Annotated in this window: 41 protein-coding genes and 2 pseudogenes (1 of these 43 running past the window's edge); 19 read left to right on the forward strand and 24 right to left on the reverse strand. The window is 44.5% G+C overall.

From position 1 onward, the window contains the following. Window positions 1-181: 181 nt before the first annotated feature. Complete coding sequence (locus EXZ60_RS09135) at window positions 182-1,585, reverse strand: MDR family MFS transporter (protein WP_088732468.1); 1,404 nt, start codon at window positions 1,583-1,585, stop codon at window positions 182-184. A 98-nt stretch (window positions 1,586-1,683) separates the two neighbouring features. Between EXZ60_RS09135 and EXZ60_RS09140 the strand changes: the two genes are divergently transcribed. Further along, entirely contained in the window at window positions 1,684-2,595 is a 912-nt protein-coding gene (locus tag EXZ60_RS09140; protein ID WP_013856811.1) for a LysR family transcriptional regulator, read from the forward strand. Between the two features lie 89 nt (window positions 2,596-2,684). Here EXZ60_RS09140 and EXZ60_RS09145 read toward each other — a convergent pair whose 3' ends face one another. Both EXZ60_RS09145 and hrpA read right to left on the reverse strand, forming a co-directional pair. Next, window positions 2,685-3,167: a porin family protein gene (locus tag EXZ60_RS09145; RefSeq protein WP_013856810.1), complete on the reverse strand. Its 483-nt coding sequence runs from the start codon at window positions 3,165-3,167 to the stop codon at window positions 2,685-2,687. A gap of 103 nt (window positions 3,168-3,270) precedes the next feature. Beyond that, complete coding sequence (hrpA, locus tag EXZ60_RS09150) at window positions 3,271-7,206, reverse strand: ATP-dependent RNA helicase HrpA (protein ID WP_277435599.1); 3,936 nt, start codon at window positions 7,204-7,206, stop codon at window positions 3,271-3,273. Between the two features lie 240 nt (window positions 7,207-7,446). Between hrpA and EXZ60_RS09155 the strand changes: the two genes are divergently transcribed. Both EXZ60_RS09155 and EXZ60_RS09160 read left to right on the forward strand, forming a co-directional pair. Continuing rightward, a complete protein-coding gene (locus tag EXZ60_RS09155; protein WP_277435600.1) occupies window positions 7,447-7,863 on the forward strand; it encodes a hypothetical protein in 417 nt (138 codons plus the stop codon). A gap of 84 nt (window positions 7,864-7,947) precedes the next feature. After that, window positions 7,948-8,391 carry a TerB family tellurite resistance protein gene (locus EXZ60_RS09160; RefSeq protein ID WP_026027231.1) on the forward strand — a complete coding sequence of 148 codons (444 nt, stop codon included), beginning with the start codon at window positions 7,948-7,950 and terminating at the stop codon, window positions 8,389-8,391. Window positions 8,392-8,397: 6 nt separating this feature from the next. Here EXZ60_RS09160 and EXZ60_RS09165 read toward each other — a convergent pair whose 3' ends face one another. After that, complete coding sequence (locus EXZ60_RS09165; protein ID WP_013856806.1) at window positions 8,398-8,928, reverse strand: 3'-5' exonuclease; 531 nt, start codon at window positions 8,926-8,928, stop codon at window positions 8,398-8,400. Between the two features lie 94 nt (window positions 8,929-9,022). Further along, entirely contained in the window at window positions 9,023-10,546 is a 1,524-nt protein-coding gene (locus tag EXZ60_RS09170; RefSeq protein ID WP_277435601.1) for a sensor domain-containing diguanylate cyclase, read from the reverse strand. Window positions 10,547-10,854: 308 nt separating this feature from the next. Here EXZ60_RS09170 and EXZ60_RS09175 point away from each other — a divergent pair, with 308 nt between their 5' ends. The 3 genes from EXZ60_RS09175 to EXZ60_RS09185 are packed head-to-tail and all read left to right on the forward strand — an operon-like array spanning window position 10,855 to window position 16,223. Beyond that, window positions 10,855-11,487, forward strand: coding sequence for a DUF2760 domain-containing protein (locus EXZ60_RS09175; RefSeq protein WP_026028849.1), 633 nt, complete (start codon window positions 10,855-10,857; stop codon window positions 11,485-11,487). Continuing rightward, the gene (locus EXZ60_RS09180) at window positions 11,487-13,370 is read left to right on the forward strand and encodes an Hsp70 family protein (protein ID WP_277435602.1); all 1,884 of its coding nucleotides are present in this window, start codon (window positions 11,487-11,489) and stop codon (window positions 13,368-13,370) included. Before EXZ60_RS09175 ends, EXZ60_RS09180 begins: the two co-directional genes overlap by 1 nt. Before the next feature lie 48 nt (window positions 13,371-13,418). Continuing rightward, window positions 13,419-16,223, forward strand: a complete 2,805-nt coding sequence (locus EXZ60_RS09185; RefSeq protein ID WP_064625258.1) for an Hsp70 family protein — start codon at window positions 13,419-13,421, stop codon at window positions 16,221-16,223. Between the two features lie 68 nt (window positions 16,224-16,291). Here the strand turns inward: EXZ60_RS09185 and EXZ60_RS09190 are convergent, their stop codons facing one another. Then, window positions 16,292-17,494 (reverse strand): iron-containing alcohol dehydrogenase, encoded by a 1,203-nt coding sequence (locus EXZ60_RS09190; RefSeq protein ID WP_064625261.1) that lies wholly within the window; start codon window positions 17,492-17,494, stop codon window positions 16,292-16,294. Window positions 17,495-17,747: 253 nt separating this feature from the next. On the opposite strand from EXZ60_RS09190, the gene EXZ60_RS09195 reads away from it, so the two are divergent. Further along, window positions 17,748-18,380, forward strand: coding sequence for a hypothetical protein (locus EXZ60_RS09195; RefSeq protein WP_013856799.1), 633 nt, complete (start codon window positions 17,748-17,750; stop codon window positions 18,378-18,380). Window positions 18,381-18,489: 109 nt separating this feature from the next. Here EXZ60_RS09195 and EXZ60_RS09200 read toward each other — a convergent pair whose 3' ends face one another. Beyond that, entirely contained in the window at window positions 18,490-18,828 is a 339-nt protein-coding gene (locus tag EXZ60_RS09200; RefSeq protein ID WP_064626129.1) for a YggL family protein, read from the reverse strand. A gap of 330 nt (window positions 18,829-19,158) precedes the next feature. Here EXZ60_RS09200 and EXZ60_RS09205 point away from each other — a divergent pair. Beyond that, window positions 19,159-21,539: pseudogene (locus EXZ60_RS09205) on the forward strand (glycoside hydrolase family 2 protein). Between the two features lie 131 nt (window positions 21,540-21,670). On the opposite strand, the gene EXZ60_RS09210 reads toward EXZ60_RS09205, so the two are convergent. From EXZ60_RS09210 to EXZ60_RS09220, 3 genes are all read right to left on the reverse strand, one after another. Next, window positions 21,671-21,892 (reverse strand): hypothetical protein, encoded by a 222-nt coding sequence (locus EXZ60_RS09210; RefSeq protein ID WP_010319365.1) that lies wholly within the window; start codon window positions 21,890-21,892, stop codon window positions 21,671-21,673. A gap of 137 nt (window positions 21,893-22,029) precedes the next feature. Continuing rightward, a complete protein-coding gene (locus EXZ60_RS09215) occupies window positions 22,030-23,034 on the reverse strand; it encodes a LacI family DNA-binding transcriptional regulator (protein WP_088728869.1) in 1,005 nt (334 codons plus the stop codon). Window positions 23,035-23,141: 107 nt separating this feature from the next. After that, on the reverse strand, window positions 23,142-24,584 hold the full coding sequence (locus tag EXZ60_RS09220; RefSeq protein ID WP_277435632.1) for a 6-phospho-beta-glucosidase: 1,443 nt from the start codon (window positions 24,582-24,584) through the stop codon (window positions 23,142-23,144). Between the two features lie 274 nt (window positions 24,585-24,858). Between EXZ60_RS09220 and EXZ60_RS09225 the strand changes: the two genes are divergently transcribed. Next, window positions 24,859-26,319 carry a DEAD/DEAH box helicase gene (locus EXZ60_RS09225; RefSeq protein ID WP_088728870.1) on the forward strand — a complete coding sequence of 487 codons (1,461 nt, stop codon included), beginning with the start codon at window positions 24,859-24,861 and terminating at the stop codon, window positions 26,317-26,319. A 69-nt stretch (window positions 26,320-26,388) separates the two neighbouring features. Here EXZ60_RS09225 and EXZ60_RS09230 read toward each other — a convergent pair whose 3' ends face one another. Beyond that, entirely contained in the window at window positions 26,389-28,836 is a 2,448-nt protein-coding gene (locus tag EXZ60_RS09230) for a trimethylamine-N-oxide reductase 2 (RefSeq protein ID WP_094149376.1), read from the reverse strand. A gap of 22 nt (window positions 28,837-28,858) precedes the next feature. Continuing rightward, window positions 28,859-29,953 carry a NapC/NirT family cytochrome c gene (locus tag EXZ60_RS09235; protein ID WP_017047590.1) on the reverse strand — a complete coding sequence of 365 codons (1,095 nt, stop codon included), beginning with the start codon at window positions 29,951-29,953 and terminating at the stop codon, window positions 28,859-28,861. 566 nt (window positions 29,954-30,519) lie between these two features. Between EXZ60_RS09235 and EXZ60_RS09240 the strand changes: the two genes are divergently transcribed. Then, entirely contained in the window at window positions 30,520-30,732 is a 213-nt protein-coding gene (locus tag EXZ60_RS09240) for a cold-shock protein (RefSeq protein ID WP_010317961.1), read from the forward strand. 279 nt (window positions 30,733-31,011) lie between these two features. Then, complete coding sequence (locus EXZ60_RS09245; protein ID WP_013856790.1) at window positions 31,012-31,221, forward strand: hypothetical protein; 210 nt, start codon at window positions 31,012-31,014, stop codon at window positions 31,219-31,221. 50 nt (window positions 31,222-31,271) lie between these two features. Here the strand turns inward: EXZ60_RS09245 and EXZ60_RS09250 are convergent, their stop codons facing one another. The 3 genes from EXZ60_RS09250 to EXZ60_RS09260 are packed head-to-tail and all read right to left on the reverse strand — an operon-like array spanning window position 31,272 to window position 34,496. Beyond that, the gene (locus EXZ60_RS09250; protein WP_010317964.1) at window positions 31,272-31,745 is read right to left on the reverse strand and encodes a response regulator; all 474 of its coding nucleotides are present in this window, start codon (window positions 31,743-31,745) and stop codon (window positions 31,272-31,274) included. Next, window positions 31,732-33,069, reverse strand: a complete 1,338-nt coding sequence (locus tag EXZ60_RS09255) for an ATP-binding protein (RefSeq protein WP_017044755.1) — start codon at window positions 33,067-33,069, stop codon at window positions 31,732-31,734. Before EXZ60_RS09255 ends, EXZ60_RS09250 begins: the two co-directional genes overlap by 14 nt. A gap of 8 nt (window positions 33,070-33,077) precedes the next feature. Next, complete coding sequence (locus EXZ60_RS09260) at window positions 33,078-34,496, reverse strand: SLC13 family permease (protein WP_026028719.1); 1,419 nt, start codon at window positions 34,494-34,496, stop codon at window positions 33,078-33,080. Between the two features lie 404 nt (window positions 34,497-34,900). Here EXZ60_RS09260 and EXZ60_RS09265 point away from each other — a divergent pair, with 404 nt between their 5' ends. The 3 genes from EXZ60_RS09265 (at window position 34,901) to EXZ60_RS09275 (ending at window position 38,807) form a co-directional block, all read left to right on the forward strand. Next, entirely contained in the window at window positions 34,901-36,532 is a 1,632-nt protein-coding gene (locus tag EXZ60_RS09265; protein ID WP_277435603.1) for a methyl-accepting chemotaxis protein, read from the forward strand. Window positions 36,533-36,586: 54 nt separating this feature from the next. Further along, a complete protein-coding gene (gene alr / locus EXZ60_RS09270; RefSeq protein WP_277435604.1) occupies window positions 36,587-37,810 on the forward strand; it encodes an alanine racemase in 1,224 nt (407 codons plus the stop codon). A 142-nt stretch (window positions 37,811-37,952) separates the two neighbouring features. Continuing rightward, on the forward strand, window positions 37,953-38,807 hold the full coding sequence (locus EXZ60_RS09275; protein ID WP_026028721.1) for a DMT family transporter: 855 nt from the start codon (window positions 37,953-37,955) through the stop codon (window positions 38,805-38,807). 10 nt (window positions 38,808-38,817) lie between these two features. Here the strand turns inward: EXZ60_RS09275 and EXZ60_RS09280 are convergent, their stop codons facing one another. The 8 genes from EXZ60_RS09280 to EXZ60_RS09315 form a co-directional block, all read right to left on the reverse strand. Further along, window positions 38,818-39,804, reverse strand: a complete 987-nt coding sequence (locus tag EXZ60_RS09280; protein ID WP_094131948.1) for a GGDEF domain-containing protein — start codon at window positions 39,802-39,804, stop codon at window positions 38,818-38,820. 141 nt (window positions 39,805-39,945) lie between these two features. Further along, a complete protein-coding gene (locus EXZ60_RS09285) occupies window positions 39,946-40,419 on the reverse strand; it encodes a DUF2947 domain-containing protein (protein ID WP_010320690.1) in 474 nt (157 codons plus the stop codon). Window positions 40,420-40,484: 65 nt separating this feature from the next. After that, complete coding sequence (rimJ, locus tag EXZ60_RS09290) at window positions 40,485-41,066, reverse strand: ribosomal protein S5-alanine N-acetyltransferase (RefSeq protein ID WP_017043610.1); 582 nt, start codon at window positions 41,064-41,066, stop codon at window positions 40,485-40,487. Next, window positions 41,063-42,607: a transcriptional regulator TyrR gene (tyrR, locus tag EXZ60_RS09295; RefSeq protein ID WP_017043611.1), complete on the reverse strand. Its 1,545-nt coding sequence runs from the start codon at window positions 42,605-42,607 to the stop codon at window positions 41,063-41,065. The genes rimJ and tyrR overlap by 4 nt, the downstream gene beginning before the upstream one ends. A gap of 122 nt (window positions 42,608-42,729) precedes the next feature. Next, window positions 42,730-43,755 carry a TIGR01620 family protein gene (locus tag EXZ60_RS09300; protein ID WP_277435605.1) on the reverse strand — a complete coding sequence of 342 codons (1,026 nt, stop codon included), beginning with the start codon at window positions 43,753-43,755 and terminating at the stop codon, window positions 42,730-42,732. Further along, window positions 43,752-45,131, reverse strand: coding sequence for a YcjX family protein (locus EXZ60_RS09305; protein ID WP_277435606.1), 1,380 nt, complete (start codon window positions 45,129-45,131; stop codon window positions 43,752-43,754). Before EXZ60_RS09305 ends, EXZ60_RS09300 begins: the two co-directional genes overlap by 4 nt. A 145-nt stretch (window positions 45,132-45,276) precedes the next feature. Then, the gene (locus EXZ60_RS09310) at window positions 45,277-45,462 is read right to left on the reverse strand and encodes a hypothetical protein (protein WP_010320694.1); all 186 of its coding nucleotides are present in this window, start codon (window positions 45,460-45,462) and stop codon (window positions 45,277-45,279) included. Window positions 45,463-45,565: 103 nt separating this feature from the next. Then, window positions 45,566-47,086: a fumarate hydratase gene (locus EXZ60_RS09315; protein ID WP_010320695.1), complete on the reverse strand. Its 1,521-nt coding sequence runs from the start codon at window positions 47,084-47,086 to the stop codon at window positions 45,566-45,568. A 176-nt stretch (window positions 47,087-47,262) separates the two neighbouring features. On the opposite strand from EXZ60_RS09315, the gene pabB reads away from it, so the two are divergent. From pabB to EXZ60_RS09335, 4 genes are all read left to right on the forward strand, one after another. Next, window positions 47,263-48,654, forward strand: coding sequence for an aminodeoxychorismate synthase component I (pabB, locus tag EXZ60_RS09320; protein WP_277435607.1), 1,392 nt, complete (start codon window positions 47,263-47,265; stop codon window positions 48,652-48,654). Between the two features lie 65 nt (window positions 48,655-48,719). Continuing rightward, window positions 48,720-49,349, forward strand: coding sequence for a CoA pyrophosphatase (locus tag EXZ60_RS09325; protein ID WP_064625280.1), 630 nt, complete (start codon window positions 48,720-48,722; stop codon window positions 49,347-49,349). Window positions 49,350-49,648: 299 nt separating this feature from the next. Continuing rightward, on the forward strand, window positions 49,649-50,902 hold the full coding sequence (locus EXZ60_RS09330; RefSeq protein ID WP_017047579.1) for an aromatic amino acid transport family protein: 1,254 nt from the start codon (window positions 49,649-49,651) through the stop codon (window positions 50,900-50,902). A 101-nt stretch (window positions 50,903-51,003) separates the two neighbouring features. Then, window positions 51,004-52,365 carry an L-serine ammonia-lyase gene (locus EXZ60_RS09335; protein ID WP_013856773.1) on the forward strand — a complete coding sequence of 454 codons (1,362 nt, stop codon included), beginning with the start codon at window positions 51,004-51,006 and terminating at the stop codon, window positions 52,363-52,365. 104 nt (window positions 52,366-52,469) lie between these two features. Here the strand turns inward: EXZ60_RS09335 and EXZ60_RS09340 are convergent, their stop codons facing one another. Next, window positions 52,470-56,207: a M66 family metalloprotease gene (locus EXZ60_RS09340; RefSeq protein ID WP_277435633.1), complete on the reverse strand. Its 3,738-nt coding sequence runs from the start codon at window positions 56,205-56,207 to the stop codon at window positions 52,470-52,472. Window positions 56,208-56,932: 725 nt separating this feature from the next. On the opposite strand from EXZ60_RS09340, the pseudogene EXZ60_RS09345 reads away from it, so the two are divergent. Then, window positions 56,933-57,671, forward strand: a pseudogene (locus tag EXZ60_RS09345) (endonuclease); its annotated part runs 356 nt beyond the window's last position; the annotation flags it as partial.

Raw genomic sequence — 57,671 nt, forward strand, 5'->3', positions numbered from 1 at the left:
ACAACATGGCTGAAAGCTTAATACTTGAAGGGCGAAGGGAAAGAACATTCCCTAGAACAGTTAAGCCTAGACCACAACGGTATGCTAAGAACAAAAATGCCGTTCACTCTTAAGTGAACGGCATTAAGCTTAAATCGCTGCTTTTTTTACACTTAGTTAACGCTCAATAACACGCAGGAATTCATGATGAACTTTTCATCAATGCATCTTTACGCAAGCGCCATACTGTCAGTAACATCGCCAGTAACGCTAATACGCTCATGCCAATATAAACCAAGCTAAAACCTTGTGATAATACCTGAGTGGAAACGCCGGCCTGCTCGGCACTGTGTTCAGCAACCATGACTTCGCTTGGCACTCTCAGATAAAAGAGCGCGGAACAGAACGCAACACCGAGTGCACCGCCGAGTTCTCGTCCAAAATTAAACAGTGACATGCCAATGCCGCGATCGCGTGCGGGTAAGACACTTTGTACAACAACGCCTAAGGCCGGTAAGGTTAAACCAATACCTATACCCGCAAAACCCAATGCAAATTTCACCCACATATCGTAATGAACTTGCCACAATGCAGCCATAGCTAAAGCAAAACCGACGATCACTAACATCTTATAACGACCAAACTTCGCGATGAGCTTCCCACCCACATAAGCGCCAGAGGTAATACAGACCATGAAGATCACCATAATCGCACCACTTTCTGACGGAGTGAGTCCTTTTTGCCACTGAAACTGCAGCGGCAAATAAACCAAAAGCGCAAACATCAGCATTTGCGATCCCATAATAAGAACAATCGCGGTCAGATAATTCGGAAGACGTGCTAAACGCGCCGGTAAAATAGGATCACTCACTCTGCGTTCAACAACCACCAAAGCAACTAAACACGCCAGTAATGCAAACGCACCCCAGCCAGTAGGGATAAATGAATGTGAAGAAAGTAATAACAGCAGCAAAGTCGTCGCACTCATGAGTAACGCTGCTCCCACCCAATCAAAGCGACTATCTCTGCGTTTATTGAGATGCTTCAAATAGCGGTTAACCATGTAAAGTGCCACCAACCCTAACGGTAAATTAATACCGAATACCCACCGCCAACTGAGGTAGTCAGCAAAATAGCCGCCAAGCAGTGGCCCTGCAATACTGGACACCGCATAAACCGCTGAAATATAACCTTGGTACTTGCCCACTTCGCGCGCAGGAATTGAATCGGCGATAACGGTAAATGCCAGAGCTATTAAGCCTCCACCGCCAATCCCTTGAATCACACGAGCACCAATTAAACTGGGTAGATCAAAAGCAAAGGTACACAGCGCGGAACCCAACATAAAGATCACGATACTGACATTTAGCATCCGAACTCGTCCGAACAAGTCGCTCAGTTTACCGTAGACGGGCAATACAGCGGTCGATGCTAATAGATAAGCAGTAATCACCCATGTTAATGCTTGTCCTGCCGAGAGATCTTGCCCAATAAGAGCCAATGGAGTGGTAACGATGCTTTTTTCAAGCGAGCCTAAAGCGATGACTAAAGCAACGCTGGCAAAAATAATTTTCGGATTAGCTGAATAAGTTGAATCGGTAGGCATGTGCCCCTCATATGAACTTGATTAGAATGCGCGACCGACACGATAACGTAATAGTGCACATCCTAAAATAGGATAGAATGGGATGGCTTATTGCATAAATGGGATTAATGATGAAACTTGATGATTTATCACTCTTTTTAACGGTAGTGAAATGTGGCAATTTTACGCTGGCAGCAAAACAAAAAGCCTTGTCCACCAGCACGTTGAGCCGCAGAATTCAGCAGTTGGAGCAAGATATTGGCAGCATTCTACTGATCAGAAACAGTAAAGAAGTGGTACTAACGAAAGAAGGCGAGCATTTGTTTGAAACCTATGCCAACCTATTTAGCCAAATAGAAGATAAACAAGCACAAGCTTTAAAAGCCAAACAAGAGTTTAGAGGCGAGATCGTCATTAACGCGCCAATCCTACCCATTCGGCATCAGCTAAGTCCATTAGCACTGGAATTTTGTCAGCAACATCCTAAAGTCAACATTCGTATTCAAGTCGGTGCAGGGCTGGATTATCATACCCAGCACGACCTTGATATAGCGCTACGTTTTGGTCCACAACCTCAATCCGATTGGGTTGCGCGCAAACTAGCTAATAACCCTTCCGTGTTGTGCACAAGCCCTGACTACTCGGCCTCTTTGCTGCTAAAACATCCAGAGCAATTACTTTCTCTGCCACTACTCACTTTAAATACCAAACAAGCGTGGATATTTGAACATCAGCAAAGCAAAGAACGTTTTCAATTTATCCCTCAGGCACGTATTAGTTCTGAGGAAATTGATACGATTTTACAAGCCACATTCATGAATATGGGTATTGCAAGGTTACCTAAAGGATTAATTGATAAGGAGTTAGAGGAGAAACGATTAGTGCCATTATTGCCTAATTGGCAGATTGAAGGAGCGGATGTTTATTTGCTGCACCCTCAGAGACGTTTTCTTCCTGAGCGAACTCAGGCATTTATTGACTACATCATCAATCACTGGTCGCGCTTTGCTTTCAGTTACTGGCGTACTTGAGAATGTACACCACACCATACTGCTCAAATAAAAAACCACTTCTTGCTACTAACGAGCAAGAAGTGGTTGAAAGCGATTGAGTGACTAGATTAAAGAAAGTGGAAGGTCGCGTTGAATGAAACCGTACCAATATCGTCATCGCCCAGAGTGTAATTCATGTAACTTGCACCAACTGAAATGGGCCCCATCAGGAAGTATTCAGCGCCTACACCGTACATGATGTCAAAACCATCATCTATTTTATTGCTGTTTAATTTTTTATCCCAAGAATGCAAACCACCCTTGGCATACACATGCAGAGGGCCAAAATCAATGCTTGGCTTTACCGCAAAATAAACAGAAGAGGCCGCGATTTCATTCGTGGCACTGACTTCAAATTTGCCATGGTCGGTGTAACCCGCTTCGAGGCCAATCAGAGGAAGAATACCCGTACCGGCATGAATGTTGTACGAAGTACCGCTTTTACCATTCAAATCCGATTGGCCTACCGATGCGCCGCCATAAATCCAAGAGTCAGCAAACGCCATTGAAGATGTACTGATCAGCGCCAGTGCGATTAAAGTCTTTTTCATGATGAACCTTCTTTATTTAATTTGGCAGTGGCCTCAAAACGGCGACCGATTGCCACATAGCGTCAAATTATAGTGAACTGTTGGTTAGATGCAAATCTTATACCTAACAAGCATCAATCGCATTTTTTATACGTTTATCTGAAACTGGATAAGGAGTGCCAAGTTGCTGAGCAAATAAACTCACGCGAAGCTCTTCAATCATCCAACGGATCTCTTTAACATTTTCAGGTACTTCTGCACCACGAGGTATCTTGTTTAGTAGCGCTTTGTAATCATTGGTTACCGCTTCAATTTTCAACATGTGCAAACGATCCTTATTTGGATCAATGGGTAACTTCTCCATCCGACGTTCAATCGCGCGCATGTAACGCAGAATATCCGGCAAACGCTTCCAGCCGCATTCGGTGGCAAAGCCTTTAAAGATCAAACCTTCGATCTGCGCTTTGATATCCGATAACGCAAAGGCCATCGTAAAATCGATTTTCCCTTTCAGCTTTTTATTAATGTTGAATGCCGTGGTAAGAATCGTCTCCACTTGTTGGGCGATATCGACCACAGTATCGCCCAATTCAGCGCGCACAAACTCTTTCAGTGCCTCAAACTGCTCCGGCTCCCACACTAAACCGCCTTGCTGCTCAATTAACTTATCAATCCCACAAGCAATACAGTCATCAATCAGGTCCAATACTTTGCCATACGGGTTAAAGTAGAGCCCCAATTTTGACTTGTTCGGTAAATTGGTGTGCAGATATTTAATCGGTGAAGGAACGTTCAGCAAAATCAGACGCCTTTGCCCTGCTTTCATTGCATTGAGTTGTTCTTGCTCAGTCTCAAAAAGCTTAATTTCAACACTTTCTTTACTATCCACTAACGCTGGATAGGCTTTAACCTCGAAACCGCCGCGCTTTTGTTGGTACACTTTCGGTAATTCACCAAAGCTCCACGTATGCAAACCTTGCTGTTCAATATCATCGTCTGCCACTTGAGAGAGTGTTTCTTGTACTTTCTCTTTCAAACTCTCTTTCAGCTGATATAAATCTTTATGCTCGTTGAGTTTGCGATTTTTATGATCCACCGCGCGAAAAGTGATTTTTAAATGATCCGGAACTTGCTCTAACTTCCAATCTTCACGCTTCACCTCGACGCCCGTCATGCGTCTTAACTCTTTTTCCATCGCATCCAATAAAGGCAATTCCATCGGTGTGACACGAGCTAAAAACGCATCCGCATAGTTAGGTGCCGGTACAAAGTTTTTGCGCAGTGTTTTAGGCAAAGACTTGATCAGGCTAACAACCAATTCATGACGTAACCCGGGGATCTGCCAATCAAACCCTGTCGGCTCAATTTGATTTAGGATCGGCAATGGCAAATGTACCGTGACACCGTCACTATCCACGCCAGGTTCAAATTGATAGCTGAGCTTCAGCTTAATACCATTTTGATGCCAAAAGTTGGGATAATCTAAATCAGTGATGTGGCTAGCATCACCTTTAAATAGCATCTCTTTTTCAAAGTTGAGTAGATCTGGGGTGGCTTTGCTGGCTTTTCGCCACCACGCATCAAAATGACGCCCAGAGGCCACATCCGTTGCGACTCGCTGATCGTAGAACTCGAAAAGCTGTTCATCATCAATCAAAATATCGCGGCGGCGAGATTTATGCTCAAGCTCCTCGACTTCAAGTAATAAGCGACGGTTTTGCTTGAAAAACGCATGTTTGGTTTCCCAATCACCTTCAACTAATGCGCTGCGAATGAAAATCTCACGACATAGTGGCTCGTCAATGGTGCTGTAGTTAATCAAACGTTTAGGCACAATAGGAATGCCATATAACATCACTTTTTCATAGGCCATGACGGCGGCTTGTTTTTTTGACCAATGCGGTTCGCTGTAGCTACGCTTGATCAAATGCTGTGCCAGCGGTTCCACCCATTCAGGCTGGATTTTAGCTGCAATACGCCCCCACAGTTTAGAGGTTTCCACCAATTCGGCGACCATCACCCACTTGGGCTGCTTTTTAAACAGACCAGAAGCGGGAAAGATATTAAAGCGGGCGTTACGAGCCCCTTGGTATTCATTTTTCTCTTGGTCTTTGATACCGATGTGCGACAGTAAACCAACCAAAATTGCACTGTGGATACTTTGGTAATTGCCCGGTTTGTCGTTCAATTTGTAATCCATTTCACGCATCGATTGGTGAATTTGGAAGTAGACATCCTGCCATTCGCGTACCCGCAAATAATTGAGGTAATCTTGTTTACACTGCTTACGAAATTGGCTGCTGCTTAACGCTTTTTGCTCAGTTTGAATGTGGTTCCACAAATTCACTAGACTCAGGAAATCGGACTCTTCATCAAAAAATCGGCGATGTTTCTCATCTGAGGCTTGTTGTTTATCTGATGGGCGTTCACGTGGGTCTTGAATCGAAAGTGCAGCGGCAATCACCATCAGCTCTTTTACGCAGCCAAGCTTTGGCGCTTCGAGCACCATACGCGCCAAACGGGGATCAATCGGCAAGCGTGCTAATTTGCGCCCCATATCCGTCAACTGCTTTTTGCTGTCGTGACCGTGTTTATTGGTATCAGGAAGAATCGCACCAAGCTCTTCAAGCAAACGCACACCATCTTGAATGTTGCGTTTATCCGGCGCTTCCACAAATGGGAATGCTTCAATATCACCCAGCCCAAGTGCGGTCATTTGTAAAATAACCGAGGCTAAGTTGGTACGCAGTATTTCCGGATCGGTAAATTCTGGGCGTGAAAGAAAATCCTCTTCGGAATAGAGGCGTATGCAGATCCCTTCTTCAACACGGCCACAACGTCCTTTACGCTGATTTGCACTCGCTTGAGAAATTGGTTCAATCGGCAAACGTTGGACTTTGGTGCGGTAGCTATAACGGCTGATACGCGCCGTACCTGGGTCAATGACATATTTGATCCCCGGAACGGTAAGGGATGTTTCTGCCACGTTGGTGGCTAAAACAATGCGCCGCCCTATATGGGGCTGAAAGATTTTATTCTGCTCACCGGCGGATAATCGTGCATAAAGCGGCACAATTTCAGTATCACGTAAGTTACGTTTACTGAGCGCATCGGCCGTATCACGAATTTCTCGTTCACCATTCATGAAGATCAGAATATCGCCAAGCCCTTCAGCACAGAGTTCATCGACGGCTTCAAAAATACCTTCAAGTTGATCGCGGTCTGCTTCCTCTTCACCAAGCAGTGGTCGATAACGCGTATCGACCGGATAAGTACGACCCGACACTTCAATGATAGGCGCGCCACTAAAATGGTTAGAGAAGCGTTCAGGATCGATGGTGGCCGAAGTAATGATGACTTTGAGATCCGGACGACGCGGCAGCAGTTCTTTCAAATAACCTAAGATAAAATCGATATTTAAGCTGCGCTCATGCGCTTCATCGATAATGATGGTGTCGTACTGATTGAGAAAACGATCATGCTGGATTTCGGCCAACAATATCCCATCAGTCATCAATTTGATCTGAGTCTGCTCGGAAATTTGATCGTTAAAACGAACTTTATAGCCAACAAAGCCACCCAGTTCTGTTTCCATCTCTTGCGCTATTCGGCTCGCGACCGAACGCGCAGCAAGGCGACGTGGTTGCGTATGGCCAATCAGGCCATATTTACCGCGCCCAAGTTCTGCGCAAATTTTGGGTAACTGAGTCGTTTTGCCTGACCCTGTTTCACCCGCCACAATTACCACTTGGTTTTCAGCAATCGCTTTGGCGATATCATCGCGTTTTTGGCTTACGGGCAATAAATCAGGGTAGTCGATGGTAACGCGGCTGTTGAGACGCTGCTGCGCCACCATCATTGACTGAGCAATATCGAGCGCAATTTGATCAAAAACGGCATGTTTGGCTTGCTCATTTTTTATTTTGCTCGCACCAGAGATGCGTTTACTCAGACGAAAACGATCACGCATCATGCATTCTTTCAATGCATTGCGCAGAGATGCCGCACTGTTGCTGCTAGCGTTCATTGACTTGTGTTGATTGGGCTGTGACGAGGTCAAAGCATTTCCTATTCATTTCATTACATAAAACTGAGCGGATTGTAGCATAATCAACGCTCCTGCAATCAGTTATCCTTTCACAAACGGCGAGCATTTATTCGCTTCCTCCTCGATTCCGGTATGTTTTGCCATCGTTCGTATGATTAAGCGATTTAAAATTGGGCAATCGGATCAGGATTTCTTATGTTTATAAGAAAATCGCCGCTACAATAGCGACATGATTACTGAAACGATAAAACTGTGAAAGCATCTGAACTGAAACACATACTCGATTCACTACCCGATAACACCGATCCAGAATTGGTGATGGGTGAGGCTTGGTTGCCTGAACGTCTTATTGACACACAATTGGACGGCCATTTTCTATTTCTGGAGTTTGATAATGCGCCCGAGGAAGGTGAAGGAGAGGAAGAAGGTCGCGGTTTTGTTGAACATGAGATTGCCATGATACGGCGACGCTTTGAAGAAATTTTGCTAGAAAAAGCGGACAATAAATCCAAAGCCGATGCCATGTTAGCGCTTTTCCTGATGGGGCATGAATACTCAAGTTCAGAAGTCATTGAAATACTAGAAGACCCTAGCGTTCCTCAAGATCCGAATGATTTTTATCACGAGAACGATGAAGATGAAGATGAAGATGAATCTCATGATATTTAGAATCTCACTTTATTCTGACTTGTGTTTTGCTCAATACGCCACTATTTAAACAATAATGACTCGAAATTTTCAGTAGGTTTTTTTATGTTTAATGCCATTACATCGCTATTCAAGCAACTCTTGGACGGAGAAGATTTAGGCCAGCGTTCCAACACTAACCCCAACCTAGCGATTGCTTGTTTGCTCAGAGAAGTGGCAGGAGCCGATCATCAAATTGACACACGAGAAAATGACGCTAAGTTTCAATTAGTTAAACGACTATTAGCGTTAGATGATACAGAAACCACGGAACTGCTCATTCGGGCAGAACAAAGCGTCAAACAGTCAGCTTCATTGTATGATTTCACTTCACAATTACGCGAGCTCTCGCAAGATACGCGATATGAACTTATCAAGGCGATGTGGCAAGTGGCGCACGCGGACGGTGAGATAGACCCACTCGAAGAGGCGGTGATCCGCAAAGCGGCAGAATTATTGTATGTCGACCACAGTGAATTTATCCGCGCTAAACTTTCCGCTCAAAAATAGAGCGGATTACAACATCGTTAACGCCAATTTCGCAAGGTTGTAAGCATCAACATAAGCGGAGTGCTGTCGCCCTTCCCACTCAATACCTTGCGCTTCTTGTGCGGCGCGGTGACCAATACGTTTTTCTTTCATTCTCTGCTGAATACGGTAGAGCGTTGCTAGGTTGATGAACTCGCTAAAAGGCATAACGATCCCCTTCTGCTCACACTCTTTAGCTAAAATTTGGTCATCACGCCCCCACGAAACATAAATCTTATTTGGGCCGCCAAAGTTCTTAACCATTGATTGAATGACACCTGCGAGTGGTCGCCCCTGTTTTTCAATTTTACGCGGAGTTATCCCGGTTAACTCACTACAAAACAGCGAAATTTCGTCTTGCTCTGGCCTGACATAATATTGAGCACGCTTCACAATCGTGCCCAACTGTACATCAATTTCAGCTAAACCCACTTCAATGATTTCACCCGTTGTCCCAACCCCATTTTCATTCCAGCAGCACATTTCTAAATCGAAGCAGACAACTCGGTTATAGTTCATTGTTCAGGCGTATCCTTTAAATATAAGTAGTCAAAGAACGTTATCTTACTCGACTCCTCTCAAAAACTCGACTCTCACCCTTTCGTTCGGACAGTTATTGGGCGATTGAAACTCGGTTGCGACCATTTTCTTTGCTTTCGTATAACTTGCTGTCTGCCAAATGTAATAAAGACTCTTGATCGTAAGTATGATCGATAGCCGCCCCAATACTGAGCGTGCAATACAGCACTTCATCCATGAACTCATATCCGGTTGATTCAACGGCCGCTCGTAACGTTTCTAGATAACACTGCAAAGGTTGAAGTTCTGACAATTCACAAATAATGCAAAATTCGTCCCCACCTAACCGAGCTAAAACATCATTATTTCCCATATGACGTGAAATAACCGTTGCGATATGTATTAGCATCTCATCGCCTGCAATGTGGCTATGGTTGTCATTAATCAGTTTAAAATCATCGACATCAAACATTACCAACGAAAAAGCTTTTTTCTGTAAGACGTTCTCTTGCAGTAAACGTCCGAATGCACGTCGGTTATACAACCCAGTCAAACTATCGTGGTCCGCTAAAAAGCGCAGTTCTTCAGTACGTTCTTCTAGCATCTCGCTAAGATGAAGTTTTTCTCTCATCAACAAATAGACAACATAACCTAACAAGATCGAAATAATTAAACCACCGACGCTGAGCGCCACTAAAATCCACTGTATGTTGCTCGCTATTGGTTCTGAGAACTTAAAATCAATTTTCCAATCACGGTTAGGCAGAGATAAGCGTTTCTCTATTTCGATGCCTTTGATTGAATCCCAATCTGGGCTTTGGAATAGAATCGGATCATCTTCGGCATCAAATCCGAGATCGGTTACTTTCATATACAATCGATGATCGGATGCCGTGCGGCTCACCAATCCATCAAAATAAGTAGAGAGTCGAATAACACCCACTACCACACCAATCATTTCCTGTTTGTTGTAGTTAAAAACGGGATGATATACCAATAATCCATCCTTTTTGTGGTGTGCTTCTATGCCATCTTGCAATAGGCGGACCTTATCGGATATAGCTGGTAGCCCCGTACTCTCAACATGTGCAGCAATTCTTTGAAAGCGAGGGCGTAGCGAATAGAAACCGAGCAATTCAAGGTTACCTTTGGTTTGAGGATAAATATCACTCAGAACATAAACGGGTTGTTCATTATCTTCAGAAAATCCAATCACCTTTTGACCCGCTTTAGGTACTGTAAATAACTCAAATTGAGGCAAACGATCCCTCATTAATGTTACAAATTCGTCAGCATCATCTTTCGTTACTTTCACTAACCATTGCAAACCGATAAGACTGTAGGATGTTGACATAACACCATGAGCAAAAACGTCAAATCCTTGCACATTACCCCCCTCGGTAGCATGCAAAAAATTGGCAGCCGAACCAATAAAACTGACATCATTTTCAACCAACGTGTCTAATATGCTTGCTTGATGTTCAGCGTGGCTATCAAACAACATGACAATATGATTCTTTTGATTAATGTAGAGTAATGAGATGACTGACGCGGTCATCATTAAGGTAATAATTGAAATACATAAAGGGTAGATCACCTTTTTGTCGCTCTCTAACATAACAGCCTCTCCGTGGCTCAGGACTCAGGACTCAGGACTCAGGACTCAAATTACTCTTATAAAAGTAGGTAAATCAATAGCCAGTCATCAATTTATTAACCAATTAATCTTAAAGTTGAACCAGAATAGAGAATTAATGATTGATACTGCTCAAAACGCAAGCAATCACTTTAGCTTAAACGTGATGATGCGGACTTTCTATCCTGTATTCGCCTTGAATATGGTAAGCTGCGCCCCTATTTTTAAGTCTATTCACCGTAGGCTCACGAGAATTCCCACGCCTACTTCATTGTGTAAAGAGAATTGTGATGAACTTCGATTTAAATATGATCCCTACCACCTTTGATATGCTGCATGCTGGGCTCAGTGCATCAAGCCTTTTGCTACTTCTCATTGTGGTATCACGCAAATCAAAAGTCGTTGAGAAAGTTGTTGAAAAACCTGTCGAGAAAATTGTCGAAGTCGAAAAGCCGGTTGAAACGATTGTTGAAGTCGAAAAAATCGTAGAAGTAGAAAAAGTGATTGAGCGCGTAGTTGAAGTCGAATCTAAATTAGCGACAGCGCCAACCGATTCCGCCCTACAACTTTTGTCGTTAATGCAGCAAGAAGCTCGTCTGATTGACTTCTTAAATGAAGATGTCACCGCTTTTTCAGATGAGGAAGTTGGAGCCGCGGCGCGCGTGATCCACGCCGGTGGTAAAAAAGTCCTACAAGATTACATTCAGCTCACGCCCATTCGTGGCGAAGATGAAGAGAGCCGAATTACCATTGAAGCCGGTTTCAACCCGCAAGAAGTTCGCTTAACGGGTAATGTAACGGGTTCAGCACCCTTTAATGGCACCTTAGTCCATAAAGGCTGGAAAGCAACAGCTATCACTTTGCCTAAATTGGCTGAACAGTATGATGCTTCAATCATCGCCCCTGCCGAGGTTGAATTGTAATGGAACAGACAGCGCCAAAATTTAGTATTGGTATTGACTTAGGCACAACACATTGCGTGCTCTCTTATGTTGATACTCAGGATGAAAACGCTCGCGTTTCAGTAATGAGCATCCCTCAACTTACCGCGCCCGGTACGGTTGAAAGCCGTCATCAATTAGGCTCGTTTTTATACCAGCCTCATGAACATGAGATGAGCCCTGCCGCACGCGTTTTGCCTTGGTCGGCCGAGCCAAAAGCTTTAGTCGGTGCCATTGCGCGCAACCTTGGCAGTAAGACACCGATTCGTTTAGTCGCCAGTGCCAAATCATGGCTATGTCATGGTGGCGTCAATCGACGTGATGCATTTTTACCCGTGGGTAGCAGCGATGAAGTGGAAAAGATCTCGCCATTAAAAACCACTGAGTGCTATCTAGAGCATTTAAAAAGCGCTTGGGATCACGCTCACCCTGACTTCCCCTTAGCTACACAAGATGTCACGTTAACAGTACCCGCTTCATTTGATCCAGCCGCCCGAGATTTAACCGCTGAAGCAGCACGCAACGTTGGTTTTGAGCAATTAACGCTGCTTGAAGAGCCACAAGCGGCTTTATACAGTTGGATAGATAATAGCCACGATGCGTGGCGCGATGAAGTCAAGGTTGGTGACATTGTTCTGGTGGTTGATATTGGTGGGGGAACCACTGATTTATCCTTAGTGGAAGTGACTGAAGACGCTGGTAACTTAACGCTCAATCGGATTGCGGTTGGTGAGCACATTTTACTCGGCGGCGATAATATGGACCTTGCCCTTGCTTACCGTTTAAAAATGAAATTGGCGCAAGAAGGTAAAGAATTAGCCCCTTGGCAAGTACAAGCGATGACGCACGCTTGCCGAGATGCAAAAGAGGCGCTTCTGAATGACAGTGCCCTACATTCCGTACCGATTGTGGTACCAAGTCGCGGTTCAAAACTGCTCGGTACAACGCTTAAAACCGAATTGACTCAACAAGAAGTGCAACAAACCTTGGTCGATGGTTTTTTCCCACAAGTGAATATCACAGATCATCCGATGCAAAAAGCACGTGGCGCATTAACGCAAATGGGCCTTCCCTACGCGCAAGACGCTGGAATTACCCGCCATATCGCCGCGTTCTTGGCAAAACAAGCCCATGCAATGGGTGGCGACATATCCGCTCTGAATGATAATCCATTTGCTGGCATGCCCGGTATGGGCGAAGCTCCGGAGATGGATTTTATCAAACCGACCGCCATCTTACTAAACGGTGGCGTGTTAAAATCCGATTTATTAGCAAACCGTCTTCTCAGCACTATTAATGCTTGGTTGAGCACTGTGGGAGCACCACAGATGAAGCGTTTAACAGGCTTAGACCTTGATTTAGCCGTCGCATGTGGCGCAGCGTATTACGGCGCAGTTCGTCGTGGACAAGGTGTGCGTATTCGCGGTGGTATTGCCTCGAGTTATTACGTCGGTATTGAAAGTGCTATGCCTGCCATTCCGGGGATCGCACCACCGATGGAAGGCTTGTGCGTCGCTCCATTTGGCATGGAAGAAGGAACCAGTGTCCGCGTACCAAGCCAAGAGTTTGGATTGGTCATTGGTGAGCCTGTACATTTTCAATTCTTTGGTTCAACAATACGCCGCGATGACGAAGCTGGCATGCACTTAGATTATTGGGCTCCAGAAGAACTTGTAGAGCTGCCCGAGATCCACGTCACCTTGCCTGTTTCTGAAGGACGTCGACAAGGCGAAGTCGTGCCGGTTCACTTAGCCTCAACGATCACAGAGCTCGGGACACTTCACTTAGAAGCCATTGCGACAGACAACGGCCAAACATGGCACGTTGAGTTCGATGTGCGTGAAGATCCTCAAGTCACTCAATAATCCCCACACGGCATCTTCGGATGCCGTTTTTGAAATTCAGGAGCCTCCATGTCTTCTCCTCGCTTTCTCGTCGGTATCGATTTAGGCACCACCAATACTGTGGTGGCATTTTGTGAAATCACCGAATCGTTAGAAGACTCACCCGTGCATCTTTTTGAGGTCGACCAATTAATTGGCCCCGGTGAAGTGGTTCGAAAACCACTCCTTCCGTCATTTCGTTATCACCCGGCCGACGGGCAGATCGCACCTGATGCCCTATCGCTCCCTTGGCAAATTGAACCGGTTATGGGCGATAGCAAAGAGGTAATTATTGGTCAATGGGCAAGAGATTTAGGTGCAAAAGTAGAAGGGCGACAAGTATCCAGCGCGAAAAGTTGGCTCTCCCATCAAGGGGTTGATCGCAAGCAAGCCATCTTACCGTGGGCTGGTGCTCACGATGTAGCGAAAGTATCCCCTGTCATTGCCAGCGCCAGTTATCTCAATCACATCCGGCAAGCATGGAACCACCGTCATCCAAGTCATCGACTTGAAGATCAAAATGTCATTATCACCGTGCCGGCATCATTTGATGAAACGGCTCGTAAGCTCACCATCGAAGCTGCAACGCTGGCGGGATTAAGTTCAATTGTACTACTTGAAGAGCCACAAGCCGTTTGCTATGACTGGTACGCACGTCACCGCCATTGTGCCTCACAGCAACTACAGTCACTCCCTTTGATCTTGGTTTGTGATGTGGGCGGAGGTACGACAGACCTCAGTTTAATTGAAGCGAAACACAGCGCAGACAGCCAACTTTCTCTTGACCGAATTGGCGTGGGCGAGCACTTAATGCTCGGAGGTGACAACCTTGATTTAGCATTAGCTCATCTAGCTGAGCAACGCTTTGACGGTTCGAAAAAATTAACCGCCGCCAGTTTGAGCAAACTAATTCAGCAAACTCGCCAAGTCAAAGAGCAACTCTTATCAAACCAAGCCCCAGAGCAGCTAAAAATTACGCTCCTTGGCAGTGGTTCAAAGCTATTAGGCGCAGCAAAAAGCATTTCCCTGACGAAACAAGAGGTGCATGACATTGCACTGGAAGGCTTTTTCCCACTTTGCTCGGTACAAGAACGTCCAAATAAACGCCGCAGTGCAGTGGTGGAATTTGGTTTGCCCTACGCAGCCGACCCTGCCGTGAGTAAACACATTGCTGAATTTTTAGCTGAACACCAAGCCGTTTCTCGCCTTGCGCTCAAACAAGAGTCAAACGCAACGGCCATTCCAGTTGGATTACTACTTAATGGCGGCGTATTTAATAGTGAGCTTATCACAAAGCGCATCACTCAATTATTGACCGATTGGCGAGGTTCGCCGATCACCCTGCTTGATAATCCTCACCCTGATTGGGCAGTCGCACTCGGTGCTGTCGCCTATGGTAAAGCTCGCCAAGGTGCACAGCTTAAAATCGGCGGTGGATCGGCACGCTCTTATTTTTTACACCTGCCTGAAAAAAACAGTGCCGGACATGCTCTGTGTGTCTTGGCTAAAGGCACCGAAGAAGGACAAGAGATACGCTTAACCAGCCGCCGATTTTCACTGACGTTAGGTGAACCAGTACGCTTTAACATCCTGACCTCAACCCACGATATGTTTGCTGATCGCCGCGTTCAAAATGGGCTGTTATCGACCATTGAACATGAACTTTTTACGCCACTGCCTCCCTATATAACAGCGTTAAAAGGAAATGATGATGCTCTACTGCATGCTAACCAAAAGCAACGAGTGGAAGTTCAACTGGCTTGTCAATTAACGGAAGTCGGCACGCTCAAGATTGAATGTGTCAGTGTTGAGGACGAAAAAAACCGATGGCAACTTGAGTTTGAAGTTCGCAAGCACAGTGAGTCAGACAGTGAAATCCAACGTCATCCTCGCTTGTCAGAGGCGATTTCGCTCATCACACACCTTTATAGTGGCAATAAAAAAGCCTCTGATAACCAAGCCATAAAAACGCTTGGCAAAGATTTAGATAAGCTTTTAGGGCCACGTGATGAATGGGATTTCACCACGCTAAGACCGCTCTTTGATGCATTTTCTCAAGGCCGTAAACGTCGACGCCGCTCAGAGCAACACGAGAAAAACTGGTTGCGTCTGGCTGGATTTGCCCTGCGACCAGGATTTGGCGACCCAACCGATCCTTGGCGTATGGAACAGATGTGGAATCTGTATCAACAAGGTATTCAATTCCAAAATCATCAAGGCTGGAGCGATTGGTGGGTATTTTGGCGGCGTGTTGCTGGCGGACTGAGGCAGGAGCAACAAGAAACGATTCTAGCGGATATCGCTAAGTATCTTCACCCGAGCGCAATCAAAAATCCCAAATCAGCTCAAGAAGCGCACGACAAAGGGTACGAAGCCATGGTGCGGCTTGCCGCTTCGCTGGAACATCTAGAAGTGGAAGATAAAGTATTACTTGCCACGTGGTTTTTGAACAAAGCGATTAATCAAACTCAATGTGAACAAGCACACTGGTGGGCCGTTGGGCGGTTAGCCTCTCGGACGCTACTGTATGGTAGTCAACATTCAGTCATCCCAAGAGCGCAAGTGGAACAATGGTTACCGAAGTTGCTTGATCAAAACTGGCAAAAAGAACCGATGATTGCCTTTGCCGCGGTAATGATGTGTCGCAAGACAGGAGATCGTCTTTTTGATATTAACGATGATGTTCGCCAGCTCGTTTTAGCCAAGTTAAAGCAGAGTAAAGTTCCAGAAACTTGGTTTACTTTGGTTAATGAAGTGCATGACCTGTCTGACACAGAATCCAAACGTGTCTTCGGTGATACTCTGCCAAGTGGGTTGATACTGCTTAAAAAATGAATCGACCTCATTTGACCACTCTCGTTGCTATGATGACGAGAGCGGTCAAAGATAACGTTGAATGTAGATTACAATTTCCTAAAAATCGCTTCGCAATCCGTTTGCTGCATGTATTTTGGCGCAGGATAATTCCAAAACGCTTCACGAAAAGCTTGTTTGGCCAATTCTGGAATATGCTCTGGCACGACCCCCTGTAACTGTTTAGGGATATGCAGTGTGTGATTGAGCTCTTTCACATACCCAATGAAGGCGTCCGCTTTCATTGAATCGGTCAAATGTGGATCGGTTATTTTGAGTACGTCGGCCAGTTTAGCCAGCTTATCTTTCGCCGCCTCTTTGGAGTATTCCAATACATGTGGCAACACAACCGCATTCGCTAAGCCATGCGGGAAATGGTATTTAGCCCCAACAGCATGGGCGATGGCATGTGTATACCCTAAACTGGCTTTGGTAAAAGCAAGTCCAGCGTAATAAGAGGCCAGAGCCATGTTTTGCCTCGCCGTCAAATTTTGGCCAAAGAACGCCGCTTTTTCCAAGTTATCGTGGATCAGTTTAACCGCAGCGATGGCATAGCGATCAGTCTCTGGCGTGGCATTACGTGATATAAAGGCCTCCACTGCATGCGTGAGTGCATCCAACCCCGTTTGCGCAGTAATATGAGTAGGCAAGGCCATCATCAGCATCGGATCTAACGCTGCAATAAGTGGCACAAGTTTCGGGTCAGTAATCGGTGTCTTTTGCTGAGTTTGAGGGTCAGAAACCACCGCAATGACGGTCACTTCAGAGCCCGTACCTGCCGTGGTTGGGATCACAAACAGTGGCGCAGGTGTTTTCCATACTTTTAACAGCCCCACTAAACGTTTGATCGACTTGCGGTTAGTAGCACAAGCGGCGATCACTTTTGCACAATCGATTGAAGAGCCGCCACCAATCGCGACAACGCCTTGGCACTTCTCCAATCGATACTGATGGAGGCCGGCTTCAACTTGATCATAAGTAGGATCAGGCAATACATGGTTAAACACCACACAACTGACACCAACGCGCTCAAACTCAAAGGTTAGTTTTTTTACATAACCAAGCTTTTCAATGCCTTGGTCTGTTACGACAAGCACGCGTTCAATACCCATCAAAGAAACCGAATAACAGAGTTGCTTGAGCGATTCTTTACCAATAAACAAGGTTGGCTTGGAGATGGGCAGAATCGCTGCGGCCAATTTGAGCACTTTCATGTATAGCTTATGCTGCCACTGCTGGTACTTGATCTCCATGATTGGTCTCGAGTTGTGAAGTTCTATTAGCTAGACTAGGCAATACAACGAGTTATCTCTACCTAGAAAGTCAAATTTTGCAAGATAAGGCAAATAATCGCTGATCATTATTAGATTTAACGCCAACTTAAGCTCGCATTTTAATGCAAACCTTGTAAAATCCACCTCGCTCACTTTTTATACTTATAATTGAAATCATTAGCTGAGTACTCTGCACATAATTTTATGTGTCATAAAATAATCGACACGTCGTTTGGCTTTCGTCTTTGAGGTGCATTCCCTGCACTCAAATGGCATTCAAAAATTGTATTTTATTCAACCAATTACTGTAGAAGTCATGAACGAAGATAAGTTTACCAATGTCTATCGCTTGCCTGGTTCATTGCAAATTCGCATAGCCACATGGCAGCAAACCTTTAAAGGCACTTCTGATTTAGTGCTTCATCAAGTATTAACTGCTAGAAATAATCAGTATAAACAGGCTGACTTTTGGCCTAAGGGCTGGTGTGTGAATCTGTTTGATGAGAGCGATATTTCCATTACGCAGCACGGTACCTACATTCAAACCAGTATGCGAACGATGATTGATCGCAAAATCTCGTATAAGCGCGTTTATCTCTCTCGACTACCTTTAGAAAAAGCCGAGCCCGCCTTGCTTCGCTTTAAGAAAGAGTGGATCCGCAACTACAATAATGTCGCCCAAGAGTATAACAAGAGGAAAAAGAAAGAGTTTATGGCCTTTGCCAGAGAAGAGGTCGAAACACTTTATCCTGCCATTCCTAAAGAACCTTTTGATAAAGCGCTATGGAACCGTTTAGTGGTTTCGATTGTTGGTCACGCCAATAAATTCAACAATCCTTACTTTGTTAAACATGCTGATTTTTAACGTAATAAAATTTAGCGTAATAAAAAAGCCAGAGTGGTTTCACTCCGGCTTTTTTGTCAGACATCGCAAATGAAAAGCACTAGCTGAATAACGTAGAATAGAAAAGCAATTAAGCGTAATTGGCATCCACTAATTCACCAGCAACAACTTTGCTCACTTCAGCACGATTTTCTAACCATTGTACAACCAACGCTTTATCTTCTTCTGTTGCTGAACGGTAGCGATCGGCTGCGCACACAAAGCCGTCAAAAATCTCTAATCCACCACCACCGAAACAAAGACCGATGTTATCAACGTAATCAATAAACTCATCAACGAAGAGATCGTATTGTTCAAAGTCTTTGATAGACGTTGTACAGCTAACTTCAAAACCGAGGATCGCAAATTCACCTAAAAACAGTTTCTTACGGATACGGCGGTTTTTATTTTCTAGCTTGTCGATTTTCATCATATTTTCTCTCTCTGTTTGAATGCGGCATTTATACACCTTTCAGCACCATTTCCAAAATGATTCTTTATATAAACCGCCACAAGCGGACACTTTCACAACAAATTGTTTCAAGATGTGCCAAGGCAAAACAAGTTAAAACAAGCCGCTCGTCAAGCTTAGTGACGTCAAATTAAAGTCAAGAAAATCATAATTATTGACTGCTTCGCAACTTAATCTAAAAACTTCGCACAACTTTTGAGCCTGCCACCCATGCACATTTTTATTTCATAGTGCATGGTTAAATCAGCTCATTTAGCCCTTGTAAATCGTATTTTTTGAGGTGGATTTATGTTTGATTTAAACGGTGAATGGCGATTGAGCTCACCCGAATATCCCGATATCCAAATCGCGATGACACTGCCCGGCGACCAGTATCATGCATTACTGCAAGCGGGTTTGATCCCTCATCCCTATTATGCATCCAATGAGTCTCAGGTTCAGTGGGCTGGCTTATGTCATTGGGTATTAACAAAAGCGATCACTTTAAATGCGGCAGACCTTCAGTGCCCAACCACTTACTGGAGCTGAATAAGGTCGATACGTTTGCTGATCTATGGATCAACGGACAGAAGGTTTTACAGTGCCATAATGCTTTTCAAACCTATACCGTTAATATTCGCCCTTATCTGCAAATTGGTGTAAATCATTTTGAATGGCGATTTGAACCTGCCGCTTCGGTAGCCAAGCAAAGAGCCGATGAGCTGCCCTTTCCCATTCCGTGGGCGCAAGGGAATAATCAACTTCCTCACATGAACACAGTGCGAAAACCTCAATGCCACAGTGGTTGGGATTGGGGTATATGCCTTGCTGTTTGTGGTATTTTTGCACCAATGCAATTAAAAACGGTACAAGAATATTCACTGCTGGGTGTGGATATTGAACAAGTTTGGCATGCTTTAACACACGTTACGCTGCACGTAAGAATACGGCATAGCGAATCGCTCTCCACACCCATCACACTTACTTTTGGCGATCAAACTATTACGATCGATAGTGAGGCTTTTTGCAACCAAAGCAGTGTGGATATTGATGTCCACCATCCGCATCTCTGGTGGCCAAACGGTTACGGTGACCCTTATTTATACACACTGTCTATTGCCATGGCACAGCAGCAGATCAGCCGCCAAGTTGGCTTAAGACGTCTCACGTTGCGCACTGAGCAAGATTCCATCGGCAGTGAAATGACCTTTATCGTGAATGAGGTCTCGATATCAGTGAAGGGCGCGAATTGGATACCAATGGATGCCATGCCAAGCAGAGTCAATTTTTCCCGTTATCAACAGCTGTTACGAGCCGCACAAGAAGCTCACATGAATATGATTCGTGTGTGGGGAGGAGGTGATTATGAACACGATCATTTTTATCAACTTTGCGACCAACTCGGATTATTAGTCTGGCAAGATCTGATGTTTTCCTGCGCACAATACCCTTCAACACCGAGTTTCTTAGAAGAGGTAAAGCAAGAAGTCACACAACAAATACAACGTTTGAAGCACCATGCTTGCCTTGCCATTTGGTGTGGTGATAATGAGGTGATTGGTTCATTAACTTGGTATCCAGAATCTCGAGAAAACCGTGAAAAATACCTAGTCAATTACGACCGACTCAATCGTTTTTTAGAAATCCTCGTCAATGAACAAGATCCAAGTCGCCGTTTTTGGGCAAGCTCACCTTGCAATGGTGAATTAGATTTTGGTGACGCTTGGCATGATGATAATAAAGGTGACATGCATTTTTGGGATGTGTGGCATTCAGGTAAATCCTTTGACGCTTACCATTCAATATCCCCACGATTTTGTTCAGAATTCGGTTATCAGTCTTGGCCTTCATTTAGTGAAGTGAAGCAGATTATCCCAGAAAGCGACTGGAATATCAGTGCGCCTCATTTTGAACATCACCAAAAGAATGCTCGTGGTAATAGCATCATCACCGAAATGTTTACTCGCTATTTCCGTTTCCCGAATAGCTTTCAACAGATGCTTTATTTGAGTCAAGTTCAGCAAGCCATGGCGATTAAAACGGCTGTCGAAGCGTGGCGGGCAACCTCACCGATTTGCCGTGGCATATTATATTGGCAACTCAATGACAACTGGCCCGTCGCGTCTTGGTCAAGTATTGAGTATTCTGGACGCTGGAAGCAATTACATTATCACGCCAAACGGTTTTATAACCCGCTTTTGGCCTGTTTTTCTGAAGATGAGAAACACCTATCACTGAGAGCCATTAATGATGCGCCCGATGAGCAATACCTTGTGGGTGACATATATTGGTTTGGATGGGAAGGAGAATTGCGAAAGCATTGGTCAATCAATGAACGACTGCCCCAAGAGAGTAACCAAATCGTGTGGCAACACACAATAAAGGATTTCACACCAGAAAAAGGCGCGATCTACTTTGTCAGTACAGATGGCCAACGGGATAATTTTTGGCTGCCGGATGTACCCAAACGCTTGCCCTTAAAATCGGCTCGCATATTGAGTGAATATCGTGCGGGCAGTCTCTGTTTGACCACTGACCGACCTGCACTTTACGTTCACCTAGAACATGACAACGTACTACAATTTTCTGACTCCAGCTTCTTTTTGCTCCCCAACCAAATGCGGACAATCGCCTTTAGATCAGACGATAAATCTCACTTAAACTGTACTATTTATCAACTGGCTGAATGAACTGAGCCGAATAAAGACAAACGCTCAGCCTTAAGGAAGGAAACGAAAAAGAGCTGCGCATCAAGCAGCTCTTTGCAAGCTAAACCATTTTTGCTAATGCATGTTAAACATTGGCTCATGTCAAACACTGACTAATGTTGAACACCAGATGGATTTTCACCAAATTCAGTCTGTTGATAAATATCTGCAAGGGTTTTTGCACGTTTTGCTGCCTTGCGTCGTTTCGTTGGTTCAAAGTATTGCTCGACCTGCTTCAATGTCTCTTCATGGTCTTGCGCGGATTGGACAAAGTCTGGGTTGGCTAACGCTTCTTGGCGAAGGCGGTTAACTCGTTCTAGCGTTTCCCACAACATATTTCACCTCCAACTTCACTGTGCATACATACAGCTTAGTAAAGAGTGACATAATGTCAAGCAATTAACTGTGGATTTATACAGTTAATTAAAATAAATGCTCATTATTTCAATGAGTCATTAATCTGCGAGGCCTCTTAAGGTGCGCACGTTGATTCTCGAAGCACCAACTTACCTAGATAGCGATGTATCTTGGCATCATCCGAGCCCTTCCCTTCAGCCAATTGTAGGGCCAAGGCTACTGCGTCCTTCGTCAGTTGCTCAATGGGAAGCGATATTGTTGAGAGATTGGGCACCGAATACGCAGCCGCAGGCTCATCATCAATCCCCATCACAGAGACCTGATTGGGTACCAAAATGGCATATTCGTAAAGTGCGCGCATTGCTCCTAGTGCCATATCATCGTTACAGGCAAAAATAGCGCTGAACTCACTCTGTTGTTCTAATAACCGTTGAACCGCGGCATAACCCGCCAGCATAGAATTATCACCTTCAACAACGAGCGTGTGATTGAGCTCAATACCAGCCTGCTGCAAGCCTGATTGGTAAGCAGCAAATCGCTGTTGTCCTGTATCACTGTCCAAAGGGCTAGTGATGCAAGCAATGCGACGATGGCCAAGTTCAAGCAAGTGATTAATCGCTAAAGAAGCGGCTTGATGCTGCTCAAAACCAAAACTATGCAAACCGACTTCTTCCAAGGTTCGATTGAGTACAATCAGTGGCACTGAAACATCAGATTGCAATGATGCCAGCTCATGATTCGACAAATGGCGGCTGTAAAGCATGATGGCGTCACAACGCTGAGTGAGCAATGAGCGCACTGCTGCTAATTCGCCTGCCGCGTTATCGTGACTGTCCATGACAAGTAAGGTCTTACGTGCTTGCTCGGCACCTTGTGCTGCTTGATGCAATAAGCTGCCAAAATAACTCCCTTGAAACTGAGGAAGTATCAGCCCAATCGCATTTGCACTGTTTGTGGCTAATGCTTGCGCCAACACATTAGGTTGATAACCCAAGGTGGACATGGCTTGTAAAACGGCTTCTCTCGTACTTGCTTTTACTTGGCCAGTTTGGTTGAGTACGCGCGATACGGTGGCTTTAGACACGCCCGCTGCTTTACAAACGTCATTGATTGTCGCCATGGTGACTCCTAATAAAAACCCCCGACTCTTGGAAGCCGAGGGAGTTTACCTAATTTCCTAAGCTGGATGAACGCTCTCAATCAACAATTATTATTGTTATTCTACGTTTATAATTGTTCGCCATTGGTTTTGATCACGGACTGATACCAGTAAAAGCTTTTCTTTTTACTGCGAGCCATTGAACCAGAACCATCATCGTGTTTGTCTACATAGATGAAACCGTAACGTTTTTTATATTCACCAGTGGTGAACGACACACAATCGATGCAGCCCCAAGGGGTGTAGCCCATGACATCAACGCCGTCTATAACAATGGCCTTCTTCACTTCTCGTATATGTGCTTGTAAATACTCAATCCGATAATCATCTTGCACTTGGCCTTGGCCTTGCTCATCGACTTCATCGATCGCCCCAAAACCATTTTCGACAATAAAAATCGGTTTCTGGTAGCGTTCATACAACTCAGAAAGCGCGTAGCGAAGCCCTACCGGGTCAATTTGCCATCCCCAATCAGACGCTGTGAGATAAGGGTTTAAGCGACTTTGTTTGAATAAACTGGTTGTTTCACCTTCAGCGTTGCGATCATCAGAGACAATATTCGTCATGTAATAGCTGATCGCAAGGTAGTCGGCACAACCCTTACGCAGTATCGCTTCATCGCCATCGAGCATATCAACGGTTATCGATTTTCGCTCCCATTCACGCCAAATATAACTTGGGTAATAGCCACGAACTTGCACATCGCTGAACAAGTACTTCTCTCTCATCATTTCTTGAGAGCGGATCATATCTTCTGGACGACACGACGCGGGATAAAGCGGCATCATATGAATCATGCTACCCATTTGAAATTGAGGGTTGATCTTATGACCGAGATCAACCACTAAAGCACTGGCAATAAATTGGTGATGCATGACTTGGTACATCACCTGCTCTGGGTTGTCATGTTCAGTGAAGATCACCCCTGAGTTACAGTAGCCAAACAGTGGGAATTCCCAATTTCGCTGGTTATTGATCTCATTGAAGGTAATCCAGTATTTCACTTTCTGTTTATAACGCTCCATCACCACTTGGCTAAAGTTAACGAAGAAATCCACAAGCTTGCGATTTGCCCATCCCCCGTATTGTTGTACAAGGTGGAATGGCATCTCAAAATGCGAAAGCGTAATAACTGGCTCAATGCCGTATTTCAGCAATTCATCAAAAAGATCATCATAAAATTGTAGCCCTGCTTCATTGGGCGAGACTTCGTCACCTTGTGGAAAAATACGAGTCCAAGCAATTGAGGTTCTAAAACATTTAAAACCCATCTCAGCAAAAAGTGCAATGTCACCTTTGTAATGACTATAAAAATCAACGGCTTCATGGTTAGGATAGAAATAATTTGCATCCACACCGGAGGTCATCACCCTAGGTACTTCATGCGCTCCTTTTGAGAGCACATCGACAATGCTGACTCCTTTTCCACCTTGGTTCCATCCACCTTCAACTTGATGTGCTGCTACAGCCCCACCCCATAAAAAATCTTTTGGAAAACCATTTGTTGCCATCGCCATCTACCTCGTCTTCATTTGCTGACTCAACGTACCCTTATGTCGATCTAATATGCTATTTCACGCCACGTGGACACGTTATATAGAAATACATCATCGCTTTGCTACTTTGCGTGACATCATAAACGATTATCGGAAAAATGTAACCGGTTTCGGAAACCGGTTACATTTAAATTAATAATTCTAATGTTCTCTGAAGAAAATACGCACTATTTGTTACTGACAAGTGGCAAACAGAGACATTCCGTAGCACTTTTGCTGTGACTACTGTATGCTTGCGCCTTTCCGCAACGTGATGCGGATCACTTCCTTATTTACATATCGAGACATTTTAATGAGTTTTGCCTCTCTGGGTTTATCCCACGCCATCCTGAAAGCCGTTGCTTCTCAAGGTTACGAAACACCATCGCCAATTCAGGCGCAAGCTATTCCAGCCGTTCTTGAAGGCAAAGATGTGATGGCAGCGGCCCAGACAGGTACCGGAAAAACCGCAGGATTTACCCTGCCCATTTTGGATCTATTAGTTAAAGGCTCAAAAGTAGGCCCCAACCAAGTGCGTGCATTAATTTTGACGCCGACACGTGAATTAGCCGCGCAAGTTGCCGACAATGTGGCAACTTACGGACAAAACCTTCCACTACGCTCTGAAGTTATTTTCGGCGGTGTGAAAGTTAACCCACAGATGATGAAAATGCGTCGTGGGGTAGATATTTTGGTCGCGACACCGGGTCGACTTTTGGATTTATACAACCAAAATGCGATTAAATTTAACCAATTAGAAATTTTGGTCTTAGACGAAGCGGATCGCATGTTAGACATGGGCTTTATTCGTGACATTAAAAAGATCCTTGCACTGCTGCCAGCAAAACGTCAAAACCTACTCTTTTCGGCCACTTTCTCTGATGAAATTCGCCAACTTGCGAAAGGGTTAGTTAACAACCCAGTCGAGATTTCGGTTACGCCACGCAATAGTACCGCTAAAACCGTCAAACAGTGGGTACATCCTGTAGATAAAGCGAAAAAACCAACGCTATTGATTCAACTAATCAAAGAAAATAATTGGCAACAAGCGTTGGTATTTACACGAACTAAACACGGCGCTAATCGCTTAACCGCACAACTTGAAGGCAGTGGCATCAGCGCCGCCGCGATTCATGGCAACAAAAGTCAAGGCGCACGTACTAAGGCATTGGCCAATTTTAAAAGTGGTGAGATCCGCATTTTAGTAGCAACGGATATTGCCGCTCGCGGCATTGATATTGACCAATTACCACAAGTGGTAAACTTTGAATTGCCTAACGTCCCTGAAGATTATGTTCACCGAATTGGCCGTACAGGCCGCGCAGGCGCTGAAGGAAATGCAATCTCTTTGGTCTGCGCCGATGAAACAAAAGACATGTTTGCCATTGAGCGCCTTACCCAAAATTTACTAGAACGAATTGAGGTTGAAGGCTTTGCGCCAGTGAACAAATTACCGGCATCTCCTTCGCTACAACCGATTAAAGCGAAAAAGCCGAAAAAGAACAAACCAGAACATAATGACGGACAGCGCTCTGGTGATGTAGCAAAAGGTCACAGCATAAGCGCGAATACCAAAACTAATGACAGAAAGCCGAAAGCGGCCAATTCCACTCGTTCAAACAGTAACAAACCAAGTGCAAACCAACCCACGAGAAGCGGATCGGCTGGACAAAATAGACCTCGTAGAGCAAACAAAATCGCGGCGAGCTGATATTACTCACTGACTACGACTCTCTGATTAAAAAGTAAAGGCCACTCTCATCTAGTGGCCTTTTTGCTTTTACGCGCCTTTGGGCGGTGTGAATGCGGTTAGAGGAAGTGGCTCTCCTATATATTTCTCTATTTTCACAATTGAAGAGTTACCAGCACAGCCATTGGCTAACCTTGAAGTAGGTATGTCAGCGGTCAGTACGTTGCATCCTCCGTTTTTACATAAACCATGAGGTTTATCAAAATCGGGCCATGCCCCTTCATGAATACAGACCGAACCTTGCTTAATTCCATCCGTGATCAGCGCGCCAACTAAGACTTGGCCACGTTGATTATAAGCACGGACAAGATCGCCATCTTTGATCCCTCGAACTTTTGCATCTTCTGGATGAATCCAGATCGGTTCACGGTTTGCTATCGCATATTGCTCGCGTAGTGCCGCATAGTTTAACTGGCTATGGAGACGATGAGCCGCATGCGATGTCATCAATTGCAGTTCATCGGCTTGAGCATTCCCCACCCACTCCGTTGGCGGCATCCACATAGGATGTGGCGGGCAATCGCTATATTTGAAGCCTTCGATGGTTTTGGAGAAGATCTCAATCTTGCCACTTGGTGTACCAAGAGGGTTCAGGATAGGATCCTCTCTGAAAGAGGAATAACGCACAAACTTCGCGTTCGCTTCGTTCCATTTCATCTCAATGAGCTGATTTTGTTTCCAAAAATAGCTGAAGTTAGGCATTGCAATCCGATTCTGGCGACCGATAGCTTGAGCTCCTTTATAGAAACCAGCCAACCATTCCATTTCGGATTTATTTTCCGTATACACTGCACGTCCGCCCGGTTTTAACAGCTCCGCCATATCAGCAAATACATCAAAATCATTTCGCGCTTCAAATTGAGGCTCAATTGCCTGTTTCATCGGCACTAAATGTTGATTGCTATAATCCCCTGTCATTGTGAGATCATTACGCTCAAATGATGTCGTGATGGGCAGTACAATATCAGCGTGTTTTGCGGCCGCAGTCCAATAAGGCTCAGAGATAACGATGAGTTCCGGCTTTTGCCACGCTTTAATCAAACGGTTGGTATCTTGGTGATGAGTAAAGTTTGCACCGCCTGCCCACCAGATCATTTTGATGTTAGGAAATGTTTTCTCATGCCCGTTGTGTTGATATTGACCGGATGGGTTTTCCAACGCTTCAACAATACGAGCCACAGGAAAACTATTTACTGCTCCAGAAACGGCCCAATCATTACCCGCAGATGAACCACCATCAATGGCCGCTGATATAGCAGGTAAAACACCTGCAGTCCGCGTTGGGTTACCGCCATTGGAATAGTGATATGAAAAACCAAACCCACCACCGGGTAAACCGATCTGCCCTAGCATTGCAGCCAGAGTGACAAGCATCCAGTGTTTTTGTTCACCATATTGCTGACGTTGGATTCCCCAACCAGCCATGATCATGGTTCTATTTTTGCTAAAAATATCAGCCAATAGCTCTAGTTGTTTGGCAGGAACGCCACAAATTGCCTCAGCCCATTGTGCTGTCTTTGGCGTGCCATCAGAATGACCTAGCAGATAAGCTTCAAACTTGTCGTAACCAGCGGTGTATTTATTCAAAAATTCGAGGTTATGTTGGCCCTTTTCAACTAATGAGTGGGCGATCCCCAACATCATCGCAACGTCAGTACCAGGATGCGGTGCAATCCACTGAGCGTTTTCACCAAAAAATTCGATGGTTTCCGAACGCATAGGATCGATAGCGATAATGGTTTTTTTAGAATGTTTGAGTTGATTAAAAAACTCAAGCCCCGCGCCGTCGGTACTGCTCCATGCTATTTTCAGTGTATTAATAGGGTTAAGCCCCCAAAGCACCACAACATCACTACTTTCAAGTACAACAGGGTAAGTTGTTTGTTGTTCATACACTTCTATTGAGCCTACAACGTAAGGCATGATGACTTGCGCAGCACCCGTAGAATAATCACCTAAATGACCCGAATAGCCTCCCGCCATACTCATATAGCGTTGCAGTAGGGTTTGGGCTTTATGTAAAATCCCACTGGATCGCCAGCCGTAAGAGCCCGCAAAAATTGACTCGGCTCCATAAGCAGTGCGAATACGGGCATGCTGTTGGTGGATTAATTGCAGCGCTTTTTCCCAACTAACGCGGACGAACTCATCGTCTCCTCGTTTACCATCTGGCATATGGGGATTGGCTAGAAAACCTTTACGCACCATCGGGTATTTGACCCGCGCTTGAGTATGCACTTGATCTGGCGCTGAGGTTTGTAGACTATTGGGTACGGTTTGCGGCAATGCATTCTTGGAGGAAATAATTTTCCCATCCTTAACTTCAACCAGCATAGCGCCCCAACGCCCAGCAGTCAGTACACCAGCTCCTCGCGGTGCGGAAGCGAGAACTGGCATAGGTTTAACCGAAAAAATAGCGACCGCACCTGCAGTTGCACCAGCGCTTTTTAGAAAACTTCGACGTGTGAGAGTAGTCATCACTGAATCCTTATTTCATTTTTTATTGGGCAACAACATCTTTCGCATTATATTGGAAATATTTCGTGAGGATTTCTAGATCCTCTGCGGAAATAGAGGTACGGTCCCCCATACTTTTTGCCACAGAAGGCCACGCGTTAACCGTAAAATGGTTACTCGGAATTTTGGCATGACATGTTGAACAGTAAACATTGTCCAATTGCTCAGCGTATGCCCAAAGCGAATCCATTTTACCCAACACTGGCGTGTCGATGTCCCCGGCAAGTGTTACTTGACGCCACTGATTTCCGTAGGCATCTTCGTTATACTCCTTTACGCTCAATGCTTTTTGCCCTGCTTCAGTTAACATAGCAATCACAGCACGCTTACCTTCACCCATATACAAGACTTGTTCTGCACCTTGCATCTGATAACCACTCAATTCAACGGTGCGCTTGCCATCGCTTTCATTCAATACTTTCAGCGGCGTCGCTGGATTGATCGTTCCGAAATCAGAAATGGGCGTAGATTGCATCGCATAAACAATAGAAGTGCCCACAGGGGTTAACTTTGCCTCTTCGACCAAATGGGCTAATGCTTGGCTGTCCATTTTGACTTCAGGAAGCATGTGCGCCACACCTTTATGGCAATCAATACAGGTTTGATTATTGTCGATACCGTACTGATGCATTTTTTGTGCTTGCGCCGTTTGGTCGTAAATCTCCATCGCATCTTCACTGTGACATGAACGACAGGTCGCAGAATCGTTCGCTTTTAATTGCGCCCAGACAGTTTCAGCCATCTCGGCTCGATGCGCTTCATACTTTTCAGGTGTGCTGATCTTCTTGGTAATAAACTCATGATAGATATCTTTGGACGCCCTGATTTTAGTGACTAAATAATCCATAGTATCAGTGGGTATATGGCAATCAGCACATTCTGCACGGATGCCTTTGGCATTGCTGAAGTGTACCGAGCCTTGATACTCCTGAAAGGGTGCTTGCATAGTATGACAAGAGAGACAAAATTCCGTACTCGACGTTTTTTCTAAGATGACATGAGTTCCTCCAAGGCTTAACCAACCGAGCAGCACCCCAATAGCAAGAACTCCCACTATCATTCTTTTTTTAATATTCATTATTCCTCACAAATCTCAACGGATGTGGTTTTGACAGAACACGTTGCATTTATGTGATGCGCATCGTATTCCATAAGGAAATCATACCCCCAAAGAGGGATGTCAACTTGACAGTAGTCAATTTAGACAAGGAACAGGCGTGACCTATGTCACCTTTCCTATAAATTGATAAAATAGAAAATAAATAGCCACACAGATGATAGAAATTAAAAATACATAAAACACAACCGATTGATATTAAAAATAAAAGATAAAAACCCCAAAGATAGGCAGAGCCTTATCACTGATAATGTTTACTAAAAATGGTTTGAAAAGTAACAAAAATCACGAATAACCTGCTCAGATTCCTAATGCTCAATTATTTTAAAATAAATGCTTTACTTTGATTGAGGACCATGCGATTATGTGTCCGCTCTGTTGAACAGGGTTATTAATGTAACAAGTAAGCCAAAGTTCCCTTTCAGATTCAATTCAAAGTGTCCTCTAGTTTCATGGTCTCATTTAAATAATTCGTCTCAAAGCAACACCTGTATTTTAAAATTTTTTATTTTTATAAGGGACATAACATGTCTAACACTACTACTGGCACTGTAAAATGGTTCAACGAAACTAAAGGTTTTGGTTTCATTTCTCAAAGCAACGGCGGTCCAGATGTATTCGTACACTTCCGCGCTATCGCTTCTGAAGGTTTCAAAACTTTAGCAGAAGGCCAAAAAGTATCTTTTGTTGTAGAACAAGGTGCTAAAGGTCCTCAAGCTGCTAACGTACGTGCTGAATAATTTCGCATGAATGTGTGAGCGTTGGCACCACGCCAGCGCTCTTATTTTTACCTAGATTATAAATTATAGTTATCAACGTTATCGCTCAAACTTCTGCTCCGTTCCCTCTGCTTATCCCGTTCGAACATTCAGCCATTTTTGCATAAACCGTTTTGACAATCCTATTTCTATCTATGTAATATTTTCATTTTTACAAAGGAGATCTACTATGTCTCGTACAACTGGTAGAAAGCGTTTTTGGTTTGCTAAATCTAAAGCAACACAAAAATTACGCTCACTATGAATATTCATTTTAATATTAAACATTGCTCTTGGAATGCGACTATTCATCAACTTAATAGTGACATATTGACACGTCATATATTAAGTCAGATAAATTGCAATTTAGACACTCTTCATCTCAATTTTATTTATGATGAAGAATCTTCTCAAGGACAAATATTGAATGCTGATGACAAGCTTATTGGCCATTTTAATATCATCGATTAATACCCAAACACTTTAATAGCCGCCGTTAAAGTTATTTGGGCATTATTCACTTATCTCAGTTTTGCTAGCACTATTTTCTGATCTAATTCGTTGTGATAGTCTTTATAATCTAAACCTACTTCAAAAATGAATTCTGTCACTAAAGTGCGAACACAATCTACCAGCTCTTTCGCATTCCATGGTTTCTCAAAATACCTATTTACACCTGCAGTGTTAATCGCATTGATCGTATCTGTGTGTGTTGCTTGCCCTGTTAACAGAATTTTCTTTGTTTTCTTAAATCTGGAATCTGCTGCGACCTCGGTTAATAATTCGACTCCTGTCTTTCCTGGCATCACATGATCTGACATCAGCAGCGCAATATGCTCACCTTGTTCGTCAAACTCATCCATTAGATCCAATACTTCATAAGCCGATTCACAATCTTCAATATTCAACCAAGAAGTGAGTGGTTGAAGATCTTGCAGTATCGCACTTAATACTTCCCTTTGATCATCGACACAAATGATATTAAGCTTCTCCATAATCGCTCTCCGTGGGTAATTTAATTCTAAATATTGTTCTTTCATTGTCACTTTTGAGTACGACATTTCCACCATACCCAGAAACAATGCGTTTCACTATTGATAACCCTAGTCCCAAACCAAACGACAACCCTCCTTTTTTGGTGGTGAAGCTTGGTTGGAATATTTTCCGTCTAGTGGCTTCGTTAATTTCAGGACCATTATTAGCAATGGTTACCAATATACGTTGTTTACTTAATTTGGTTTGTATCTCTATCATTGGCTCTGCTATGTTAGCCATCGCATCACAGGCATTTTTGATGATGTTTACCCAAATTTGTACCAGCTCTGTCTGAGATCCTTTAAATAAGGGTAATGCAGCTGGCCTAATACGGACACTGACACGTCGTAAATCACTCTGTAATAGTGCCAATGCTCGATTGATCGTATCGTTAATATCGAACTCTTCATCTTGAGTAATTTCAGTTCGGCCCAGTTGTTTTACTGATTTAACAATGCCAACAGTATGTTTAGAGGCCAAACGTAAATCATGCAAGTCACGGCCCATTTGCCAATAACGGATAGCTAAATGTGGATTTTTCAGCCAGTGCGAAGATAAGTAGTCTTCTGGAACCGCTTTTGCTAAATCTCTTGCCACATTTTTAGGCAGGGCGTATTGCTTTTCGAAAAGAGCACCTCGCCTTCTAGCTTCGTTTGACGATACTTTCTGACCATACATCAAGCCAAAATCGAAAAATAGGCTCGCTTCAGGATGAACCTCTTCGAGCAGCTCCATAAACAGTACTTCTAATCGCTCAGATTTGCTACTCACTACCCCGATGGCATTGTTCAATTCATGGGCAATGCCCGCCGCTAACTGGCCTAAGGTCGTCATTTGCTCAGCCGAATATAACCTTTCTAATGCTTTTTCTTTTGCCACTGATTCTTGAGTTGCACGTCGTTGACGGCGGGATAATTCATTCACAATAACGGGGGTAAACTGGGCGGTTAAAGGTCCATATTGATCTTCTTCTAAGACGGCCGTAGTTCGGTCGATCCAGGCAAGCTCTACCGTAGATTCAGCCACCACTGTTGAAGAAGCTATCCATTCACCAGAAAAAAAACTGTGCACGCCAATAAAAGCACCCGCACCGGCTGAAAAAACTTTTATCGGTTTATCGCCTTTTTCATTGTAATAGCCACTCAATTCTCCCGACCATACGAAATAGAGTCGATCATTATAACCTTCTTGCTCAATGACAATACTTCCCGAAGGCAGTTTCACCATCCGTTCAGGATGGCGAAAATAACGATCAATGAGTGCAACAAGTCTTTTATCCGACATAATGCTACCTAACCGATATGACCAACCGCATGAAGTAACCAAACCATAACAAAACTGAGCAGCACCCCAATCACACCGAGGACAACCCCTACTTTAGCCATTTGGTTACTTTGAACGTGCCCGGTAGCATGCGCCAACGCATTAGGTGGTGTACTGATAGGTAATGACATACCAAGTGATGCAGCAAAGGTAACCACGAGAATCAACGTAATTTCTCCACCTAATGGAGTAAGCGAAGTCATTGAAGCGCCAAGCGCGGCCATAATCGGCATTAATAAGTTCGCGGTGGCGGTATGTGACATAAAATTGGCCATAATGAGGCACAAAAATGCCGCACCAAATAAAACAACGTAAGGTGAATACTGTGCAAAAGGAATGCTGTTCACCACTAGTTGCGCTAACCCCGTTTTGTCTAATGCAAGTCCTAGCGCAATACCACCAGACACTAACCACAGCACATCCCAAGAAATTTTCTTTAGATCTTCTTTGTTGATGATGCCAGTAAGAGAAAAGACAGCCACAGGTATCAGTGCAACAGTATAAGAGTTCATACCATGGGTTGAGCCCATCAACCAAAGAAGAATGGTCAGAGCAAAGGTGACATACACAATAATGGCTTTTGGTGTTTTTAAAAATTTACCTTTAATGGTCAATTCAATTTTTTGTTGCTCTGCTTTAAACATGGCGCTAATCAATACCCACGCGAGTGCCATCATTATGATCACAAACGGCACCCCAAAGGCCATCCATTCACCAAAGGTAATTAAATTTTCACCGACCAGATATTTCAATGCGATCGCATTGGGAGGAGTACCTATTGGCGTACCTATACCGCCAATATTAGCGGCGACAGGAATACACAAAGCAAAAGCAATTCGCCCTGGATCTTTTGGGCCAAACACTGCGATGACTGGCGTTAAGATGGAAAGCATCATCGCTGTTGTTGCGGTATTGGACATAAACATCGAGAAGATGCCAGTAATTAACATCAAGCCTAACATGACATACTTAGGGTTCTGGCCAAATGGTTTGAGCAGCACTCGGGCAAGGTTGACATCCAAGCGATACTTAGTGGCGGCCATGGCTAAGAAAAAGCCACCCAAAAACAACATAATAATTGGGCTGGCAAACGTCGCCATGATATCAGTATGTTTTAGCAAGCCACCAAAATGAGCTTCTCCCTCAGCAAGCCTCATAAACCAGATACCTTTATCCGATACCATTAGGAGCTCTAGCACGATCACGACTACCGATGTGGCATAGATTGGGATCGGTTCAAATACCCAACAAAGAGCGGCGAGCAAAAAGATGGCAATCACTCGCTGCTGTATTACGGTCATCCCTTCAAAAGGGAAAGCGGTCATAGGCAACAATAAAATAAGTAATGGAACTAAAATAGGGATGATAAATTTTAAGTAAGGACGCACCATATAAACTCTTCCTGAGTACTCATAGAAACGATAATTAGAGGTGTACTTGAATCTCGAACAACGTTGCTATTATGTTACAGTTACTCAGCAAAAAGTTTGGTGTTAGATCAATGAACAACGATTACCACTAAGGCAAATACTCAGAATGAGGGGTCGCTTGCAAATCCTCTCACCACTCTTAGGTGTTAAACCAATAATCAACCACCCTCACATCATTAAAATTAATCAATCGTTTTATCTTTGCACAATCAAACATCTGCTACTTTAATAGTATAGGTATCGTCAATTTATAGATAACATGATAATATCCGCGACCAATTAGGATGTAGATCACATTGTCGGTAAATGGATGTTGTTCGCTCAAGCGACTTTTGACAAAAACAATCAAAGGTAACTCATTCATGTTTTTAAAAAATCTATCCATCAGACAGAAAATTGCAGGCTCATTTAGCCTCATCGCTTTAATCAACATCCTCTTCGCTTGGTTTTTATATAGCGAACTCCAAGAAGTCAAAAGTCAGTTGGTGAATTTTGCCGACGATACACTGCCTGCACTACAACACGTAGATTCAATGGGAGATAAACTCTCCTATTGGCGTCGTACGCAGTTTGCTTCCTTGCTCACCGATGATATAAATGAAGTGAAACAACGCCTAGTGACTAGCCGTCAATTACAACAAGAGATTGATGCTGGTTTAAAACAGTATGGAAAAAGTGTTTGGCCAGGAGAAGAGGAGCAAACATTCAAGAGTTTGATGGCTAATTGGGATAGTTACACAACGATCATGACTCAGTTTAATCAGGCTTTAGCGAACAATGACAAAAATAGTGCGCATAAACTGTTAAACCAATCTCTCGATAATTTTCGTTATATTGAAGCCGACATAAAAACGCTGATTAGCATCTTGCAAAAAGCAATGGATGGCAACAAAAGCTATATTCTTAAAGCTGTTGACACACTGAACACTTCATCAAGTATCAGTAATGTTTCCATTATCGTCGTCATGGTCATTATCACCCTCTTCTTGACTCGCATAATTTGTGGACCTTTACGATTAGTTGTTGACCAAGCAAACGCGATTGCAGAAGGTAACTTAGCAAAACAGATCGATCGTAATGCTATTGGCAATGACGAATTAGGTGAACTTGCCGATGCCTCACAAAAGATGCAGAACAATTTACGTCAACTGATCGAAGAGATCATCTCCGCTGTAACACAACTGAGTAGTGCTGTGGAAGAGATGAGTCAAATCTCCAATATCTCAGCTCAAGGTATGAAAGAGCAGCAATATCAGATCACACAAGTCGCAACAGCGATGACGCAAATGAAAGCCGCAGTGGCCGATGTAGCACGCAACACGGAAGACTCAGCATCACAAGCAAGTAGTGCCAACACTAAAGCCAAAGAGGGTGCGACAGACAATGCCGCGATGGTGAGCTCCATTCAACAAGTGGCTACAATTATTGGTCAGGCTGGCGAAACCGTTGCAAATTTAGAACAACAATCCACACAAATTAACGTGGTACTTGACGTTATTCGTAACATCGCTGAGCAAACAAACCTATTGGCACTGAACGCTGCGATTGAAGCAGCCCGCGCTGGTGAATCTGGCCGAGGCTTTGCTGTTGTTGCCGATGAAGTGCGCACCCTTGCGGGGAGAACTCAAGCTTCAACTGGCGAAATCACAACCATTATTGAAAAATTACAAACCATGGCAGGTGAAGCAAAAGAAGCAACCGAACGTTCGCGCGTCAGCATTGACTCTTGCGTCGTTCAAGGAACCCACTCGCAGCAATTGATGGTTTCAATTGAAAACTCAGTAGCTCAAATTGCGGATATGGGAACACAAATCGCCAGCGCTTGTAGTGAACAAGATTCCGTTGCCGATGAACTAAGCCGCAACATTGAAAATATCCATACGGCTTCACAAGAAGTCGCGCAGGGTTCAGAACAAACGGCGCAAGCTTGCCACGAACTCAGTCAATTATCGGTCACATTGCAAGACGCAATGGGGCGTTTCAAACTTAACTAAAATAGAGTTAGCCCCTAACGGGGCTTTCTTGTTTTTACTTACCTAGGAGATAGAATGAATTTCAAAGCCTCTTTTCTTACACTGTCAATTGCCATGGCTTTACCCTCTTTTTCAGCGACTTCTGCACCTTTAAGCCTTAACGTCAGTGAGCCTTCTATACAAGAAATTCAGCAATCCAATACTTGGCTTGAGATCGATCTTGGCCAATTCAAACAAAATATTGAGCAGTTTAAGAGCCACATCAACAGCCAAACTAAAATTTGCGCCGTGATGAAGGCTGATGCTTACGGCAACGGTATTCGCGGTTTAATGCCAACTATTCTCGCGCAAGGGATCCCTTGTATCGCAATTACCAGTAATGCAGAGGCTAGAGCCGTACGTGAGAGCGGGTTTAAAGGCCAGTTGATGCGTGTTCGCTCTGCGAGCATTGATGAAATCGCACAAAGTGTCGAGTTAGATATCGAAGAGATCATCGGTAGTAAAATACAAGCTGAGCAACTCGCTCAGCTAAGCCAGCAAAAAGGTAAAACGATAAGAGTACATTTGGCATTAAATGATGGCGGTATGGGACGCAATGGTATCGATATGTCAACCGATGCAGGAAAACAAGAATCGATTGCGATTGCTACTCAAAGTGGCATACAAATTGTTGGGATAATGACGCATTTCCCCAATTACAATCCAGACGAAATCCGCAGTAAGTTGGCCAGTTTTAATACCAATTCAGCTTGGTTGATTCAGCAAGCAAACCTAAAACGCGATGAACTGATTTTGCATGTTGCCAACTCCTACACTGCTCTCAATGTACCAGAAGCACAACTTGACATGGTACGTCCTGGTGGCGTCCTATATGGCGACTTACCAACTAACCCGGAATATCCGTCAATCGTCTCATTCAAAACACGTATTGCGTCATTGCATCATCTTCCTAAAGGAAGCACCGTTGGCTATGACAGTACATACCGCGTAACCAAAGAGAGTGTTTTGGCAAACCTGCCTGTTGGCTATTCGGATGGTTACCCAAGAAAAATGGGCAATCGCGGTAACGTATTGATTAACGGTCAACGAGCAAAGGTGGTTGGAGTAACTTCAATGAACACCACATTGGTTGACGTAACCGATGTGAAAGGCGTCCTTCCTAATCAGGAAGTCACCTTGTTTGGCGCGCAAAAGCAAGGCCGAATCACTGTCAGTGAGCTGGAAGAAAATGCAGAGCTCATATTCCCTGAACTGTATACGATTTGGGGAACGGCAAACCCTCGTTTCTACATCCACTAAGCCAAGCCCACTTATTTATCTTTTGGTCCGTGAGTGTTTTGCACTCACGGTATCCCCTTTTAATTCACCGCTCGTTGTTCCTATTAACCCCTTTATTTTTCAGGCATAATCGGCCCGTTCCTTTTATTTCATATGGATGCGCATGCGACCGATTAAATCCCCTATATTCTTGGCTGTGTTAACTCTACTCTTAGCCATGACCACCATTCAATCTGGCGCGTCACTAGCCAAGCAGTTATTTCCTATTGTTGGCCCAGGTGGAACAATTGCACTGCGCGTTGGTCTCTCTGCATTAATACTGTTAATGATTTTTCGCCCATGGCAGTTACGACTTTCTCTTTCACAATGGCGCTCAATGATCATTTACGGAGCAAGCCTAGGTGGCATGCAACTGATGTTCTATTTTGCTATTGAACGAATTCCTCTTGGTATTGGGGTTGCGTTGGAGTTTTCTGGGCCATTACTCATTGCATTCCTCTCATCTAAACGCAAAAAAGATCTGATTTGGGTTGCGCTTGCTATTCTGGGTATTGTTTTTTTATTGCCCGATCTAACGGGTGTCGATGCACTTGATCCGATTGGCGTTGCACTGGCTTTAGCGGCTGGCGGATGCTGGGCAGCCTACATATGGTTTGGTCAAAGGGCGGGGAGTGTCGGTTCTGGAGGCGCAACCGTTGCGATAGGGATGACAATTGCGGCCCTGTTTGCGTTTCCAATCGGCGTTGTATTATCAGAGGCGTCTATTTTTACGTGGTCAATACTGCCTATGGCGTTATCTGTCGCGATTCTTTCAAGCGCCGTACCTTATTGCCTAGAAATGTCGGCTTTAAAGCGTTTGTCTACACAACACTTTAGTGTGTTAATGAGCTTAGAGCCCGCCATCGCCGCATTAGCTGGATTAATTATTCTTCAAGAACAATTAAGCTTAACGCAATGGATCGCCATTACGATGATCATCACTGCCTCAATGGGTAGCACGCTATCGGCGAAGAAATAAGGTGAACCGTTCAAAATAGTTCGGCACTACTGTCCCCCTCTTCGTTTTCAATGAATACACCGCTACGCAACAAGTCTTCATAACATTGTACTTGATTGCGGCCGTGGTTTTTGGCGAAGTAGAGTGCTTTGTCTGCTCTATCTAAAATCGTTGAGAGATATTCTCTTGGCGAGATAGAGCAGATACCAATGCTAAGCGTGATATGTTGAACCTGAGGAAAACGAAACTGCTCGATGTGCTGTCTAAACCTCTCGGTTCTGTTTAGCACGACCTCATACTCACTGGCAGGGAAAATAATGACGAACTCTTCTCCTCCAAACCGAAACAGTTGTTCTTGATTAAGAAAAAAATTCTGCATTTGCTGAGCCACCAAGAGCAAAACTTCATCGCCAATCAGATGGCCAAAATTATCATTGATCCGTTTAAAATGGTCGAGATCAATGATGGCAACCCAAGGCATCACTGAGCCTACTGTCGTCGTTTCAGGAAGCACATCAAAGCTAAGGCGCAACCTATCCTCTAACGTCCTTCGATTCAACAACCCTGTCAGCTTGTCACGCTCATTTTCATGCAATAATAAAACGTAATTTTGGTAAATTTTAACAAAGCCTTCAATAAGCATTCGATATTGTTTGGGCGGAACTTTTAGAATCAGAGACAACCTAGCAGAAAAACTATCGTTGATCGCAATAGGGTAAATGCAATGGTATCCGTTTGTACCTAAATCTTCTATTTTGGGCTCGATATCAGAATGGTTATGTTCATAACTTGGAACCGTCTCGCCCTCATATTCCCAGTTAATTTCAAATTTTCCAGGTATACGGCTACAGATAGTAGCTTTTGCAATGACATAGGAATGAGGTCCAATGTAATGTTCTAAGCAGGCCGATTTCAGAGGCAACATCTCGACTAGAGCGCTGATGACACAATAACCCAATGACACCGCATTTTTCTGCCCCGTAATTTCAACAACAGATTGGAGAATTTTATCGTCCATGCGCCCTCCCGAACATCTCTTATGATCAGTATAGGAAAGAATGGGTAGCGCGATGTTACAAAGTTTGTATCAATTAAATAATTTTCGAGTACTGTAGAACGAATAAAAAGCAGCCTAGGCTGCTTTTTATTCGTTTATTCGTTACTTTCTATTACCCAATTTGACTTTGCCATTTGAACCAAACCATAACGCTTGAGCGCGGCGACGCCCCAATAAGATTGGTCCATCATCGTAAAATAAGAAATTTTTCCAGTATTTTTTAAATACCGACCATTGGGTTTCGATAATATTGTACTTTTCATAACAAAAATAAACGGTCACGTCATTTTGCCAATCAATATGGGCCAAAATATCAACGGGTAATGATTCATCGTCACTTTCCCATTCTTTCATCCAACTGATTTCATTGATCCAACTGCCTGCTTTGCGAGGCCAATCTTGAGAACTTAACCTCTCTGAATCTGGGCTTTGAGCACTGATATTTTCCAGCCAAAACTGAGCCGCTCGGGCTTGAGACATGGGTTTAATATGCACCAGATCTTGCTCAGGAACTGGCATTGATTGGTGAGTGAAAATCCATTTTCTTTGGTATTGATCCAAAGGCAAATACGACATTGAATTTCCTTAATGTTTTAGCTGGCTTGCGAATATAGCCGCTTTACTTTTAAAACGATAACCCATTAGCTTGGACGCCAATCAGCATTAACCAATGCTGTTAGGTTGTGATCTTCCCATTGGCCATCAATGAGCAAATAATTTTTAGCGTGACCTTCGGCCTGAAAGCCCATTTTCATCAACACCGCTTCACTGCGTTTGTTGATTGGCATATAACCAGCCATGATACGGTGTAGGTTTTGTACCTTAAACATGTAGTGGCACGCCATTTTTAATGCACGGCCCATGATGCCTTTACCTTGTGCATTCTTCGCTAACGAATAGCCGAGATTACAAGCATAAAATGGAAAGCGTGAGAGGTTACTAAACGAAATGGTGCCAAGCATGTCACCACTGTTAATATCGATGATGAGCAAATAATAGCCTAATTGCATTTTATGCAGCTCACCAAGTTTAATCAGCCGCTGTGCCCACCCGTGAGCCTCAAAAAACGCCGCTTCTCGCTTAGGTTCCCAAGGCCGTAAATGTTCACGATTACTCGTAAAATAGGCGGCGATCATCTCCGCATCTTCAAGTTTTGCGGTTCGCACTAAAATATCATTGTCCACTTCATACACTTGGGACAAGGTGCTGCATGACTGCATCAATTTTTCCTAATTCCGTAGTCGCGTAGCTTATTGGCGATAGAGGTGTGTGATACGTTTAAACGCTTAGCCAACTTACGGCTTGAAGGGAAAGACTGATATAAACGTTCCAAAATTTGAGATTCATACTCTTTCATAATGTCATCTAATGAGCCATCAAGATTGACATGGGTATTGCCAGTATGAACGGTTTCAAGCTGTGGCAGATGGAAGAGATCCACTGTTAACTGATTATCAGACATCTCCGTTAGCGCCCTGAGCACCATGTTGTCCAACTGTCGTACGTTGCCTGGCCATTGGTAATGAGAGAGCTGATCCGCCAAATCTTCCGCTAGTAGTGGTTTGGCCATACCCATTTTCTTAATGTGTTTCGCCACGAATAGTTCAAGCAATGGCTGAATGTCGTTAGGCCGCTCACGCAAAGTAGGAATACGGAGAGTTAACACATTCAGACGATAAAAAAGATCTTCACGAAATGCGCCTGATTCGGCTAAATCTGCCAGTTTGTGACGCGTCGAGGCAATCACACGAACATTAACATGAACTTCATGCTCCTCACCAACGCGGCGGAATGTACCATCTTGCAAGAAGCGCAGTAGTTTAATTTGTAAATGAGGGCTCATCTCCCCGATTTCATCGAGAAAAACAGTGCCGCCATTCGCCTGTTCAAAAATACCTTTATGGCCTTGTTGATGATTAAATGACCCTGGCGCATGACCAAACAACTCCGTTTCCGCGACATCATCCGGCATTGAAGCACAACTCAGAACTAAGAAAGGAAAAGAGGCACGGTGAGAGCGATTATGGCAAGCCTTGGCCAACATCTCTTTACCCGTTCCGGTTTCGCCTTCTATAAGCAAAGGTTGATCAAGCATTGACAGCTTCTTAGCTTGGCTAATGAGCGCTTTATGGCGGTTAGACACTCCGACAAAATGTTCAAAACCAAGGTTATTGTGTAAAGGCAAAGCATCATCGACGACGCCGCTAGGGCTTTTAGAACGAATCATCATCATGGTACTCGCCAAGGTGGATTCTTTCGACTCACCCGTAATATAAACAGGCATCATCTCCATCAGATAATCGAGACCATCGTGCACGATCTCCTCACGTTGTCGTGCTTTGTTGCCTTCAAGCCAGCGTGATAGGTTAAAGAAAGGTAATAATGCCGAAATGGGCTGCCCTATCACCTCTTTCTCTGTTTTGTTAAACAGCGATAACGCTGAATAGTTTGCCATATCAACAAACCCTTTCAGATCAATCGCCAGCACCGCATCAGGCACGTTGTTGAGTAATGAAATTAACTCGGTGTTATGCCGCTCCATAGGCATGAATTGAATTTTCCGAACATCTTTTACGCCAGAAATTCGGCGAATTTCAGCCATCAATTCACTGAATGTTTCAAAATCAATGTCAGGGCAGTTGAGGTAAATAATGCCGATGACATCGATTTCAATCCCACGCAAATCAATGTTTCTCGATGCAAGAATATCGAGCAGTTCTCGGGTTAGGCCGAGTCTATCTTCACAAGAGACTTCAAGACGCACTTAAAAATCCTAATAAAAAGTGTCAGGAAAAGTTGACAGTAGTTTCTATCAAGCCTTGTATGGCGTCAAGTTATCTCATGTTTTGAGGTTCACATTCGGGTATATTATTTGATAAATGTTGCTTATTTCACCGTAAGCGCGGCGATTCTTGCGACGATCTGTTTGCGAATCGCCCCTAATTTTACTTTTCTGTCTGGCTGCCATGTCATCGGCCTGAGCAGTGCCATGGCTTTCAAACCAAGACGAGCGGTCAATATTCCCACTCCTAAACCTTGCCCTGCCCGCGCGGATACTTTTCCGGCTAAATCCATAGAAAGGAGATCCATGCTGGCGTCGATGGCGAGTTCGCTGGCACCTGCCGCTGCCATATTAACCAATACTGACTTAAATAAAGAGAGACGAGACCAGTAACCCAATGGCACTCCATACAGTTTTGCCAGTTGATCAATCATAGTGAAATTACGCCATGCCACTAACAACATATCTGCGATGGCTAAAGGGCTAATTGCCACTAGTGCTGCCGCTTCTGTTGAATATTGTGAGACGATTTTGGTTGCTTGTTTATCTTGTTCACTCACCACCATAGCATCGTACATATCGAGTATTTCAGCATCGCTGTGTGAAGCATTGACGCTGTTTAACCATCGATCATAGGCTGGGCTTTCGGTTTTTATGCCACTTTGTTTAGCTAGAGCTTGGCAGAACGCGAGCCCATGACCAACGCTGTCGGTTTGCATAAGCTGTTCGCTTTGCTCTTGAATACTAAAATGATGGCGAAGTGCTCGTAACTTCCACAACTCTTTGATTAAGGTACTTAAGCCTAACGATGCCAAACCAACAATAAATCCTGCCCAGCCTAATGCTAACCAGTCCGCTGATTGAATCGCCGTGATAACTGAATCGATAGCTTGCCAACCGATTAAACCTGCAAAGCTTATAACTAATGCCGCAGCTCGCCATTTCCGACCTTGTGGTGGGCGAATGATTTGCTCCAACTCTTTTTCCGCAGCACTCTCTTCATTGCTGATCGGCATTGGAATGAAGGCTTCATTATTTTGAAACTGCTGTTGAGCCGTAAGCTCTGGCGTACTCTTCTGTTGTGGTTCTAATTTTTGATTAAAGATTTGCTTGGTTTTTAAATCACTCATTTCAGCTTATCTCCAATTAAATATTCCAACGCTTTATCTAAACGGATATGAGGGCAAGGTTCATCACAGCTAAATGCTCTTGGTTTAAAACTGGTGAATTCAAACCCTTGATGGTGCCAATACTCTTTGTTAGGTAACTTTTTCGGCACATCGCCGGGAAAAATGGTCAAGGTTTCGCCATCGAGCGTCACGCCTTGTAAGGCTGGAATGGTGCGCTCACCGCTATCAATAAAACCCGCTTGTGTGGCCTGTATCGATGCCATACTGATGCAACTCATCTCAATATTCTCATAGGCGGCGCTTTGCCAAGCAGGATGAACCATCTGATGCAGTAACGACACCAGATGCGGGTGTTGTTCAGGGGTGACATGATCCGCTTTGGTTGCGGCAAACAGCACTTTGTCTATCTTGGGTGCAAACAGACGCTTGAGTAAACCATTACGACCATAACGAAAGCTATGCATAATCTGTTCAAGCGCACGACGCATATCCAAAAAGGAGTCGTAGCCGTCATTGAGTGGAGATAAGCAATCGACTAACACAATCTGCCGATCAAACGTGGCAAAATAATTTTTGTAAAAAGCTTTCACAACCTTGTTTTGGTATTCTTCATAGCGTGCTTTTAACATGCTGTAATTACTATTGGGAGCCGGCTTGTCTTCACCGTACGGATTACGGCATGGGAAAAATTGCAGAACAGGCGCACCTTCTAGCTCTCCCGGCAACACAAAACGCCCCGGTTGCACCCAATGCAAACCGGCATTTTTACACGCGTGCAAATACTCCGTAAACAGCATCGACAGTGAAGCAAGCTTTTGCTCATCGGTATCATGCGTTACATCAAGTTTAGCTAACCCCTCAAGCCACGGCTCGGCTAATGAGGAACGTAGCTCACTTAGCGCTGAAAACTGCTGTTCTGACCACTGTTCATAGGTCATTTCGAGCAGAGGCAGATCCAACAGCCATTCCCCCGGATAGTCGATAATATCGAGATAAAGTGTGGCCGTGTGACCAAATAATTTTTTACTGCGCTTTTTAGGTTTGTATTTGATCGCTAGGCGAATTTCGCTGACGTCACGAGTGGGCACAGGCCAATGTGGCGGTTCGCTGTGTAACTGTGACATCGCTTCATCGTAAGCAAAGCGTGGAACCATTAAGTTAGTTTGAGGGACACGTTTTGCACCCACAATGCGTCGGTCACGCGTTGCGGAAAATAGCGGTAAATTATCATGGGTAGAGGTGTGCAGTAATTGGTTCACTAAGGAGGTAATAAAAGCCGTTTTCCCCGCTCGCGATAACCCCGTGACAGCAATTCGAACGTGCGAATCTAATCCACGGTTAATTAAATCAGTCATTTCTCGACGAATGTGCTTCATTCACTCACTCCACTTCATTTGATGACGCTATTTTATGTGTATTCATCTTAATCAGAGATGAACAAAAAGCCCCTGACGAGAATCAGAGGCTTAGGCTTTTTTGGCCAAAAAATTCGCTGTTCTGTGTTGAGCCGCTCACATCGGTTCAATCATCTTCTATTAATTTATAAATCACAAACAATGCAGCCTCAAGCATCACCCATAACACGCAGGTGATTGTGACGTACTTATCATCGAAGATGCTGATGCCATGTAGAATAAGGTCATAGCCGAGGAAAACCCCAACCACAATAGCGATAATAATTTGTAATATTTTAATAAAACGAGGCATCTACCCTCCTAGTTTTGCAAATGAGCATTTCAATTATCTACTGATTTATAGACGATAACTGCAGCCTAAGCTGCAGTTATCGTGAGAACGCGATGAGATCAGATTAAGCTTTCTTTTGAGCTTCGGCAATCTTCACTTTCCATGTGTCTGGGCCTATTTGGTGAGCATTCGCGCCACGCGAGTCCACCGCAACCGTGACTGGCATGTCTTCAACTTCGAATTCATAAATGGCTTCCATACCTAAATCTTCGAATGCCACCACGCGTGCTTTCTTAATCGCTTTCGCCACTAAGTAAGCCGCGCCACCCACCGCCATCAAGTAGACCGCTTTGTGGTTTTTGATTGACTCCACCGTCGCAGGTCCACGCTCTGCTTTGCCTATCATCCCCATAATGCCCGTTTCATCAAGCATCATGTCGGTAAATTTGTCCATACGTGTCGATGTGGTCGGGCCTGCTGGACCAACAACTTCATCACCCACCGCATCAACGGGGCCAACGTAGTAGATAAATTTACCTTTAAGATCGACACCTTTAGGCAGCCCTTCGCCATTTTGCAACATTGCTTGGAGTCGTTTATGTGCGGCATCGCGGCCCGTTAAAATCTTACCGGAAAGAAGCAGTGTTTCACCGGTTTTCCACTCTTGAACCTCTTCTTTAGTAACCGCATCAAGGTTGACGCGGCGCGCGCTTGCTCCTGCGTCCCACACAATTTGTGGCCAATCTTCTAGCTTTGGTGGTGTAAGTTCAGCAGGGCCCGTGCCGTCTAGCGTGAAGTGAACATGGCGGGTCGCCGCGCAGTTAGGGATCATACAAACAGGTTTAGACGCGGCGTGGGTCGGCGCTGTTTTGATTTTTACATCCACAACGGTGGTTAAGCCACCAAGCCCTTGCGCACCAATGCCTAAACGGTTCACGCGGTTAAAAATATCTAAACGCAGTTCTTCTTCCGCATTTTGTGGACCACGATCAATCAGTTCTTGAATATCGATATGCTCCATCAGTGATTCTTTAGCAAGCACAGCCGCCTTTTCCGCGGTGCCGCCAATACCAATGCCGAGCATACCCGGAGGGCACCAACCCGCCCCCATCAAGGGTACGGTTTTTTCTACCCATTCAGCAATGTCATCGGAAGGATTGAGCATTACCATCTTGGTTTTGTTCTCACTGCCGCCGCCTTTGGCTGCGATTTGAATGTCGACTTTATTTCCTGGCACCATATTGATATGAACGACAGCAGGCGTATTGTCTTTAGTATTAATACGCTTACCAGCAGGATCCATTAATATAGAAGCGCGCAATGGGTTATCTGGATTGGTGTACGCTTGACGAACTCCTTCATCAATCATTTCTTGCACCGTGAGATCAGACTCCCATTGCACATTCATACCAATGTTGACAAAACAGGTTACGATGCCGGTATCTTGGCAAATGGGTCGATGCCCTTCTGCTGACATGCGCGAGTTAATGAGAATTTGTGCGATCGCATCTTTCGCAGCTTGGCTCTCTTCTCGATGATAAGCCTTTTCTAGCGCTTGAATGAAATCCAGAGGGTGGTAGTAAGAGATATATTGAAGAGCGTCAGCGACACTGCTGATCACATCCTGCTTGCGAATTACCGTCATTGCGTGCCTCGTTATTGTTATGCTTCCCTTGACTGTTGCGTGTTCCTCATTCAATAAGCGGTAAGCTTCTCAGCAAAAAATCAACTTATTGATGTGATTCAATCAAGTAGCAGCTTTTAATTTGCATTTTATGATACTCTTGCTTTACTCAACACGCCATGCAGTGATCGGTCTCTTTGTCACAAATTACGCAAATGAACAACAACGAATTCAATCATATCCAAGTTAACGCACTGACTTATCATGTCGATCTCGCTCACCAATTGTTTTCTAAAATCGAAGACTGCCCGTGGGCTATGCTGTTGCGCTCCGCCTCTAAGACGCATATCGATAGCCGTTTTGATATTTTAGTCGCTGAACCACTGGTCACCTTAGTGACACAAGGGGATAAAACGGCGGTATGCGAACCGCAGTCTCATTATGATTCTCAAGTAGACCCATTCCAACTGCTCAAACAGTTGCAGCAGCAGTATTTGCCCGATGTTCAAAGCGATATAGACCTTCCTTTCGTGGGCGGTGCACTCGGTTATTTTGCCTATGACTTAGGGCGGCAGATAGAACGAATTCCAACGCTTGCTGAGCACGATCTATCCACACCTGATATGGCGATTGGTCTCTATCAATGGGCTGTGGTCGTTGATCATTTGCACCAAGCCGCCTACGTGGTGGGCAATCATATTGATGAAGCATGGCAATGGCTCAACACTCAGAACTCCAAAAACAACGGCCATTTTGCATTACGCTCTGATTGGCAATCCAACATGAGTAAAGAGAGCTACCAACGGAAATTTGAGCAAATCCAGCACTATTTGCTCAGTGGTGATTGTTATCAAATCAACCTTGCACAGCGTTTTCAAGCGCATTATGAAGGCAGTGAATGGCAAGCTTATCAAAAACTGGAAGCGTTTAATTGCGCACCATTTTCGGCTTTTATTCGCTTAGAGGAGTCAGCGATTTTGAGTGTCTCCCCCGAGCGTTTTATGCAGGTCAAATACAACATCATCGAAACTAAGCCGATAAAAGGCACCCGACCAAGAAGCGATAACCCCAGCATTGACGCCGCTAACGCGGCAGACCTTGCTTGCGCAGAAAAAGATCAAGCAGAAAACTTGATGATCGTTGACCTATTACGAAACGATGTTGGCCGTGTGGCAAAACCGGGGTCTGTACATGTGCCTAAGCTGTTCGATATTGAAAGTTTTCCTGCCGTGCATCACCTTGTGAGTACCATTCGCGCAGAACTTGATTCCGCCTATTGCGCGGCCGATCTATTAAGAGCCAGCTTCCCCGGAGGCTCAATTACTGGCGCACCAAAAGTACGTGCAATGGAAATTATTGAGGAGTTAGAGCCTCACCGCCGTAGCGCTTACTGTGGCAGCATAGGCTATATTAGCCGCCACGGGACAATGGACAGCAGTATTGCTATCCGAACTTTGGTGGCAGAAAAGCAACAACTGCACGTTTGGGCTGGTGGCGGTATTGTTGCCGATAGTCAGTGTGAGCTTGAATATCAGGAGACACTGGATAAACTGAGCCGCATTTTACCTGTGCTTGAACATTCTCGTTAACCTTTCCAAGGTTTATTGAACTAGGCTAAAAAGAGATAGATGCAAAATTCGACTAGGTAACGAAAATGAAGAGAAACAGCGTACAGACTGCGACCCCCTTGACAAAAGATCGGCTTATCCAGCGCTTTCAGTTGCAACAACCTGAGCCTTATCATGAAGAATCTATCCGTCGTGTGGCACACCTTGCTCCTCAAACCTTGCGTAAGGCTTCGGTGTTAATTGGTTTTGTTGAGAGGCCAAATGGCCTAAACGTAGTATTAACCAAAAGAGCTGCGAACCTTAAACATCATCCGGGACAAATCAGTTTTCCTGGCGGGAAATATGAGGAAGTCGATGGCTCGCTGCAGATCACTGCGCTTCGTGAAGTAAGAGAAGAAATTGGAATTCTAGCAAACGACATTACTATTTTTGGGCAACTGCCTGAATTGGTTACCGTCAGTAAATTTGTAGTGACGCCCTTTCTTGCTTTTATCAACCCCAATTACAAGGCCATTATTGATACCAATGAAGTGGACGAAATATTTGAAGTTCCCGCCCACCACCTGTTTGATCGAAACAAACTCTATAGCGAATTATTTCAAGTAAAAAATCAACGACATCGCGTTTTCGCCATCCCTTATCAACATCATTTTATTTGGGGGATGACAGCGCAGATCATTCATGTTTTGCAAAAACAAGTTATTCAACCTCATTAATATTCAAACTATTCAACCATAAGTTTAAATAACACGGATGATTATTTTTCCTTATCCCGCCCAAAAGCAAACGTTTGGCATGAATAAATGTTAATCGAAGCATTATATTGATAACTTTTACCAATCCAAATCATTAACATTACTCACATGTAGCACGCCATTTTCGTGATCAAAAATGGGTTTTTGACATATCATTCAATAAGCCAGAACGTTACATGATTTAGATCTAGTTTTCGAATGAGAAAATTATGCAAAATGCGCTCGACTTATTTCCTGTTCCCAAAAATGAGTAATACAATATGAACACAACAACTTCGTCGGCATCTGCCGTACAATCCTCTAGCAAGTGGACTTATAAAGATTTCACTTGGTGTCTTTCACTTTTTGGTACAGCCGTTGGTGCCGGTGTACTTTTCCTTCCAATTAAAGCTGGTGCGGGTGGTTTTTGGCCATTAGTAATGTTAGCCCTAATTGCGGCGCCAATGACTTGGTTCGCACATAAAGGCTTAGCTCGCTTTGTTCTTTCTTCAAAAAATGTTGATTCTGATATTACTGACACAGTAGAAGAGCATTTTGGTAAAACTGGCGCAAACCTTATTACGTTCGCATACTTTTTCGCCATCTACCCTATCGTTCTTATCTACGGCGTTGGTATCACAAACACCGTTGATTCCTTCCTTGTTAACCAAGTTGGCATGGAATCGATTCCTCGTTGGTTACTTTCTGGTGCGCTGATTGTGGCAATGACGGCTGGCGTAGTATTTGGTAAAGAGCTGATGCTAAAAGCAACGTCTGCCATGGTGTATCCATTGGTTTTCATTTTATTAGCACTTTCTTTCTACCTTATTCCAGAGTGGAACACCTCTATGATTGAAGTCGCACCTGATTGGTCTGCGATGCCAACCATCGTTTGGCTTGCAATTCCTATCATCGTGTTTTCATTCAACCACAGCCCAATCATTAGCCAGTTCTCTAAAGAGCAACGCCTACAACATGGTGACAACGCGGTTAAGAAAACCGATATGATCACTGGTGGCTCGGCCATGATGCTGATGGGTTTTGTGATGTTCTTCGTGTTCTCTGTTGTGCTGTCTCTGTCGCCAGAGCAACTCGCGTTAGCAAAAGAGCAAAACATTTCTGTGCTTTCTTACCTAGCAAACATCCATGAATCACCAATCATCTCTTACATGGGTCCTCTTGTTGCCTTTGCAGCGATTACCTCTAGCTACTTTGGTCACTTTTTAGGGGCACATGAAGGCCTAGTTGGTTTGATTAAATCTCGCTCAAATAGCTCAGTAAGCAAGATTGAAAAAATGTCACTGATCTTCATCGTGTTGACAACTTGGATCGTAACGATTGTAAACCCAAGCATCCTAGGCATGATTGAAACCATGGGCGCACCGATGATTGCTGGCATCTTGTTCCTGCTGCCTGTATTTGCAATGCACAAGATCCCTGCAATGGCGAAGTTCAAGACTTCAGCACCAGTACAGATTTTCACAACTATCTGTGGTCTTGCTGCTATTACTTCTGTAATCTACGGCGCTCTTTAATCTGGTGGTTATATCAACCGTCATGAATACTGCATACAGAACATAACTATAATAATGAGCCTCCCTCTTAGCTAGGGGGGCTTACTTTTGAGGTAATCGATATGATTAGTGTATTTGATATCTATAAAATCGGTGTTGGTCCTTCAAGCTCACACACAGTGGGACCAATGAAAGCGGGTAAAGAGTTTATTGATGATTTACGTTCAATGGGAAAATTGCGCGACATCACTAAAATCACCGTGGACGTTTATGGTTCATTATCACTGACAGGGAAAGGTCACCACACAGATATCGCTATCATCATGGGTCTTGCTGGTAATACCCCTGAGAAAGTTGATATCGATGCTATTCCAGGCTTTATCGCACGCGTTGAAGAAACCGAGCGTCTTCCCGTTGGTATGCACTGTCATACCGTATCGTTTCCTAAAGAAGGTGGAATGAATTTCCACAAAACGAATTTGTCCTTGCACGAAAACGGCATGCAGATCCACGCGTGGATCGATGATGAGGTCGTTTACTCAAAAACCTACTACTCTATCGGCGGTGGTTTTATCGTTGATGAAGAGAACTTTGGTAAAGAAAAAGAGAACCCTATTAAAGTTCCTTATGTCTTCACTAGCGCTGACGAGATGATGAACCAATGCAAAGAGAGTGGTCTTTCCATCAGTACGCTGGTTATGGCTAACGAAAAAGCACTGCATTCTGATGAAGAAGTTCGTACTTACTTTGCCAATATTTGGAAAACCATGCGCGAATGTATGGACCGCGGTATGAATACTGAAGGTATCTTACCAGGGCCTCTTCGTGTTCCACGCCGAGCAGCAGCACTTCGTCAACAGTTAATGACATCAGAAAAAACCACTAACGATCCAATGGCGGTCGTTGACTGGGTAAACATGTACGCTTTTGCAGTGAACGAAGAAAATGCCGCGGGTGGGCGTGTGGTGACAGCACCTACTAATGGCGCATGCGGTATTATTCCTGCAGTGTTAGCCTATTACGATAAATTCATTCAGACCGTTACTGAAAAAGACTATATCCGTTACTTTGCCGCCTCTGGCGCTATCGGTGGGCTTTACAAACGTAACGCTTCTATTTCTGGTGCGGAAGTGGGTTGTCAAGGTGAAGTAGGTGTTGCCTGTTCGATGGCAGCCGCGGGCCTTGCAGAACTGATGGGTGGAAGCCCTGAACAAGTTTGCATGGCCGCTGAAATTGCGATGGAACATAACTTGGGCTTAACCTGTGACCCTGTCGCGGGACAAGTACAAGTGCCTTGTATCGAGCGCAATGGTATTGCTGCCGTGAAAGCGATCAACGCAACGCGTATGGCGCTACGCCGCTCATCGGCACCTCGTGTTTCGCTTGATAAAGTGATCGAAACCATGCTTGAGACAGGTAAAGATATGAACGCCAAATATCGTGAAACGTCCCAAGGTGGTTTAGCGATTAAAGTCGTTTGCTAACGAGCACCTATCTATTTAAAAACCTCGTTCATTAAAACTTAACGCCACTCGCTTAACCGCGAGTGGCGCATTTTACGACTTTACCTCACGATCCAGTGAGGAACTTAAAACTGACCGAGATATTCCCAGCTACTGTTGGTTGGATTGGGATCGGTTGGGTAAGGGAAATAACCGTACTTAGTCACTTTCAAGCGGTAGTAATGATAGCCGCCACGGAAAGCGTATTGATAAATATCGTTCACTTGACCACGCTGGCCATCACTGCCCCACACGCCCATCGCATCTTGTTGATACCACTCCAGTAACGAACGTTCAAAGCTTGCTAAATCACGATTTAATTCCGCAAGGTAAGCTTGAATGGTGCTGTCGCTGCCAAGGTAAACCCAATCTAGGTTTGACTCTCCGAGCACCGGGAAAGCTTCCCCCTCTCCTGGGCGTTTTTGGATAAAGTAATGGTTTTCACCATCGATTTGCCCAACAAACACCGCATTTTGCGCCTTATCCCAAGTGGTTGAGGTACGCTCATCCCATGTCAATAAGCGAGATACACCAAAGTAGCTTTGTACACGCGCTTCAATGCTCACACCAGCCGCTCTATTGAGCTTGATTGGGTTGAAAGCAAAGTTCACATAGCGATCTGCCGAACCTAGGTATTTCCAACCTTGATTACTGGTTTGATCGGCCGGGAATGCGCCAGCATCTACCATACGCATTACAAAGTAATCATGCATGCCCGTTTCTGGGTTCGGGTAGACATACAATGCCCCCGCTCGGCGCTCCGCTTTCGTCACGCCATTGTTTAGAACGCCACGCCCATAGTGTTCGGCCACAAAAGCATCAAACTCAGCGATCGTTGCAAAATCCGTGTTCAGCAGAGTTTCATTCTGTGCGAAGGTTGGTGTCATATCGACCACTTGGCTGTAACCGTACTCTTGGCCAATGATGATTGGGCCTTTGAGCTTATCCAGCGGCGGGTTCTGATCTGGCGTCATTCGAGTCAGTTCTGTTTCACCACCGCGATCCGAACAATGCAAACTCACTTGATTTGGAACTCCATTCTCCATCGATAAGTTAACGTGGAACTTGTTACTTTCATTGCTAGCGTGGCGAGAGGCACTTAATCGAACTTGTTCGTGGATCCCATCTGCAAATTCAACATCCAACTGACACTGGCCCTGAACCTGGTAAGTAGGACGCAACACTTCATCGCCACGAATGGCATAGCGCCACGTTTGGCCATTTTTATGCATCACACCTGCGATCTGTTCACATTGGTTACCGACGACAAATCCAGCTCCATCGTGATCATTTCCAGACTTATTGAGTGTACATAGGCTCACTTCACCGACATCGGCCGTCGGTGTGTAAGTCACCATTCCGCGACCATACTTGGAAAGCAATTCATACTCGCCTTGTGCAGAAGTCATGTTCACGTTGATGTTCCATGTTACATCGCGTCCAACAGAACAACGGTCGGTACTGGGTTCAACTCCACCGACAAACTGCGATCTATCGCCATTGGCCGCTTGAAAAGTAAACTTACACAAACGTTGCTGCTCACCATCTATACGTATTGTTTGCCAAATATCGCTATCGAGCTGTGCCTGAGTCAGGTTCGCCACCGCTTGCCAACCTTCCAACTGATAATCCCCTTGCTCTGGCTGTGGCAGCTCAAACACGTTGCCATAATTCGAGTAAATCAGAGGATAGATTTGGCTAGGGTTCTCATTCTGCGGATCATAAATCCCCAATAAAGTAACTACGGGTACGCCCACTTGCTGCGGTTTCGGTGTATCGGTTTCTACCGCTTCATAACGTTGAGTACTCTGATCCCACTGCACATAACCGCTTGGGCTGTTGCTATCAAGGTTAAAACCGTTGTTCATCCAACGCTGTGCTTTGCGCGACTGAGCCGGATGCTCCAAGGTAAAGCGGCTGATGGTGCCAACGTACTCTTGTTCACCGCCATTTTGCGCATCACGCAGGAAACGGAAAGCATCTTTAAACGGCGGTACAATATCGTCACCTTGCTGTTGGGTATAAACATCGCCTTTCCAGTGTAAGTTACCAATAAAGCGTTGGTGGAACGCATCCCACCCCCAGCCGGACTCCAGATCGTGAATTGAGGCCATGTACGGCCAATGACCTAAGCCATAGTTATGCCCAAGCTCATGAGACCACTCGTTACCTGTCGTCGCTTCCAGTGTCACGATGCCGCCGCCGCCACTGCCGCCATGCACGACGACTTGCGGCAAATCAGTGTCTTTTTTGGTGTAGATGCCCACATTGGTATGGGCAGTGATGTGGTTAAAACGTCGATTGTATTGCTGCGAATAACCCGCACTACTCACAATGCCGACGTTGGCGTTGTTAACACCTGTAGAGACCAACGCTTTACCGATCGCTTCACGCATATCGCCGCTGTGCCAACCACCCGTACTCGCACTCTTATCGGTGTACACCACACCATTTGGCATAGTGACAACAGGGAAATAGGCAGGAGTGTAGTCAGCCATCACCAATTTAGACGCGGGTATTTTTTGGAAATAATCCGCGGCCAAAGTTGGAAGATTTTGAATCATCGTATTGTGGTTACGCGGTTGAGTCAGCATGCCCATGTCGATATTTTGAATCACCAACTCAGGCGCACCACCAAACTGGATGTCTCCTTGGCTGAGCACACCTTCACGGCCTAAGTTGTCGGTCAAGCGCAGTGAGAGCTCCGGCTTCATCCAGTTCCATTGCAGCGGCAGTGACCAAGCGTGATGAGAGAACACCACCTTCATACGACCATTGTCCGGCTGATCCGAGGCTGCTAATGCACTAGGTGGTAGCATCAAGGTGGTTTGCACTAATTCGCCATCGAGGAACACTTCTGCGCGGACTTGGTTAATTTCTTCCCCTTGTTGCGGGGTAAACAGCAGCATCGCTTCACGGTTCATGATCACGTCCAAATGACCTTGACCAGTTAACTCATTGCTATTCGGCGCGACTGATGTATGGGTTTGCGTGATGCCCAACCCACCCTCTAAACTGCCTTGCAAATGGTTCGGGGTTGGGATTTCATCGGCAAAACCGACTCGAGCATCTTGAGTAGTAAAGCGCACTACCTTGGGCTCAGCACAATCCACTGGATTACACGAGTTCAACACCATCTCATATGATGTGCCAGGCTTAAGGTCACCGATAAAAAAGCCCGCAGAAACCGAATCATAGCGGCGAACATCCTTCGCATCACTCAAATTGGTTAAGGTGAGCTGAGTATTATCGGCTTCATTTTGCCCAAGCCAGTCAAATGACACACCGACATCAGACAGGCTCGAGACGGTTAACGAGGTAATCTCTGGCTTCACTAACGCACCACAATCAGTGGTTTCGGTACGATAGATGACATCACGTTGCCAAATGTAGCTACCATCGGCGCGCTTAGACCCGTGTGCCGCAGGAATGTATTCCACAAAGCAGCCTTGCTCGTCCGATTCGTAAACACCAAATTCGCGGCTCATCAGATAAAAACCGCCGTCGTACACCATGAATTCCCAACTCTGATCGACAAAATCGATCACATTGCGATAAGGTGTATCATCGCCACTTTGATAAGGTATAAAGGGGAATTGCAGATCATTTTTGTAACTAAGCCGATAATCGAAGCCTTTATAGTGGATCCAACGCTCACCGTTGCGTTCAAACACCCCTTCTCCACGTTCGGCGGTCGCTTTAATCGATTCTAACCGCTCGACGATTTTTTCCCCGATCTGGATCAAGGTGAGCTCATTTTGCGCCCAAACGGGTGCGCTTCCCAGTAGCCCTGCTACCAGAAGCGTTAATGGTTTCTTATTCATCATTGGATTGCTCATTTTAGTTTATAGTGACGTGCCTGAATTTCAGCAGCAGCAACCCACGAAATCTGCGCTGGTTAAGCAACAATCGATTCCGGATATAGACAACTGGGTTACCGATTCATTATTAGTTACCTAATTTCATTTCGATAGAATCACTATGTCCGTAACGAGATAAGGGTTCCAACCCAATGAGGTTAATGTCTTGAAAGTGAGAATTCACGCGAAAAAGTGTGCAACAAAAATGCATACAAACAATAAATAATTTTATTAAAATCAATCAGAAACAATGATACTTAAGAATATAACACGCACACCGAAAGAGAATGATTACGATTGTTCATGAGCATTGAGAGGATTAAGCGATCAACTTTTGGGCAATTTTATCGTACAGATATTGTACTAAACGACAGTGTGTCAGTCGCGGTAAGAAAAGAGATTGTATATATGCAGACTGCGTAGGTTTTTATGAACACCTTTTTGCACAGCCTTCTGAACGTGAGATCTCCTGCATAAATAATGAAACATCACATACATAACAAATTAAAATGCGATATAGGTTTAATTTATTGACTGAGCAAATGGTTATCTTAGTTGCGATTTAACTATCCAATGAGAAAATTATGACAACGAAAATTTCATACCTTACCCTACTGGCACTGCTTTGCTCTCCCCTTACCAGTGCGCAGACAGAAAATAGTAACGCTGAGCAACCATCAAGCCATGTGACATGTCGCGCTCACAACCTGACTCTGAATTTAACCACCGATCAATATGCTTCTGAAACAAGTTGGGAAATAAAAAACAGCCTCTCACAGGTTATTTATGCGGGTAATAATTACTCAGACTCCACATCTTATAGCCAAGAAATATGCTTATCGGATGGTGAATATCAATTCACCATCCATGACAGTTATGGTGATGGTATTTGCTGTGGCTCTGGCAATGGTCTTTATTCCTTAGCCAAAGGCTCGGAAATACTGGCCTCTGGTGGAGAATTTCAATACAACCAATCAAACAGCTTATTACTTGGTGAATCAACACCTCCCGCTAACCATGACTATTATCAAGCCGCGATAGGAAAAACAGGTTTTGAACTAAAAACGGCCTTATACAACATCATAAAGAATCATAATAGCCGCGGTTATTCCGCAATTTGGACACTATTACAAAATGCAGACATAGATAACTACTATGAGAATGACGGTTCAATGTTAGATATCTATTCTGAGAAACCTGACAACAACGACAGTGTTAGTTTTACTAAAGTCAGCGATCAGTGTGGTCAGTATCGACGAGAAGGCGATTGTTACAATAGGGAACACTCATTTCCTAAAAGTTGGTTTGGGGGCAGCGTTGAGCCAATGAATTCCGACGGTCACCACTTGTTTGCCACTGATGGTTTTGTTAATGCAAAACGCAGTAACTGGCCATTTGGCGAAGTTGGTCATATCACTTATACCTCAA

Origin of the sequence: Vibrio sp. 1151_11 (assembly GCF_029478525.1) — a bacterium.
In the GTDB taxonomy this organism is placed as follows: domain Bacteria; phylum Pseudomonadota; class Gammaproteobacteria; order Enterobacterales; family Vibrionaceae; genus Vibrio; species Vibrio anguillarum.

Coding starts and splice junctions, on each gene's coding strand:
- EXZ60_RS09135 (WP_088732468.1), bottom strand. CDS start 1,585: ATGCCTACCGATTCAACTTATTCAGCTAATCCGAAAATTATTTTTGCC.
- EXZ60_RS09140 (WP_013856811.1), top strand. CDS start 1,684: ATGGGATTAATGATGAAACTTGATGATTTATCACTCTTTTTAACGGTA.
- EXZ60_RS09145 (WP_013856810.1), bottom strand. CDS start 3,167: ATGAAAAAGACTTTAATCGCACTGGCGCTGATCAGTACATCTTCAATG.
- EXZ60_RS09160 (WP_026027231.1), top strand. CDS start 7,948: ATGTTTAATGCCATTACATCGCTATTCAAGCAACTCTTGGACGGAGAA.
- EXZ60_RS09165 (WP_013856806.1), bottom strand. CDS start 8,928: ATGAACTATAACCGAGTTGTCTGCTTCGATTTAGAAATGTGCTGCTGG.
- EXZ60_RS09170 (WP_277435601.1), bottom strand. CDS start 10,546: ATGTTAGAGAGCGACAAAAAGGTGATCTACCCTTTATGTATTTCAATT.
- EXZ60_RS09175 (WP_026028849.1), top strand. CDS start 10,855: ATGAACTTCGATTTAAATATGATCCCTACCACCTTTGATATGCTGCAT.
- EXZ60_RS09180 (WP_277435602.1), top strand. CDS start 11,487: ATGGAACAGACAGCGCCAAAATTTAGTATTGGTATTGACTTAGGCACA.
- EXZ60_RS09185 (WP_064625258.1), top strand. CDS start 13,419: ATGTCTTCTCCTCGCTTTCTCGTCGGTATCGATTTAGGCACCACCAAT.
- EXZ60_RS09190 (WP_064625261.1), bottom strand. CDS start 17,494: ATGGAGATCAAGTACCAGCAGTGGCAGCATAAGCTATACATGAAAGTG.
- EXZ60_RS09200 (WP_064626129.1), bottom strand. CDS start 18,828: ATGAAAATCGACAAGCTAGAAAATAAAAACCGCCGTATCCGTAAGAAA.
- EXZ60_RS09210 (WP_010319365.1), bottom strand. CDS start 21,892: ATGTTGTGGGAAACGCTAGAACGAGTTAACCGCCTTCGCCAAGAAGCG.
- EXZ60_RS09215 (WP_088728869.1), bottom strand. CDS start 23,034: ATGGCGACAATCAATGACGTTTGTAAAGCAGCGGGCGTGTCTAAAGCC.
- EXZ60_RS09220 (WP_277435632.1), bottom strand. CDS start 24,584: ATGGCAACAAATGGTTTTCCAAAAGATTTTTTATGGGGTGGGGCTGTA.
- EXZ60_RS09225 (WP_088728870.1), top strand. CDS start 24,859: ATGCTTGCGCCTTTCCGCAACGTGATGCGGATCACTTCCTTATTTACA.
- EXZ60_RS09230 (WP_094149376.1), bottom strand. CDS start 28,836: ATGACTACTCTCACACGTCGAAGTTTTCTAAAAAGCGCTGGTGCAACT.
- EXZ60_RS09235 (WP_017047590.1), bottom strand. CDS start 29,953: ATGAATATTAAAAAAAGAATGATAGTGGGAGTTCTTGCTATTGGGGTG.
- EXZ60_RS09240 (WP_010317961.1), top strand. CDS start 30,520: ATGTCTAACACTACTACTGGCACTGTAAAATGGTTCAACGAAACTAAA.
- EXZ60_RS09245 (WP_013856790.1), top strand. CDS start 31,012: ATGAATATTCATTTTAATATTAAACATTGCTCTTGGAATGCGACTATT.
- EXZ60_RS09250 (WP_010317964.1), bottom strand. CDS start 31,745: ATGGAGAAGCTTAATATCATTTGTGTCGATGATCAAAGGGAAGTATTA.
- EXZ60_RS09255 (WP_017044755.1), bottom strand. CDS start 33,069: ATGTCGGATAAAAGACTTGTTGCACTCATTGATCGTTATTTTCGCCAT.
- EXZ60_RS09265 (WP_277435603.1), top strand. CDS start 34,901: ATGTTTTTAAAAAATCTATCCATCAGACAGAAAATTGCAGGCTCATTT.
- alr (WP_277435604.1), top strand. CDS start 36,587: ATGAATTTCAAAGCCTCTTTTCTTACACTGTCAATTGCCATGGCTTTA.
- EXZ60_RS09275 (WP_026028721.1), top strand. CDS start 37,953: ATGCGACCGATTAAATCCCCTATATTCTTGGCTGTGTTAACTCTACTC.
- EXZ60_RS09280 (WP_094131948.1), bottom strand. CDS start 39,804: ATGGACGATAAAATTCTCCAATCTGTTGTTGAAATTACGGGGCAGAAA.
- EXZ60_RS09285 (WP_010320690.1), bottom strand. CDS start 40,419: ATGTCGTATTTGCCTTTGGATCAATACCAAAGAAAATGGATTTTCACT.
- EXZ60_RS09300 (WP_277435605.1), bottom strand. CDS start 43,755: ATGAGTGATTTAAAAACCAAGCAAATCTTTAATCAAAAATTAGAACCA.
- EXZ60_RS09305 (WP_277435606.1), bottom strand. CDS start 45,131: ATGAAGCACATTCGTCGAGAAATGACTGATTTAATTAACCGTGGATTA.
- EXZ60_RS09310 (WP_010320694.1), bottom strand. CDS start 45,462: ATGCCTCGTTTTATTAAAATATTACAAATTATTATCGCTATTGTGGTT.
- EXZ60_RS09315 (WP_010320695.1), bottom strand. CDS start 47,086: ATGACGGTAATTCGCAAGCAGGATGTGATCAGCAGTGTCGCTGACGCT.
- EXZ60_RS09325 (WP_064625280.1), top strand. CDS start 48,720: ATGAAGAGAAACAGCGTACAGACTGCGACCCCCTTGACAAAAGATCGG.
- EXZ60_RS09330 (WP_017047579.1), top strand. CDS start 49,649: ATGAACACAACAACTTCGTCGGCATCTGCCGTACAATCCTCTAGCAAG.
- EXZ60_RS09335 (WP_013856773.1), top strand. CDS start 51,004: ATGATTAGTGTATTTGATATCTATAAAATCGGTGTTGGTCCTTCAAGC.
- EXZ60_RS09340 (WP_277435633.1), bottom strand. CDS start 56,207: ATGAATAAGAAACCATTAACGCTTCTGGTAGCAGGGCTACTGGGAAGC.